The sequence below is a fragment of the Hydrogenophaga sp. GW101-3F08 genome (assembly GCF_059424585.1).
Genome location: NZ_JBWKZP010000005.1, coordinates 223929 through 278607, shown reverse-complemented (window position 1 = coordinate 278607; position 54679 = coordinate 223929). Strand labels below are relative to the sequence as shown.

55 protein-coding genes and 1 riboswitch (1 of these 56 running past the window's edge) are annotated in these 54679 nt (G+C 69.0%); of the genes, 29 read left to right on the top strand and 26 right to left on the bottom strand.

Annotation, left to right across the window (positions count from 1 at the left end; all coding sequences use genetic code 11):
- From AC07YZ_RS15310 to senB, 11 genes are all read right to left on the bottom strand, one after another.
- Positions 1 to 385 carry the 5' portion of a hypothetical protein gene (locus AC07YZ_RS15310; RefSeq protein WP_494795362.1) on the bottom strand. The gene continues 338 nt to the left of window position 1, outside the view, so the window shows 385 of its 723 coding nt (coding positions 1-385); its start codon is at positions 383 to 385; its stop codon lies off the left edge, out of view.
- A 316-nt stretch (positions 386 to 701) separates the two neighbouring features.
- Positions 702 to 1463, bottom strand: a complete 762-nt coding sequence (locus AC07YZ_RS15305) for an alpha/beta hydrolase (protein ID WP_494795361.1) — start codon at positions 1461 to 1463, stop codon at positions 702 to 704.
- Between the two features lie 44 nt (positions 1464 to 1507).
- Positions 1508 to 1918 (bottom strand): VOC family protein, encoded by a 411-nt coding sequence (locus AC07YZ_RS15300; protein WP_226494188.1) that lies wholly within the window; start codon positions 1916 to 1918, stop codon positions 1508 to 1510.
- A 19-nt stretch (positions 1919 to 1937) separates the two neighbouring features.
- Positions 1938 to 2390 (bottom strand): YiiD C-terminal domain-containing protein, encoded by a 453-nt coding sequence (locus tag AC07YZ_RS15295; RefSeq protein WP_226494189.1) that lies wholly within the window; start codon positions 2388 to 2390, stop codon positions 1938 to 1940.
- Positions 2387 to 2989 carry a GrpB family protein gene (locus AC07YZ_RS15290; protein ID WP_494795360.1) on the bottom strand — a complete coding sequence of 201 codons (603 nt, stop codon included), beginning with the start codon at positions 2987 to 2989 and terminating at the stop codon, positions 2387 to 2389. Before AC07YZ_RS15290 ends, AC07YZ_RS15295 begins: the two co-directional genes overlap by 4 nt.
- Positions 2990 to 2993: 4 nt before the next feature.
- Positions 2994 to 3551 (bottom strand): NADPH-dependent FMN reductase, encoded by a 558-nt coding sequence (locus AC07YZ_RS15285; protein WP_494795359.1) that lies wholly within the window; start codon positions 3549 to 3551, stop codon positions 2994 to 2996.
- Positions 3552 to 3601: 50 nt separating this feature from the next.
- Complete coding sequence (locus AC07YZ_RS15280; protein WP_494795409.1) at positions 3602 to 4144, bottom strand: MOSC domain-containing protein; 543 nt, start codon at positions 4142 to 4144, stop codon at positions 3602 to 3604.
- A gap of 31 nt (positions 4145 to 4175) precedes the next feature.
- Entirely contained in the window at positions 4176 to 4589 is a 414-nt protein-coding gene (locus AC07YZ_RS15275; RefSeq protein ID WP_494795358.1) for a DUF1801 domain-containing protein, read from the bottom strand.
- Between the two features lie 130 nt (positions 4590 to 4719).
- The gene (locus AC07YZ_RS15270) at positions 4720 to 5010 is read right to left on the bottom strand and encodes a DUF7684 family protein (protein ID WP_226494194.1); all 291 of its coding nucleotides are present in this window, start codon (positions 5008 to 5010) and stop codon (positions 4720 to 4722) included.
- Between the two features lie 27 nt (positions 5011 to 5037).
- Positions 5038 to 6117: a selenide, water dikinase SelD gene (gene selD, locus AC07YZ_RS15265; RefSeq protein ID WP_494795357.1), complete on the bottom strand. Its 1080-nt coding sequence runs from the start codon at positions 6115 to 6117 to the stop codon at positions 5038 to 5040.
- Positions 6118 to 6167: 50 nt separating this feature from the next.
- Complete coding sequence (senB, locus tag AC07YZ_RS15260) at positions 6168 to 7172, bottom strand: selenoneine biosynthesis selenosugar synthase SenB (RefSeq protein WP_494795356.1); 1005 nt, start codon at positions 7170 to 7172, stop codon at positions 6168 to 6170.
- A 24-nt stretch (positions 7173 to 7196) separates the two neighbouring features.
- On the opposite strand from senB, the gene senA reads away from it, so the two are divergent.
- Entirely contained in the window at positions 7197 to 8462 is a 1266-nt protein-coding gene (gene senA / locus AC07YZ_RS15255; RefSeq protein ID WP_494795355.1) for a selenoneine synthase SenA, read from the top strand.
- A 96-nt stretch (positions 8463 to 8558) separates the two neighbouring features.
- Here senA and egtD read toward each other — a convergent pair whose 3' ends face one another.
- The 7 genes from egtD to AC07YZ_RS15220 all read right to left on the bottom strand — a co-directional run bounded on the left by egtD (position 8559) and on the right by AC07YZ_RS15220 (position 15011).
- Positions 8559 to 9560: an L-histidine N(alpha)-methyltransferase gene (gene egtD, locus AC07YZ_RS15250; RefSeq protein WP_494795354.1), complete on the bottom strand. Its 1002-nt coding sequence runs from the start codon at positions 9558 to 9560 to the stop codon at positions 8559 to 8561.
- 82 nt (positions 9561 to 9642) lie between these two features.
- Complete coding sequence (gene egtB, locus AC07YZ_RS15245; protein WP_494795353.1) at positions 9643 to 10992, bottom strand: ergothioneine biosynthesis protein EgtB; 1350 nt, start codon at positions 10990 to 10992, stop codon at positions 9643 to 9645.
- A 10-nt stretch (positions 10993 to 11002) separates the two neighbouring features.
- Positions 11003 to 12145: a PQQ-dependent sugar dehydrogenase gene (locus tag AC07YZ_RS15240; protein ID WP_494795352.1), complete on the bottom strand. Its 1143-nt coding sequence runs from the start codon at positions 12143 to 12145 to the stop codon at positions 11003 to 11005.
- A 71-nt stretch (positions 12146 to 12216) separates the two neighbouring features.
- A complete protein-coding gene (locus AC07YZ_RS15235) occupies positions 12217 to 12813 on the bottom strand; it encodes an NnrU family protein (RefSeq protein ID WP_494795351.1) in 597 nt (198 codons plus the stop codon).
- A gap of 248 nt (positions 12814 to 13061) precedes the next feature.
- Positions 13062 to 13601, bottom strand: a complete 540-nt coding sequence (locus AC07YZ_RS15230; RefSeq protein WP_226494202.1) for a ferritin-like domain-containing protein — start codon at positions 13599 to 13601, stop codon at positions 13062 to 13064.
- Positions 13602 to 13644: 43 nt separating this feature from the next.
- On the bottom strand, positions 13645 to 14223 hold the full coding sequence (locus tag AC07YZ_RS15225) for a BON domain-containing protein (RefSeq protein ID WP_494795350.1): 579 nt from the start codon (positions 14221 to 14223) through the stop codon (positions 13645 to 13647).
- 38 nt (positions 14224 to 14261) lie between these two features.
- Positions 14262 to 15011: an SDR family NAD(P)-dependent oxidoreductase gene (locus AC07YZ_RS15220; RefSeq protein ID WP_494795349.1), complete on the bottom strand. Its 750-nt coding sequence runs from the start codon at positions 15009 to 15011 to the stop codon at positions 14262 to 14264.
- 355 nt (positions 15012 to 15366) lie between these two features.
- On the opposite strand from AC07YZ_RS15220, the gene AC07YZ_RS15215 reads away from it, so the two are divergent.
- Complete coding sequence (locus AC07YZ_RS15215; protein ID WP_226494205.1) at positions 15367 to 15579, top strand: hypothetical protein; 213 nt, start codon at positions 15367 to 15369, stop codon at positions 15577 to 15579.
- Positions 15580 to 15668: 89 nt separating this feature from the next.
- Here AC07YZ_RS15215 and AC07YZ_RS15210 read toward each other — a convergent pair whose 3' ends face one another.
- On the bottom strand, positions 15669 to 17144 hold the full coding sequence (locus tag AC07YZ_RS15210) for an aldehyde dehydrogenase (NADP(+)) (protein ID WP_494795348.1): 1476 nt from the start codon (positions 17142 to 17144) through the stop codon (positions 15669 to 15671).
- Between the two features lie 86 nt (positions 17145 to 17230).
- The gene (locus AC07YZ_RS15205) at positions 17231 to 18007 is read right to left on the bottom strand and encodes a FadR/GntR family transcriptional regulator (protein WP_413465790.1); all 777 of its coding nucleotides are present in this window, start codon (positions 18005 to 18007) and stop codon (positions 17231 to 17233) included.
- A gap of 155 nt (positions 18008 to 18162) precedes the next feature.
- On the opposite strand from AC07YZ_RS15205, the gene AC07YZ_RS15200 reads away from it, so the two are divergent.
- The 16 genes from AC07YZ_RS15200 (at position 18163) to AC07YZ_RS15125 (ending at position 35694) form a co-directional block, all read left to right on the top strand.
- The gene (locus AC07YZ_RS15200; protein ID WP_494795347.1) at positions 18163 to 18966 is read left to right on the top strand and encodes an NAD-dependent epimerase/dehydratase family protein; all 804 of its coding nucleotides are present in this window, start codon (positions 18163 to 18165) and stop codon (positions 18964 to 18966) included.
- Between the two features lie 10 nt (positions 18967 to 18976).
- On the top strand, positions 18977 to 19873 hold the full coding sequence (locus tag AC07YZ_RS15195; protein ID WP_494795408.1) for an SMP-30/gluconolactonase/LRE family protein: 897 nt from the start codon (positions 18977 to 18979) through the stop codon (positions 19871 to 19873).
- 50 nt (positions 19874 to 19923) lie between these two features.
- The gene (locus AC07YZ_RS15190; protein ID WP_226494208.1) at positions 19924 to 20898 is read left to right on the top strand and encodes a TRAP transporter substrate-binding protein; all 975 of its coding nucleotides are present in this window, start codon (positions 19924 to 19926) and stop codon (positions 20896 to 20898) included.
- A gap of 156 nt (positions 20899 to 21054) precedes the next feature.
- Positions 21055 to 21579 carry a TRAP transporter small permease gene (locus AC07YZ_RS15185; RefSeq protein ID WP_494795346.1) on the top strand — a complete coding sequence of 175 codons (525 nt, stop codon included), beginning with the start codon at positions 21055 to 21057 and terminating at the stop codon, positions 21577 to 21579.
- Positions 21579 to 22865, top strand: a complete 1287-nt coding sequence (locus AC07YZ_RS15180; protein WP_494795345.1) for a TRAP transporter large permease — start codon at positions 21579 to 21581, stop codon at positions 22863 to 22865. The genes AC07YZ_RS15185 and AC07YZ_RS15180 overlap by 1 nt, the downstream gene beginning before the upstream one ends.
- Positions 22862 to 24157 carry a glucarate dehydratase family protein gene (locus AC07YZ_RS15175; RefSeq protein ID WP_494795344.1) on the top strand — a complete coding sequence of 432 codons (1296 nt, stop codon included), beginning with the start codon at positions 22862 to 22864 and terminating at the stop codon, positions 24155 to 24157. Before AC07YZ_RS15180 ends, AC07YZ_RS15175 begins: the two co-directional genes overlap by 4 nt.
- Before the next feature lie 31 nt (positions 24158 to 24188).
- Complete coding sequence (kdgD, locus tag AC07YZ_RS15170) at positions 24189 to 25106, top strand: 5-dehydro-4-deoxyglucarate dehydratase (protein WP_494795343.1); 918 nt, start codon at positions 24189 to 24191, stop codon at positions 25104 to 25106.
- Between the two features lie 103 nt (positions 25107 to 25209).
- A complete protein-coding gene (locus AC07YZ_RS15165; protein ID WP_494795342.1) occupies positions 25210 to 26187 on the top strand; it encodes a Bug family tripartite tricarboxylate transporter substrate binding protein in 978 nt (325 codons plus the stop codon).
- 58 nt (positions 26188 to 26245) lie between these two features.
- The gene (locus AC07YZ_RS15160) at positions 26246 to 27202 is read left to right on the top strand and encodes a Bug family tripartite tricarboxylate transporter substrate binding protein (protein WP_494795341.1); all 957 of its coding nucleotides are present in this window, start codon (positions 26246 to 26248) and stop codon (positions 27200 to 27202) included.
- Positions 27203 to 27209: 7 nt separating this feature from the next.
- Positions 27210 to 28535: a glucarate dehydratase gene (gene gudD / locus AC07YZ_RS15155; RefSeq protein ID WP_494795340.1), complete on the top strand. Its 1326-nt coding sequence runs from the start codon at positions 27210 to 27212 to the stop codon at positions 28533 to 28535.
- A gap of 174 nt (positions 28536 to 28709) precedes the next feature.
- Positions 28710 to 29822, top strand: a complete 1113-nt coding sequence (locus AC07YZ_RS15150) for an SMP-30/gluconolactonase/LRE family protein (protein ID WP_494795339.1) — start codon at positions 28710 to 28712, stop codon at positions 29820 to 29822.
- A gap of 30 nt (positions 29823 to 29852) precedes the next feature.
- Positions 29853 to 30812 (top strand): 2-hydroxyacid dehydrogenase, encoded by a 960-nt coding sequence (locus AC07YZ_RS15145; protein ID WP_494795338.1) that lies wholly within the window; start codon positions 29853 to 29855, stop codon positions 30810 to 30812.
- A 31-nt stretch (positions 30813 to 30843) separates the two neighbouring features.
- Positions 30844 to 32391 carry a galactarate dehydratase gene (gene garD / locus AC07YZ_RS15140; RefSeq protein ID WP_494795337.1) on the top strand — a complete coding sequence of 516 codons (1548 nt, stop codon included), beginning with the start codon at positions 30844 to 30846 and terminating at the stop codon, positions 32389 to 32391.
- A 148-nt stretch (positions 32392 to 32539) separates the two neighbouring features.
- Positions 32540 to 33508, top strand: coding sequence for a Bug family tripartite tricarboxylate transporter substrate binding protein (locus AC07YZ_RS15135; protein WP_494795336.1), 969 nt, complete (start codon positions 32540 to 32542; stop codon positions 33506 to 33508).
- 19 nt (positions 33509 to 33527) lie between these two features.
- A complete protein-coding gene (locus AC07YZ_RS15130) occupies positions 33528 to 34661 on the top strand; it encodes an L-talarate/galactarate dehydratase (RefSeq protein ID WP_494795335.1) in 1134 nt (377 codons plus the stop codon).
- 4 nt (positions 34662 to 34665) lie between these two features.
- Positions 34666 to 35694, top strand: a complete 1029-nt coding sequence (locus tag AC07YZ_RS15125; RefSeq protein ID WP_494795334.1) for an aldose epimerase family protein — start codon at positions 34666 to 34668, stop codon at positions 35692 to 35694.
- 28 nt (positions 35695 to 35722) lie between these two features.
- Here the strand turns inward: AC07YZ_RS15125 and AC07YZ_RS15120 are convergent, their stop codons facing one another.
- Genes AC07YZ_RS15120 through AC07YZ_RS15110 form a run of 3 tightly spaced genes read right to left on the bottom strand, consistent with a single transcriptional unit; the run spans position 35723 to position 38093 of the window.
- Positions 35723 to 36619 carry an NUDIX hydrolase gene (locus AC07YZ_RS15120; RefSeq protein WP_494795333.1) on the bottom strand — a complete coding sequence of 299 codons (897 nt, stop codon included), beginning with the start codon at positions 36617 to 36619 and terminating at the stop codon, positions 35723 to 35725.
- A gap of 39 nt (positions 36620 to 36658) precedes the next feature.
- Positions 36659 to 37822 carry a mechanosensitive ion channel family protein gene (locus tag AC07YZ_RS15115; RefSeq protein ID WP_494795332.1) on the bottom strand — a complete coding sequence of 388 codons (1164 nt, stop codon included), beginning with the start codon at positions 37820 to 37822 and terminating at the stop codon, positions 36659 to 36661.
- Positions 37823 to 37850: 28 nt separating this feature from the next.
- A complete protein-coding gene (locus AC07YZ_RS15110) occupies positions 37851 to 38093 on the bottom strand; it encodes a hypothetical protein (RefSeq protein ID WP_226494224.1) in 243 nt (80 codons plus the stop codon).
- Between the two features lie 319 nt (positions 38094 to 38412).
- Here AC07YZ_RS15110 and AC07YZ_RS15105 point away from each other — a divergent pair, with 319 nt between their 5' ends.
- The 8 genes from AC07YZ_RS15105 (at position 38413) to AC07YZ_RS15070 (ending at position 46277) form a co-directional block, all read left to right on the top strand.
- A complete protein-coding gene (locus AC07YZ_RS15105; RefSeq protein WP_494795331.1) occupies positions 38413 to 39711 on the top strand; it encodes an NAD(P)/FAD-dependent oxidoreductase in 1299 nt (432 codons plus the stop codon).
- A 203-nt stretch (positions 39712 to 39914) separates the two neighbouring features.
- Positions 39915 to 40016: riboswitch (guanidine-I (ykkC/yxkD leader) on the top strand.
- Between the two features lie 52 nt (positions 40017 to 40068).
- Complete coding sequence (locus tag AC07YZ_RS15100; protein WP_494795330.1) at positions 40069 to 41097, top strand: ABC transporter substrate-binding protein; 1029 nt, start codon at positions 40069 to 40071, stop codon at positions 41095 to 41097.
- An 89-nt stretch (positions 41098 to 41186) separates the two neighbouring features.
- Complete coding sequence (locus AC07YZ_RS15095; protein ID WP_494795329.1) at positions 41187 to 42200, top strand: fatty acid desaturase; 1014 nt, start codon at positions 41187 to 41189, stop codon at positions 42198 to 42200.
- Positions 42200 to 42964: an SDR family NAD(P)-dependent oxidoreductase gene (locus tag AC07YZ_RS15090; RefSeq protein ID WP_494795328.1), complete on the top strand. Its 765-nt coding sequence runs from the start codon at positions 42200 to 42202 to the stop codon at positions 42962 to 42964. The genes AC07YZ_RS15095 and AC07YZ_RS15090 overlap by 1 nt, the downstream gene beginning before the upstream one ends.
- A gap of 115 nt (positions 42965 to 43079) precedes the next feature.
- Positions 43080 to 44018, top strand: a complete 939-nt coding sequence (locus AC07YZ_RS15085) for a DMT family transporter (protein ID WP_494795327.1) — start codon at positions 43080 to 43082, stop codon at positions 44016 to 44018.
- A gap of 14 nt (positions 44019 to 44032) precedes the next feature.
- Positions 44033 to 44824, top strand: coding sequence for a creatininase (locus tag AC07YZ_RS15080; protein WP_494795326.1), 792 nt, complete (start codon positions 44033 to 44035; stop codon positions 44822 to 44824).
- A complete protein-coding gene (locus AC07YZ_RS15075; protein ID WP_494795325.1) occupies positions 44821 to 45492 on the top strand; it encodes a cysteine hydrolase family protein in 672 nt (223 codons plus the stop codon). The genes AC07YZ_RS15080 and AC07YZ_RS15075 overlap by 4 nt, the downstream gene beginning before the upstream one ends.
- The gene (locus AC07YZ_RS15070) at positions 45489 to 46277 is read left to right on the top strand and encodes a hypothetical protein (protein WP_494795324.1); all 789 of its coding nucleotides are present in this window, start codon (positions 45489 to 45491) and stop codon (positions 46275 to 46277) included. The genes AC07YZ_RS15075 and AC07YZ_RS15070 overlap by 4 nt, the downstream gene beginning before the upstream one ends.
- 39 nt (positions 46278 to 46316) lie before the next feature.
- On the opposite strand, the gene AC07YZ_RS15065 is transcribed toward AC07YZ_RS15070, so the two are convergent.
- Positions 46317 to 48605: a hypothetical protein gene (locus AC07YZ_RS15065; RefSeq protein WP_494795323.1), complete on the bottom strand. Its 2289-nt coding sequence runs from the start codon at positions 48603 to 48605 to the stop codon at positions 46317 to 46319.
- 245 nt (positions 48606 to 48850) lie between these two features.
- Between AC07YZ_RS15065 and AC07YZ_RS15060 the strand changes: the two genes are divergently transcribed.
- On the top strand, positions 48851 to 49663 hold the full coding sequence (locus AC07YZ_RS15060; protein ID WP_494795322.1) for an MBL fold metallo-hydrolase: 813 nt from the start codon (positions 48851 to 48853) through the stop codon (positions 49661 to 49663).
- 101 nt (positions 49664 to 49764) lie between these two features.
- Here AC07YZ_RS15060 and AC07YZ_RS15055 read toward each other — a convergent pair whose 3' ends face one another.
- Both AC07YZ_RS15055 and tynA read right to left on the bottom strand, forming a co-directional pair.
- Positions 49765 to 50322 carry a glycine zipper 2TM domain-containing protein gene (locus AC07YZ_RS15055; protein ID WP_494795321.1) on the bottom strand — a complete coding sequence of 186 codons (558 nt, stop codon included), beginning with the start codon at positions 50320 to 50322 and terminating at the stop codon, positions 49765 to 49767.
- A gap of 111 nt (positions 50323 to 50433) precedes the next feature.
- The gene (gene tynA, locus AC07YZ_RS15050) at positions 50434 to 52710 is read right to left on the bottom strand and encodes a primary-amine oxidase (RefSeq protein ID WP_494795320.1); all 2277 of its coding nucleotides are present in this window, start codon (positions 52708 to 52710) and stop codon (positions 50434 to 50436) included.
- Positions 52711 to 52840: 130 nt separating this feature from the next.
- On the opposite strand from tynA, the gene AC07YZ_RS15045 reads away from it, so the two are divergent.
- Both AC07YZ_RS15045 and AC07YZ_RS15040 read left to right on the top strand, forming a co-directional pair.
- Complete coding sequence (locus tag AC07YZ_RS15045) at positions 52841 to 53788, top strand: helix-turn-helix domain-containing protein (RefSeq protein WP_494795319.1); 948 nt, start codon at positions 52841 to 52843, stop codon at positions 53786 to 53788.
- A gap of 202 nt (positions 53789 to 53990) precedes the next feature.
- The gene (locus AC07YZ_RS15040) at positions 53991 to 54629 is read left to right on the top strand and encodes a LysE family translocator (protein WP_494795318.1); all 639 of its coding nucleotides are present in this window, start codon (positions 53991 to 53993) and stop codon (positions 54627 to 54629) included.
- Positions 54630 to 54679: the final 50 nt, after the last annotated feature.

Here is a 54679-nt window from a genome sequence, read left to right as displayed (position 1 = left end):
TCAACAGGGGAACCACGAAGGTCCCGATAAACGGAAACCCTTTGGCCTGGCCCGTCACATCGCCCAGTTTGTACTGACCGGGCTTCAAGGCCATGCGCGTCAGATAAACGATACGGTCCCCTTCCTTCACGGTGTCTTCATCCTCATCGAGCTTGAAGTTCTGCCGCTCTTCCTTGCTTTGGGCGTTCGGCTGCTCAAGCTTCACTACAAAAGGCTTCGGAACATAACGGCTGTCGTCGGATCGAGAAACCTCAACGGCCATCAGCACCACAGACTTCTCGCTGGTGTCAATGGTCTTGGCATCTTTGTCAAAGGCCATGGGGTTGACGGTGGCACACCCGGCGAGTGCAAAACAGATGGCCATGGCACCCAGAAATCGATTCACTTTTTTTTCCTCCGATAGATAGATTGGGTTGTGACAGAAAACGCCGGAGTTGTTCGACAAACCCCGGGAACTACCGCTTCACAGCGGTCCCCGCAGTCGCGGGAGCCGACACGCTATCACGGGAAAAAGCGCCGCTTCGCCGAAGCACCTCGGGTTGTCCAAGCGCAGTGGATCAAAGGTCGTTGTTTCCACCGGAAGGGGGCCAACCTTTGGCGCGCATACAACACACCAAGGCGTCGCCCCATCGCGACCCAGGCCACCCCACCGGCGCGCCCCCCGGAAACCGCCACCAAGCGCCCCCTCTCGCGCTCCCTGCTCACAACGCAGCCCGCAGTGCCTCCAGGTACTGCGGGCTGTTCGAGATCGTGTTGTGGTCGGTGCCCGGTACCACCGAGAACGAGGCCACGCCCTTGGCGAAACGTGTGCGCAGGCGGTCGGTGCTCCAGCGCGGGATCACGTTGTCGAACTCGGCCGCCAGCAGCAGTGTGGGCACCCGGATCGAGGGCGCGTAGCGCCACGACTCGAACTTGTCGGTCAGCAGCCACCGCACCGGAAACGCCGGGAACTGCCGCGCCGCGAGCTCCACGATGCTGTCGTACGGCGTCACGAGCACGAGGCGCGACACCGGCCGCTGGCTCGCGAGGTGCACGGCCACACCGCTGCCCAGGCTGCGCCCCACCACGGCCACGTCCGGGTGGTCGGCATGCACCGAGTCGAACAGGGCCTGTGCATCGCTCTTCAACAAAGCTTCGGTGGGTGCCCCGGTGCTGGCGCCGTAGCCGCGGTACTGCAGCAGGTAGATGGCGTGGTCTGGAAACGCGCGGGCAAACCAGGGCAGTTGCTGCGACACGTCTTCGGCGTTGCCGCCGAAATAGATCAGGGCCTTCGGGCCGCTGTGCGGTCGGACCGACACCGCCAGCTCGGCCCCTGGCACCACCAGCTTGCGCGTGGTGTCCGGCCCCGCCAGGGCGCTGGGTTGGGGAAAGTACAGGAACGAGCGCTGAAACGCGTACAGGGCCACGCAGGCACCGCCGTACACGAGGGCAACGAACGCAAGAAGCCAGAGGGTGATGCGCATGGGTCTGCCTTCGTTGGGCGAGCGGTCCACCGTACGCCCGGGTGTTACGCCGCGGTGGCGATTTCGTCGTAGCCTCGGCCCACGAACTGGAGCAGGCAGAAACCGTGGCCAAACGGATCGGCCATAGGCGCGATCTTGCCCCAGTTGCTGGACCGGACCTCGGCTTCGAGCGTCGCGCCCGCACTCAGCGCCCGCTGCACCGAGGCATCGATGTCCGTCACCACCAGGTCCAGGTGCACCGGCGTCCAGTGCCGCCCGTAGTCGCGCACCTGGCTGGAGGCCTGGGTCGCCGGGCTGCCGGCGGGCTTCACCAGGAGATAGATCGCGGAGGAAGCGCCCAGCAGTTCAACCCCATCCGCGCCAAAGCGCCGCCCTACCTGCAGATCGAACGCGCTCGTGTAGAAACGCAGCGCCTTGTCCAGGTCATCCACATCGATGTTCACGAGCAGTTCCATGGCAGCACTCCTTGACCGACTACGCGCCCGTGGTGCCCAGCGCGACGAATTCGCCTTCGAAATGGCCCGCTTCAGCGCCGTCGTACCAGAGCGTGGACGAGACCGTGATTCTGGCCCGGCCCTTGCGCTCCAGCATGCGCGTGAACGCTTGCCATGCCTCGGGCGTCGGGCTTGGCGCGCGGGCCGTGAAGTGGCCCACGATCGCCTGCTCGTAGCTCATGGTGTTGCGCTGGATGACCAGCCGGGTCTTGTAGCCCGCCGCGGTCAGCTTGGTGTGCAACAGCGACCAGGCCGACAGGATGGCCAGCGCGGAAGCGCTGCCACCGAACACGGTGTCGCGGTGGTTGATGTTGGGACGCAGCGGGGCGCCCAGCACCACCTGCGCGGGCGACGCCTCTTCCACGGAAACCTGCATTGCCAGCGACAGGGGGATGTGCTCGTGCAGGTACTGCTCCAGTTCAGCGGGTGTCATGGTTTTTTCTCCTCGGGTGTCTGGTGTTTGAGCGGCCAGGGCGGGTCGTCATGATGCAACGGCCGCGCGGCGCCGGACACGGCGCGAACGAAACCGGCTTTGGCATCGGTGTACGCCTCCCGGTCGCTCGCGTGTTGCTCGGCGGCGCTGGCTTTGAGCGCGGCGTAGCGGGCGGCGAGCGCAGGGTCGGCGCGCAGTGCATCGCGAAAGCGCAGCCGCTCGTGCCAGGCCTGGCCCTGGTGAACCACCACGTGCAGGTGGTGGGTGCGGTGGCCATCGGCCCAGCGCATGAACCATTTGCGGTCGCTCAGCGTGGCGTTGAATTCGGCCGACGTGGTGTACCCGCACGCGCACAGTGCGACCGCCACCGACTCCGCCACCGCCATGGACGCGACGCCGGCCATGATGTCGACGATGGGCTTGGCCGCCAGGCCCGGGACCGCCGTGCTTCCGATGTGTTCCAGGCCGATGAACACGCCGGGAAGCGCCCGCAGCAGGCGTTCCCGCTCGGCGGCATACGCCGCGGGCCACGAAGCGTCGTAGGGCTGCAGCGTCACGGCTTCGTGGATGGCCGCCGCCAGCGACTGCTGCTCGTTCATGGCGCTACGCCACCGGAAACGACGGGCCTTGCTCGGTATGCCCCTGGCGCACGGCCGCGTGCAGAGCGGCCAGGGCGCGCCGCACGGTGGCGCCAACCAGCGGGTCTTCGACCATGCCGTCTTCCCCCAGGTGGGCACCGAGCAGCGGGATGCTGAGCGAAGCGGGTTCGACGATCACGGCCGACATGGTCTTGAGCGTTTCGCGCAGCGCCGCGTCGGCGTGGTGCGCACGCGGCGATGCGTTCAGAACCGCGACACGCTTGTCCACGAAAGGCTCAAAACCGACCAGCCAGTCCAGCGTGTTCTTGATCGCGCCGGTCACGCCATGGGCGTACTCGGGGCTCGCGATCAACAACGCGTCCGACGCGGCGACGGCGGCGTGCAGCGCGCGGACCGGCGAAGGCAGCTGCGCCTCCAGATCGGGGTTGAAGAGCGGCAGATCGCCCACGCCGGCAAACACCGTGAGCTGGACCTCCGGCGGCGCCAGCCGCACCGCCGCACGCAGGAGCGCGGCATTGATGGATGCGGCCCGCAGGCTGCCCGACAGGCACAGGATTTTCATGGTGTCCACGTGTGAGGAAAGAAGAGAGCAGCGCGGCGCGGCGGCCCTGGTCAAACGCGATCCAGCATGCGGTGGGGCCCTACCGGCAGCCGCACGGAAATGGCATCACCCGGTCGCACGATCCCGCCGGCCACCACGACCCCCATGACACCGGCTTTGCGAACCAGCGCCCCCTCGGGCGTGCGGCCGAGCACCGCGGCCATCAGACCCGACTGAAACCGGTTCAGTTGTTCGCAGGGGTTGCGCAGGCCGGTGAGTCTGACGATGACCGAAGAGCCGATGTGCAACTCGGCATCCGCCGGCAGCGCGAGAAGACTGAGATGGCGTGTGGTGATGTTCTCGCCGATCTGGCCGGGTCCCACCTCGAACCCCTGCGCGGCCAGTTCCTCGAACAGCTCGGCATGGATGAGGTGAACCTGGCGCAGGTTCGGCTGCATTGGGTCTTGCGCCACCCGCGAGCGGTGCTGCACGGTAACCCCGCAATGCGCATCCCCCTCCACACCAAGGCCCGCCAGCAAGCGGATCTGCGAGGCAACGCCCTTGGTGAAAGCGTGGGCCGGGCTGGAACTGACGGCAACAACCTGAGGGCTCATGTGCATGGCGAGCGTTCTGCGCTTCGGTGGCCTACTTCGCTCGCCTGGGCTTTGCTTTTGCGACGGTGTTGAGGGCGATGGCGGCGCGGATGAGCGCTTTGAATGCAGCCGCGTCAACCACCTCCCCCTCGCGAATGTCCATCGCGCGCCTGGTGTTGCCGTCGAGGCTCGAATTGAACAGCCTGGCCGGGTCATCCAGCGAAGCCCCCTTGGCGAAGGTCAGTTTCACGACCGACTTGTAGGACTCGCCGGTGCAGACGATCCCGTCGTGCGACCACACAGGCGTGCCCATCCACTTCCACTCCTCGACGACCTCCGGGTCGGCCTCCTGGATGAGCTGGCGCATCCGGCTCAAGGTCTGCCCGCGCCAGTCTGCGAGATCGGCGATGCGTTGGTCAATCAGCGCAGAGGCCGATGGGCCCTCGGTCGAATCCGGTTTTTTCATGGGTGCCTCCTGAAGCTTTCGGACTCTAAAGCACTATGAAAATCTGTTGTTGCATGGTGTTTTAGAAGGCCGAAGGCGCGCCCGGCACCATCATCCAGGAAGCGGCGGTTAACAGCACCCAGGACCCCCTTCAAACCCGAATGACCTCGACTTCGTGTGGCCTCTCGGTGGAAAAGCTTCGGGCGAACTCGATGACCTCGGCCTCTGATTCGCCAGGATGCGAGGTGGTGGTGATGAATGTGGCCTCCGAGCCGTCGGCTCCCATGCACATCCAGTCCAGCGCATCCTCCCATTTTTCGGCGTCGACACCCAGGGCGCAGAACAGCTCAATCTGGCTCTCGATCAGTTCCCGCAACAACGGATCATCCCGGCTGGCGACGTAGCCGGAGGTAGAAACCAGAACGATCTTCCCGCTGTGCATGGCAACCGCCTGAGCCCCAGCCCCGTCTCAAACCACCTGCAGCCGCACCCCGCCAGCCACAGGCGCCACGATCTCGCCCACTTCGGCGGCGGCGGCGAAGTCGTGACGCTCGAAGATGGCCAGCACCTCGGCCACCGCGTCGGGCGCGCAGGCCACGAGCAAGCCGCCGCTGGTCTGGGGGTCGCTCAGCAGGGCCTGGTCCACCGGTTGCAGGTGGTCGCCCAGGCGCACTTCGTGGCCATAGGCGGCCCAGTTGCGGCCGGAGGCGCCGGTCACCATGCCCTGGGCGGCCAGGGCGCGCACGCCTTCGATCAGCGGCACGCGGTCCATGCTGAGGCGCACGGTGGTGTGGGCGCCGCGCGCCATCTCCAGGGTGTGGCCGGCCAGGCCAAAGCCGGTGATGTCGGTGAGCGCGTGCACACCGTCAAGCGCCGCCAGGTCGGGGCCGGGGGTGTTGAGCTGGGTGGTGGTGGCGATCATGCGGGCGTAGCCCTCGGCGCTGAGCGCGTCCTTCTTGAGCGCGGCCGAGAGCACGCCCACGCCGATGGGTTTGCCCAGGATCAGGCGGTCGCCCACTTGTGCGTCGGCGTTGCGCTTGACGCGCTTTGGGTGCACCAGCCCCAGGGCCACCAGGCCGTAGATGGGTTCGACGGAGTCGATGGTGTGGCCGCCCGCGATGGGGATGCCGGCGGCGCGGCAGACGTCCTGCCCGCCCTGCAGGATCTTGCCAATCGTCTCGGTGCTGAGCACGCCGATGGGCATGCCCACCAGGGCCAGCGCCATGATGGGCGTGCCGCCCATGGCGTAGACGTCGCTGATGGCGTTGGTGGCGGCGATGCGGCCGAAGTCGAACGGGTCGTCGACGATGGGCATGAAGAAGTCGGTGGTGGCGATCAGGGCCTGTTCGTCGTTGAGCCGGTACACAGCGGCGTCGTCGGCGGTTTCGATGCCGACCAGCAGCTCGGGCGGCATGGGCATGGCGGCCGTTCCTTTGAGGATGTCGCTGAGCACGCCGGGGGCGATCTTGCAGCCGCAGCCACCACCGTGCGAGAGGCTGGTGAGGCGGGGTTCTTTGGTGGCGGCGGGTTGGGGCATGGGTGCGTTCATCGGCGGGTTCGGGTTCGGTGCGGCGTAAGGTTGGGATGCGGCGGCGCGGCTCAGGGAGGTTGCCGCCCAGTGGGGTGTCGCAGTTCGCCCAGCAGGCTCAGCAAGGCGGCCCGCTCGGCGGCCGGTTCAAACCGGGTGGCTCTGATCGCGCATTGTGCTTGCAGCGCGGCGAGCCAGGCGCCGCCGCTGGCGAGGTCCTGACGGCCCTGGCGCAGCAGCGCGGCCAGCGCGGCGGCGTCGCCCGCGGAGAAGTAGCCGCCGTAGTCGGCACCGAGCATGCCCACGTTGCCCGCGATGCGCGAGGCCAGCACGGGCGTGCCACTGAGCGCGGCTTCCATGATGACGTGGGCGCCCCCTTCCATGTGGCTGGGGTGCACCAGCAGGTGCGCGCGCTGGATGCGCTCTCGCGTGCGGGCGTGTGGCTGGCCGCCGAGCCAGCGGTAGTGCGGGCAGTCGCGCATGCACTGGCGCGCGGCCTCGCCCAGCGCGGTGTCGAGCGCATCGCCGATGTGGTCGATCTGGATGCCTTCGTCGGGCCGCAACAGGCGCGCCGCGGCCCACAGCGTCTGGGGCGACTTCTCCTCGCGCAGGTGCCCCACCATGAGCACGCGCAGCCACGCCGTGGTCTTGGCCAGGGTCCGGCGCGGGGTGCTGGACTGGAAGACCACCCGGGCCTTGCCGCGCAGGGCCTCGGGCAGGGCCAGCGGGCCCTGGTCCTGCAGCACGATCAGCCGCTGCGCCAGGGCCAGCGAGCGCTGCGCGCTGGCGTCGGTGGCGATGTCGCGGTACAGGTCGGTGCCGGTGAGCGCGAGCACCAGCGGCCGCCCGGGGTGCGCCTGCGCCCACGCGGCCACGGAGGCGGCCGAACGCCGCGCGTGCAGGGCGAGCAGGATGTCGGTGCCGTCGGCGGCGGCGTCGCCATCGGGCCACCGCTGGGCCAGGCGAACCCGATAATGGCCCGACAGCATCTGCGCCCAGCGGCGCGCGGTCTGCCAGTTGCCGTTGTTGGCATCGGCCAGCGCGGGAGTGACGATGCAGAGAGCGGGTTTTTTCATGGGGGTGAGTCGATGGCGGTGATTGTGTCCGAAGCCGAACAGGCCCGTTGCGCCGGCAAGGCCGCGCTGACGCAGGCGCTGGTGGGCGCGCGCGAGCGCACGCTGCGCCTGTTCGCCGCCTACCAGGCCGCGCTGGGGCCGGCCCTGCGCGTGCCCTGCACGCCCGAGCTGAACCCGCCGCCGTGGGAGCTGGGCCACATCGGCTGGTTTGCGGACTGGTGGATCGCGCGCAACCCGCAGCGCGGGCTGGGCACGCAGGCCGACCCGCTGGCGCCGCGCGCGCCAGCGCGGCAGGCCACACGCGGACTGAACGCGGATGCGCTGTACAACTCCAGCACCGTGCCGCACGACCGGCGCTGGCAGCTGGACCTGCCCGATGCCGACGCGGTGCGCGCCGACCTGGCCCACGGCCTGGCCGACACGCTGGCGCTGCTGGCGCAGGCGCCCGACAACGACGCCGGCCTGTATTTCTTTCGCCTCGCGCTGTTCCACGAAGACATGCACGCCGAGGCGGCGGTCTACATGGCGCAGACGCTGGGGTTGGACGCTCTGGACGCCACGGTGTCCGCCGCTGCGCCGCCCCCAGAGCAAACCCTGCCACAAACCCTGTCCATCGCCGCCACCCCCTGGACCCTGGGCCGCAGCGGCCCGGGCTTCGCTTTTGACAACGAGCTGGGCGCCCACGCCGTATCGGTGCCCACCTTCGAGATCGACGCACGCACCGTCAGCTGGGCGCGGTTTCTGCCGTTCGTGGCGGCGGGCGGTTATGCGCAGCGGCGTTTCTGGAGCGAGGCGGGCTGGGCCTGGCTGCAGGCCGGCGCAACGGTGGAGCCTGGGAGCAGCGCTTCGGGTGCAGAGCCTTGGCGCCACCCGCGCCATCTGCGCCCGTCAACCGATGGCGGCTGGGAGCGGCAACGGGGCGGGCATTGGCAGCCGCTGGACATGGCCGCGCCGGCCTGCCACCTCACGGCGTTCGAGGCCCAGGCCTGGTGTGCCTGGGCCGGGCGGCGCCTGCCCAGCGAAGCCGAATGGGAAGTGGCCGCGGGCCACCCGGGTTTCCAGTGGGGCGAGGTGTGGGAATGGACCGCCAGCGCCTTCGCGCCCTTCCCCGGTTTTCAGCCGCACCCCTATGTGGACTACTCCCGGCCCTGGTTCGACGGCCGCCCGGTGCTCAAAGGCGCGAGCCACGCCACCGCGCCGCGCATGCGCCACCCCCAGTACCGCAACTTCTTCACGCCCGAGCGCAACGACATCTTTGCCGGTTTCCGCAGCGTGGTCGGTCAGCGTTGACGGGTTCCCACCAGCACACACCGCGGAACCGGCTCCGCCGGGCCGCTGGTGTGGCCCCCTTGAGGGGGTCGCGGGCGCAGCCCGCGGCAGGGGTGGTCAAGCAGATCCCCAGAACACACTGAACCACTCCCGGTCATCGCTCCAATGGCGCACGGCGCCAAAGCCCGCGTCGTGCAGCAGGGCTTCGAAATCGGCGGGTTCCCACTTGTAGGAGTTTTCGGTGTGCAGGCGCTCGCCGGCCGCGAAATGGCGTTCACCACCGGGCCAGCGCACGGTCTGCGCGCGGGTGGGCTCCAGGTGCATCTCGATGCGCGAGGCCTCGGCGTTGAAGAACGCCACGTGCCGCCAGGCCTGGGGGGCGAAGTCGGCGCCCAGCAGGCGGTTCACGTTGAGCAGCAGGTTGCGGTTGAAGGCGGCGGTCACGCCCAGGGCGTCGTCGTAGGCGGGTTCGAGCACAGCGCGTGGCTTCACGCGGTCCACGCCGATGAGCAGGCCCCCGCCCGCGCCACCGGCGGCGCACACCGCGTGGGCCTGGCGCAGCAGGGCCAGGGCCTCGGTGGGCGAGAAGTTGCCGATGCTGGAGCCGGGGTAGAACACGGCGCGCGGCAGCCGCGCGGCGCCGCTCGTGGCCAGCCAGTCCGCCGCCTGCGGGCCGAGCGCGAGCCGGGCCGAGAAGTCCATGCCCAGGCCCAGCATGGGCAATGCCGGGTGGCGCTGCTGCAGGGCGTCGAGCGCGGCGCGCAGGTAGTCCACCGAGATGTCCACCGCCACGTAGGCGGCGGGCCGCAGCGCGGGAAACAGGCCCGCGGCCTTGGCGCAGCTGCCCGCGCCCAGGTCGATCAGCACCGCGCCGGCGGGCACGGCCTGGGCCATGTCGGGCGCGTGCTGCGCGAAGATGGCGGCCTCGGTGCGCGTGGGGTAGTACTCGGCCAGTTCGGTGATGGCGTCGAACAGGCGCGAGCCCAGCGCGTCGTACAAAAACTTGGGGGCGATGCGCGGCGGCGTGAGCGACAGCCCGGCCGCCAGTTCGGCGCGCACGGCGTCGTCGTCGGGGCGGTGCAGCTGGACAAAGCTGGGCAGACAGGGTGTGGACGGCATGGCTGGCCCTGGGGGTTGCAGGCCCGTGGGCCCGGTGTTGAACACATCCCGGGTCGCGCTGGGGCGGGCCGGGGCGACGGGGTCAAAGGCTGCGCGCCAGGCGCAGGCCGCTGAACTGCCAGCGGGCGCTGGCGGGAAAGAAGTTGCGGTAGCTCGCGCGCAGGTGCGACAGGGGCGTGGCGCAGGAGCCGCCGCGCAGCACCAGTTGGTTCACCATGAACTTGCCGTTGTACTCGCCCACCGCGCCTTCGGCCGGCTGGTAGCCCGGGTAGGCGCTGTAGCTGCTGCTGGTCCACTCCCACACGTCGCCGTGCATCTGCAGCAGCGCGCCGGGCGCGGCGGCCGCGCGCGCGGGCATGGGGTGCAGGGCGCCGCTGTCCTGGCCGTTGCCCTGCACCGGCAGGGCCGCGGCGCTGGCTTCCCACTCGGCCTCGCTGGGCAGGCGCGCGCCGGCCCATTCGGCGCGGCTGGCCGAGGCCCAGCGCGCGAAGGCGTCGGCCTCGTAGTAGCTGATGTGCGTCACCGGGGTGTGCGGGTCCAGCGGCATGTCGCCGTGCAGGGTGAACACCGTGGGCGGCGCGGCGCTGTCGGCCGGCAGTGTCCAGTAGAGCGGCGCGGCCAGGCCTTCGGCGCGCAGCCAGTCCCAGCCGGCGGCGAGCCACCAGCGCGGGTCGGTGTAGCCGCCGTCCCGCACGAAGGCCAGCCACTCGCCATGGGTCACCGGCCGGTTCATCAGCGCATGGGGTTGCAGCCACTGGGGGTGGCGCGGGCTTTCGTTGTCGAACGCAAAGCCCGGCCCGGCGTGGCCGATCTCGACCAGCCCCCCGGGGCGCTCCACCCACTGCGCCGGCACGCTGGCCACGCTGCTGAGCGGCCAGGCGCGCCGGTACACCGGGTGCAGCGGGTTGATGGAGAGCAGGTGCTTGATGTCGGTGAGCAGCAGTTCCTGGTGCTGCTGCTCGTGCTGCACACCCAGCTCGATCAGCGCCAGGGCCTCGGGGTGGCTGGTGTGGCGCAGCAGCCGGGCCACCCGCTGGTCCACCTCGGCGCGCCAGCGCAGCACTTCGGCGAAGTCGGGGCGGGTCAGCAGGCCGCGCTGGGGCCGCGAAAAGGGTTCGCCCACGCCGTTGTAGTAGCTGTTGTAGAGCGCGCGAAAGGCCGGGTGGAAGGGCTGGAAGCCGGGCTCGAAGCGCTCCAGCACGAAGGTTTCGAAAAACCAGGTCACGTGCGCCAGGTGCCATTTGGCGGGGCTGGCGTCGGGCATGGACTGGGCCTGGCAGTCTTCGGGCGAGAGTGGCGCCACCAGCGCCAGGCTGCGCTCGCGCACCGCCTGGTAACGCCGGGCCAGGGCGGCGCGCTCCAGGTCGAGGCCGGGCGCGGGGCGCGCTGCGTGTGCGGCGGGTGCCTTGGCAGCGGTCGGTGGGGTGGGCATGGCGGTCCTTTCAGCGCGCGGGCAGCAGGCGCAGCAACTGGCCGTTGCGTTCGTCGGTCAGCAGGTAGATGAAGCCGTCCGGGCCCTGGCGCACGTCGCGCACGCGCTGGCCCAGCGTGGGCAGCAGTTTTTCCTCGCGGCGCACGCGGGTGCCGTCGAGCTCCAGCCGGGCCAGGTAGCGGAACTTGAGCGAGCCCACCAGCAGGTTGCCGCGCCAGGCCTTGCCGTAACGATCGCTGTGCACGAAGGCCATGCCGGCCGGGGCGATGGACGGCACCCAGTAGTGCAGCGGCTGCTCCAGCCCGGGTTTGGCGGTGAGGCCTTCGCCGATGGGGCCGCCGCCGTAGTTTTCGCCGTAGGTGATGAGGGGCCAGCCGTAGTTCTTGCCGGCCTCGGGGCGGTTGATCTCGTCGCCGCCCTGCGGGCCGTGTTCACCGGTCCACAGGCGCCCGTCGGCCGCGAGCGCGGCGCCCTGCCCGTTGCGGTGGCCCAGGCTCCAGATCTCGGGCAGCGCGCCCGCGCGGCCCACGAAGGGGTTGTCGGGCGGCACGCTGCCGTCGGGTTTGATGCGCACCACCTTGCCGAGGTGGTTGTCCAGGGTCTGCGCGTCGGCCATGCGGCTGAAGCGGTCGCCCAGCGTGAGGAACAGGTTGCCGTCGCGGGCCTGCACGATGCGGCAGCCGAAATGCGCGCGGCTGCTGACCTTGGGTTTCTGGCTGAACAGGACCTTCACGTCTTCCAGCCGCGTGGCGTCCTTGGACAGGCGGGCCGAGGCCAGCGCGGTGGAGTTGCCGCCGCCGCTGGCGGCGGGCTCGGCGTAACAGAAATAGAGGGTGCGGTTGCGCGCGAAGTCGCGGTCGGTGGTCACGTCGAGCAGACCGCCCTGCCCGATCACGTCCACCTGGGGCACACCGGCCAAGGGCTCGCCGAGCGTGCCATCGGGCGCCACCACGCGCATGCGCCCGGGCCGCTCGGTCACCAGCATGCGGCCCTCGCCGATGAAGGCCAGGCCCCAGGGGTTCTGCAGACCGCGCGCCACCACCTCGGTGGTGACGCCACCCGCCTGGGCCTGGGCCTGGGCGGCTGGCGCGGCGGCGGCGAGCGCGGCAAGGGCTGTGGTGAGCGAAAGGCTGAACAGACGGAGGATTGTCATGGTCGGCTCCCTGGCCATGGATGGAGGGTCAGACGGGGTTGGTTCGGGGTCGGTCCACAGGGTTCCTGGGCTCAGCCGAACGGCCGCACCCCGAACAGCCAGGCGTGCAGCCAGAGCACGAACACCCCATAAACCACGAGCCCGCCCACCAGCGCGATCGCGTCGTTGCGCGCCCGCGCCGGCCCCAGGGGCAGGCTGCGCAGCAGACCGGCGGCGGCGCGGCGTTTGAGCGAGACGCGGTCGGCCGCGGCCCAGACCAGAAAGCCGCCGAACAGCAGCACGTCGGCCAGCGTGCCACCGGTGGCCGACTGCGCCAGCAGGTGGGCCAGGGCCCACAGCTTCACGGCCAGCAGCATGGGGTGTTTCGTCGCGCTCTTGATGCGCCCGGGCAGGTAGGCCGCGAACAGCAGCACGAACACCGGCAGCATCAGCAGCGCGGCCAGGTGCCGAAAACCGCTGGGCAGGGCGTAGAGCAGCACCGGCGCTTCGCGCGCCAGCCCGTAGCCCCAGACGATGAGCCCCAGGCCCACGAACGCGACCAGCGCGTACAGGCCCTTGAAGGTGTGCTCGCCCATGCGCTGCGCGAGCTGGTTGCGCCCGGTGGGCGAGACGATGGACACGGTGTGCACACCCAGAAACAGAACCAGCCCCAGAACCAGCCACGCCATGCGAAACGCCTCCTGTGCCCACGCGGGGCTGCGGGACACCATGCCCCGCTTGGGCGAACTGTAGCGGCTTGGGCTCAAGTCCGCAGCGTGCCGGGTCTTGCCGCACGATTCGCTCATGGCCTCATGTATGGCGCCGGAGCGTCGCGCTGGTGCAAGAGGTGGCTCAGCCCAGGGCCCGCCGGGCTGGCTTTGCCAGACGGCCAGTGCCGCCCCCCTGGGGGGGTAGCGCGAAGCGCTGCGGGGTTGCTTCAGCCGTTCATGCCTTCGAGCAGGTCGGCCAGCTCGTCGGCGTGTTCTTCTTCCACCGCCAGGATCTGCTTGAGCAGCACGCTGGTGGTGGGGTCCTGGTCGCCCAGGTACTGGACCATGTCGCGGTAGCTGTCGATGGCGATGCGCTCGGCCACCAGGTTCTCCTGGATCATCTGCGTCAGCGTATCGCCGGCCACGTATTCGGCGTGGCTGCGTTCGCTCAGGCTGTCGGGCGAGAAGTCGGGCTCGCCGCCGAGCTGCACGATGCGCGCGGCCAGCAGATCGGCATGGCCTTGCTCTTCCACCGAATGCGCGAGGAACTCAGCCCCCACGCTCTGGCCGTGGATGCCCCGCGCCATGAAGTGGTGGCGCCGGTAGCGCAGCACGCACACGATCTCGGTGGCCAGCGCTTCGTTGAGCAGCTTGAGCACCTGGTTGCGGTCGGCGCTGTAGCCGGCCGTCACGGCGCCGCGCTCCAGGTGTTTGCGCGCCTGGCTGCGCAGGGTGGCAACGGAGGTGAGTGGGTGGGGAGTGGTCATGGTGGGGTTCCTGGTGGGGTGGCGGGTCGTTGTGTTCACAGGTTCACTGCTTGATCAGCAACCCGTTCTTGACGCTGCTGGCGCCTTCGGTGGCAGCGGCGATCTGGACGGCCCGGTCGATCTGGGCCTGGCTGTTCACGAAGCCGGTTAGCTGCACCTCGCCCTTGTGGGTGAGCACGCTGATGTCAAAGCTCCTGATGTCGGGGTCGGCGAGCAAGGCGGTCTTGACGCGGCCGGTCACGGTGGCGTCTTCGATCTTGGTGCCCGCGGTGCTGGGCACGCCCTTCAGGCTCACGCTGTTCTCGATCTCGGTCACACCGGTCACGGTGCGCGCAAGGGCCACGGCCTGGTCGATCTGGGCCTGGCTGTCCACGAAGCCGCTGAGCTGTACCACGCCCTTGCGGGTTTCGACCTGCAGGTCAAAGCCCTTGACCCGCGGATCGGCCACCAGCGCCGACTTGACGCCCGAGGTGATGACGGCATCGTCCACCTGGGCGCCCAGCGTGATCTCCGGGGCCGGTGGTGCCACCGCTTCGGGCGGCTTGTCGCAGCCCGCCAGGGTCAAGGCGGCCAAAGTGGCCAGGGCAGTGGCGAGCTGGAAGGCGTGGGGGCGTGAGGCCATGGTGTGCGGGGTCCGCAACGGTGAAGGAAAAGAGGGGCTCAGCGCGCGAGGTAACCACCGTCCACCGGGTAGTACGCACCGGTGACGAAGGACGCGCGCTCGGACGCGAGCCAGAGCACCAGCTCGGCCACCTCGTCGGCCCGGCCCAGGCGCCCGATGGGGTGGGCCGCGACCAGCATGGCGTTGACGACGGGGTCTTCTTCGAGACCGCTGATCATGGGCGTGTGGATGAAGCCGGGGCCGACGGCGTTGATGCGCACGCCCTGGGCGCCGTATTCGAGCGCGGCCGCCTGGGTGAGCCCGACCACGCCGTGTTTGGCCGCGGTGTAGGCCGACGCGGTGGCAAAGCCGACCGCGCCCAGGATGGATGCCACGTTGACGATGGCGCCGCCCCCGTGCAACAGCATGGCGGCGATCTGCGCGCGCATGCCGTAGAACACGCCGTTGAGGTTGGTGTTGATCACCTGCGCCCAGGCGTCCAGCGGGTAGTCGGCCAGCGGCGCGGCCACGCCGCCGATGCCGGCGTTGTTGATGGCCACGTCAAGGCGACCGTAGTGCGCCATGGCCTGAGACACCAGGGCCTGGCACTCTTCGGCATGGCCCACATCGGTCGCCACGAATATGGCCTCACCGCCCTGGGCCTGCGCCAAGGCGGTGGTTTCCAGACCGGCCTCGGCGGCAATGTCCGACAGCACCAGGCACGCGCCTTCGCGCACCGCCAAGAGCGCAACCGCCCTGCCGATGCCCGAGGCCGCACCGGTGACGAGCACCACCTTCTTTTTCAGCATGGGTTCACTCCAGTTCGTGCAGCACCGTGCCGCCGCCCGGGTGACAAAAAACCACCGCCGGGTCATCCCCCCGGCCGCATGGGCCAAAGGAATGAGGTGAACTTACCGGCCCTTCTGGCGTGCGTCTGTGCGCTGACAAACAGACGCGCGCAGCGCGGTGAACCACCCTATGGCGCGGGGTACGCTGGAACGGAAGAAAAGCCCGAATTTGACGGCGCTTTCCAGCGTTTGGCCCCGTTGGCACAAGCCGAAAATTCAGCTGTGCCTTGGCTGAGCGACTGAAGGCAAACGGGGCCCGCGGCAGTGGGTACGGACCCCGGTGAACACGGGTAGCCGCTCAGTACAGGAGACCGATATGACCTCTCCCTCGAACCCATGCGAACACCGGTTGCTCTTCGCATCGCTGTTCCATCCCGGCCGCGGCGTTTCCGTGCCGTGCGACGCCCGCGGCGAAGTGCACCTGGATGAACTTTCCGAGCGCTTGAAGAACGCTTACCTGGGCGCCCGCGCCCTCGTCGGGCGGGAGTACGCGTTGCCGATCGTGGAACCGATGCATTCCTTGCATTGAACCCTGCGGGCGCGCACGGACCGGGTTCGTGCGCCGCCCCACCAGGCTGCGCAAAAACCCCATGCCGGCCCCCTTGAACGCCTCGCCGCTCAGCAGGGAACGCCCTGCCGCGCCAGCAGCCAGGCAGGTGCGTCCTGCAGGCTGATCGGGCGCAGGAAGCGGTCGAGCGCGGCGTCGCCCACCGAGGTGGTCATGGGGGCGCTGGACGCGGGCCAGGGGCCGCCGTGCTGCTGGGCAGCGGTCACGGCCACGCCGGTGGGCACGCCGGCAAACAGCACGCGCCCGGCGATGGTGGTGGCCGCGCGCACCAGGGCGCGGTTCTCGGGGGTGTCGTCGTCCACGCCCCACAGCGTCACCGTGAGGCTGCCGCCCACCGCGGCCAGCACCTCCAGCAGCTCGGCCTGGCTAGTCGCGCGCACGATCAGGCTGGCCGGGCCGAACACCTCTTCACGCAGGGCGGTGCGTTCGAGGAAGCGCGCCGCGCTCACCTGCAGCAGGTGCGGGCCGGGCGCTGGCGCGGCGCCCTGGGCCGCCAGCAGCGCCTGCGCGCCCTGGTCCATCATCTGGCGCACACCGGCGTCGAACGCGCGCTTCATGCCCGCGGTGAGCATGGGGTGGGGTTTCTGGGTCGAAAGGGCCTGGGTCAGTTGTTCGACGAAGGCGTCCGACTCGGGACCGTCCAGCAGCACGATCAGGCCCGGGTTGGTGCAGAACTGGCCGCAACCCAGCGCGATGGAACCGGCCAGCGCGTTGGCCAGTTCGGCGCCCCGGGCGGCGAGCGCCTTGGGCAGGGCCAGCACCGGGTTGATGGAGCCGAGCTCGCCGTAGAACGGGATCGGGCGCGGGCGGGCGTTGGCCTCGGCCTGCAGCGCCGCGCCGCCGCGCGTGGAGCCGGTGAAGGCACCGGCGGCGATCAGCGGGTGGCGGATCAGTTCCACGCCCACCTCAACGCCGGCCCCCTGCACCATGCCCACCAGCCCGGCCGGCAGGCCCTGGGCCTGGAGCACCTGCTGGATCAGGCCGAACACGCGCCGCGACAGCAGCGGATGGCCCGGGTGGGCCTTCACCACCACCGGGCAGCCCGCGGCCAGCGCCGAAGCGGTGTCGCCACCGAGCACGGAGAACGCGAACGGGAAGTTGCTGGCGGCGAACATGGCCACCGGCCCCAGCGGCACGCGCTGGCGCACCATGGCCGGGTGGCCCACGGGCGGCCCGCCGGCGACGGCGGGATCGTCCAGGGTTTCGAAGGGCACGCCGCGCTCGGCCAGGTCGGCGAAACGGCGCAGCTGGAAGGTGGTGCGGTCGAGCTCGCCGCTCAGGCGCACCGGCCCCAGCGCGGTTTCCAGGTCGGCCCAGGCCACCAGGGCCTCACGATCGGCTTCGAGCGCTTCGGCCAGCGCCCGCAGCAGGGCCGCGCGTTGCGCCCCGCTGCTGCTGCCCCAGACCTCAAACGCCTGGTGCGCGGCGCCCACGCTGTCGTCGATGTCCTGGCTGGACGAGGCGGACAGGGCTTCTTGATGGGGCGCGCCGGTGCGCGCGTTGAAGGATTGCAGCAGGGTGGTCATGGGTTTGAAAGAAAAGAGAAACGCAGGATGGTAACGAGGGTTGAGGGTACAGCCCAGGAGGTCGCGCGCAGCGCGGCGGGGGTGCTTCACGCCCCTTCAGGCTGTGCGCGGCGCAGGCGCTCGCGGCTGTTGGAAAGGTGGGTGCGCATGGCCGCGCGCGCGGCGTCGGCGTCGCGCGCGCGGATCGCGTGGTAGATGGCCTCGTGTTCGTGGTGCACCCGCTGCAGGTAGGCCAGGCGGCCTTCGGGTGCGCTGTTGGCGGTGTTGACGCGGGTGCGCGGAATGATCATGGTGCCCAGGTAGGTCATGAGGTCGGCGAAGTGGCGGTTGCCGGTGGCGCGCGCCACTTCCATGTGGAACTGGAAGTCGGAGGGCACGGCGTCGGAGTCGCCGTGGATCGACAGCTCGAACGCCGCCAGCGCGGCGGCCATGTTCTGCAGGTGGGTGTCGTCGCGGCGCTGGGCGGCCAGGCTGGCGGCCTCGCTCTCCAGGCTGATGCGCAGCTCCAGCAGCGAGATCACGTCGGCCACGGTGGCGAAGTCTTCGGGCGCGATGCGGAAGTTGGCCTGCGCCTCGCTCGGCGCCATCACGAAGGTGCCGATGCCGTGGCGCGTTTCCACCAGGCCCGAAGCCTGCAGCCGCGAAATCGCCTCTCGCACCACGGTGCGGCTCACGTCGAAACGGCCCATCAGCTCGGACTCCGTGGGCAGCTTGTCGCCCGGCCGCAGGCGGCTTTCGCGGATGTCGCCGCCCAGCGCCTCGACGATCTCGGGCACCAGCCCGCGCTGGCGGCGCGGGCGCTGGACCACCGGCTCCGGGGCGGCGGGCATCAGGGCATCACCTAGGGTTTTCACGGAGAGCATTCTTTTTTCCTTGACAGGACCCACCCGGGTTCACACAATTCGCTCAGTTGTCAGACAACGTATGACAGACAACAAAACATCAGTGAACTGTAGCAAACACCCGGTCGCGTGTCCAAGCCCTTCTCGAAAAAAGCCAGATATCCATGGAAACCCCTATGAAAACTCACCACAGACTGCTGCTCACCGGGGCTGCGGGCGGCCTGGGAACGGCCCTGCGCGAGCGGCTCAAGGCGAACTGCGATGTGCTGAGGTTGTCTGACAAGTCGGCCTTTGGCGAAGCCCAGCCGGACGAAGAGATCGTGCTGGCCGATCTGGCCAACGCCGCCGAAGTGGACGCCATGGTGGCCGGCTGCGACACCATCGTGCACTTGGGCGGCATCTCGGTGGAGGCCCCGTTTGGCGCCATTCTGCAGGCCAACATCCTGGGCGCCTACCACCTCTACGAGGCGGCGCGCCAGCACGGCGTCAAGCGCATCGTGTTCGCCAGCTCCAACCACGTGACCGGTTTCTACAAGCAGAGCGAGACCATCACCGCCGACCACCCGGCCCGGCCCGACAGCTTCTACGGCCTGAGCAAGGCCTTTGGCGAAGACCTCTCGCGCTTCTATTTCGACCGCCACGGCATCGAGACCGCCTGCGTGCGCATCGGCTCCTCGTTCCCCGAACCGCGCGACCGCCGCATGCTCGCCACCTGGCTGAGTTTTGACGACCTGCACCGACTCATCAGTGCCTGCCTGTCCACCCCGGTGCTGGGGCACAGCATCGTGTTCGGCATGTCGGACAACGCCGTGACCTGGTGGGACAACAGCCGCGCGCGCCACATCGGCTACGTGCCGCAGGACAGCTCGGACGTGTTCCGCGAGGCGGTGTACGCCCGCACCAGCGCGCCGGATCTGAACGACCCCGCCGCCATTTATCAGGGTGGTGGTTTCGTCGTTGCAGCCCCCAATAAGAAGTGACATGACAAGCATGCAGGCCGAACTGGTGCTCGACGCGCGCAACGGCGTGGGCGAAAGCCCCGTCTGGGACGGCGTGCGTGGCTGCCTGTGGTGGGTGGACATTCCGGGCCGGGCCCTGTGGTGCTGGAACGCCACCACCGGCGCGGCGCGCTCCTGGCCCACACCCGAGCAGACCGGCTGCATCGCCCTGGCCGAAGGCAGCGACGCCTTGCCCCACGGCCAATGGATCGCGGCCATGGAAAGCGGCGTGGCGCGCCTCACCCCGCAGGACGACGGTTCGGTGGACAGCGCATGGATCGCCCGCGTCACGCACCCGCAAGCCGGCATGCGCTTCAACGACGGCCGCTGCGACCGCCAGGGCCGCTTTCGCGCCGGCACCATGGTGGCCGACATGGCGCTCGCGGCTCCGGCCGGCAGCCTGTATGCGCTGGACGGCACGCCACCACGCCCGTTGGACACCGGCTTCATCACGCCCAACGGCCTGGCCTTCAGCCCCGACGGCCGCACGATGTACCTCTCGGACTCGCACCCGAACGTGCAGACCGTCTGGGCCTTCGACTACGACACGGACACCGGCACACCCCACAACCGGCGCGTCTTCATCGACTTCAAGCCCCTGCCCGGCCGGCCCGATGGCGCCGCGGTGGACGCCGAGGGCGGCTACTGGATCTGCGGCAACGACGCCGGCCTGGTGCACCGCTTCACGCCCGACGGCCGGCTCGACCGCTCGCTGGCCGTTCCGGTGAAAAAACCGGCCATGTGCGCCTTTGGCGGCACCGGCCAGGGCACCTTGTTCGTCACCTCCATCCGGCCCGGCGGCGATCTCGCCGACCAGCCGCTGGCCGGTGGCGTGTTTGCACTGCGTCCAGGCTTGAGGGGTCTGGACGAACCGCGCTGCGCCATCTGACGCAAGCACGGCAGCTTTCACCTCGTTCATTCAAACCCAACGGAGACATCATGAAAACACATCGCCGACTGATCCTGAGCATGGCCATGGCCGCCCTGCTGCCCCTGAGCGCCCAGGCACAGACCGTGCTGAAGTCGCACGACACCCACCCGGCCGGCTACCCCACCGTGGCCGCTGTCGAGAGCATGGGCAAGAAGCTCGACGCCGCCACCCAGGGCCGCATCAAGATCCAGACCTTCCCGGGCGCCGTGCTGGGCCAGGAGAAGGAAGCCGTGGAGCAGGTGCAGCTGGGCGCGATCCAGATGGCCCGCATTTCACTGGGCGTGATCGGCCCGGTGGTGCCCGAGGTGGACGTGTTCAACATGCCCTTCGTGTTCCGCGACGTGGCCCACATGCGTGCGGTGATCGACGGCGCCGTGGGTGACGAGTTGCTGGCCAAGGTGACGGCCAGCCCGGCCCGCCTGGTGGCCCTGGGCTGGATGGACGGCGGCGCCCGCAGCCTCTACACCAAGAAGCCGGTGCGCACGCCCGCCGACCTGAAGGGCCAGAAGGTCCGCATGATGGGCAACCCGTTGTTCGTGGACACCATGAACGCCATGGGCGGCAACGGCATCGCCATGGCCTACGGCGAGGTCTTCACCTCGCTGCAGACCGGTGTGATCGACGGCGCGGAGAACAACCCGCCGAGCTACTTCACCGCCAACCACTACAACACCCCGGCCAAGTACTACAGCCAGACCAACCACCTGATCATTCCCGAGATCCTGGTGATGTCCAAGGTGGCCTGGGACAAGCTCACGCCCGCCGACCAGACCCTGGTGAAGAAGCTGGCGCGTGAAGCCCAGCTGGAACAGCGCCAGCTGTGGGACAAGAGCGTGGCCGAGTACACCGCCAAGCTCAAGGCCGCCGGCGTCGAATTCATCAACATCGACAACAAGCCCTTCTATGACGCCACCGCGCCGGTGCGCGCCAAGTACGGCGCCAAGCACGTGGATCTGATGAACCGCATCGCTGCTGTGAAGTAAATCCCCCCTGCGCCGCTTCGCGGCTTCCCCCCAGGGGGACCACACCAGAGGCCCGGCGGAGCCGGTTCCTCGGTGTGTGCTGGATGTTTCTCTCCACCGTTTTTTCTTTCTTTCCTGGGTTTCTTTATGAGTCACCACCCGTCCGGCGGACATCCGGTGTCCCGCCTTCTCGACTCGGTCTACCTGGCCTGCATCTGGGTCGCGGGGGCCTGCATCTTTTGCATGTCGATCTTCATTCCCTGGGGCATTTTTTCGCGCTACGTGCTGGGCACGGGTTCGCAGTGGCCCGAGCCGATTTCCATTCTGCTGATGGTGGTGTTCACCTTCCTCGGCGCCTCGTGCAGCTACCGCGCCGGTGGCCACATCGCCGTCGAAATGATCACGCAGCGCCTGCCGTCGTCGGTTCAACCCCCGCTGCGTGCGGTGGTGCATGTGCTGATGCTGCTGGTCAGCCTGTTCATGCTCTGGTACGGCATCCAGCTGTGCATCGGCACCTGGGGGCAGTCCATTCCCGAACTGCCCTGGATGCCCGTGGGTTTCACCTACCTGCCCGTGCCCATCGGCGGCGCCGTGACCGCGCTGTTCGTGCTCGAGCACATCCTCCTGGGTGACCAGCGCCAGCGCGCGGTCGTCACCTTCGACCACGAAAGCGTCGCGGCCGACGCAGAAGGAGCTGCGTGATGGAAGCCTGGGTCCTGCTTGGAAGCTTTCTCGTGCTGATCCTGATCGGCACCCCCGTGGCCTACGCCATGGGCATGGCCGCACTGATCGGCGCCTGGTACATCGAGATCCCGCTGGACGCGGTGATGATCGCGGTCGCCAACGGCGTCAACAAGTTCTCGCTGCTCGCGATTCCCTTCTTCGTGCTGGCCGGCGCCATCATGGCCGAAGGCGGCATGGCGCGGCGCCTGGTGGCCTTCGCCAACGTGCTGGTTGGCTTCATCCAAGGGGGGCTGTCGCTGGTGAACATCCTGGCCTCCACCTTCTTCGGCGCCATCTCCGGTTCGTCCATGGCCGACACCGCCTCGGTCGGCACCGTGCTGATCCCCGAAATGGAGAAGAAGGGCTACCCGCGCGATTTCGCCACCGCCGTCACCGTCAGCGGTTCGGTGCAGGCCATCCTGATCCCGCCCAGCCACAACGCGGTCATCTACTCGCTGGCCGCAGGCGGCACGGTCTCCATCGCGGCGCTGTTCATCGCCGGTGTGCTGCCGGGCCTGCTGCTGGGGCTGACACTGGCCATCATGTGCCTCTACATGGCGCGCAAGCGCAACTACCCCAAGGGTGACGTGATCCCGCTGCGCCAGGCGCTGAAGATCTGCGCCGACGCGCTCTGGGGCCTGGCCACCATGATCATCATCCTGGGCGGCATCCTCAGCGGCGTGTTCACCGCCACCGAGTCGGCGTCGATCGCGGTGCTCTGGGCCTTCTTCGTGACCATGTTCATCTACCGCGACTACAAATGGAACGAGCTGCCCAAGCTGGTCCACCGCACGGTCAAGACCCTGTCCATCGTCATGATCCTGATCGCGTTCGCCGCGAGCTTCGGCTACATCATGACCCTGATGCAGATCCCGATGAAGATCACCGCGGCGCTGACATCGCTGTCGGACAACCGCTACGTGATCCTGGCGCTGATCAACGGTCTGCTGCTGGTGCTGGGCACGCTGATGGACATGGCGCCGCTGATCCTGATCCTCACGCCCATCCTGCTGCCGGTGATCACCAGCATCGGCGTCGACCCGGTGCACTTCGGCATGATCATGATGGTCAACCTGGGCATCGGCCTGCTGACCCCGCCGGTCGGTGGTGTGCTGTTTGTGGGGGCCGCCGTGGCCAAGCTGCCGATGGAGCAGGTGGTCAAGGCGCTCATGCCCTTCTTCGGCGCCCTGCTGCTGGTGCTGATCGCGGTGACCTACATCCCCGCGCTGTCGCTGTGGCTACCGGCCGTGCTGGACGTGAAGTGATGACCTCGCACGCCATCCGCCACGTCCGGATCACGCCCATCGCGTTCCGCGACCCGCCGCTGCTCAACGCGGCGGGCATCCACGAGCCCTGGGCCCTGCGCTCGATCATCGAGATCGAGACCGACTCGGGCCTGGTCGGCATCAACGAGAGCTACGGCGACCTGCCCATGTTGCAGGCGCTGGCCAAGGCCGCGCCCGCGCTGGTCGGGCTCTCGCCCTGGGCGCTGAACGAGATGGACACCCGAGTGACCGCGCTGGTGGCGCCCAAGCAGATGTCCGAGTCGGAGTTCCTGGGCCAGCAGGTCTCGCTGGCGCCGGGCACCCACGTGTCCAAGACCGTGGCCAAGGTGATCAGCGCCTTCGAGGTCGCGATGATGGACCTGCAGGGCCAGTTGGCCAACGCGCCGGTGGTGGACCTGCTGGGCGGCGCCGCGCGCCCGGCCGTGCCCTTTTCCGCCTACCTGTTCTTCAAGTACGCCGAGCACATCGAGAAGCCCTACGCGCCCGACCCGTTTGGCGAAGGCATCGCGCCCGAACAGATGGTGGCGCAGGCGCGCCGCATGATCGACCAGTACGGCTTCAAGAGCATCAAGCTCAAGGCCGGCGCGCTGCCGCCCGAACAGGAGGTGGCCGCGATGCTGGCGCTGGCCCAGGCCTTCCCCGGCGCGCCGCTGCGCATCGACCCCAACGCCAACTGGACCGTGGCCACCAGCCTGAAGGTGGTGGAGCAGCTGCGCGGCGTGCTGGAGTACTACGAAGACCCGGCCCCAGGCCTGGACGGCATGGCCGCCGTCGCCGCGGCGTGCGACGTGCCGCTGGCCACCAACATGGTGGTGACCGATCTGAAGGAATTCCGCCGCAACGCCGAGATGGGTTGCCCGGTGAAGATCGTATTGAGCGACCACCACTACTGGGGCGGGCTGCGCGCCACGCAGCGCCTGGCGCTGATGTGCGAGACCTTCGGCCTGGGCCTGTCCATGCACTCGAACTCGCACCTGGGCATCAGCCTGATGGCCATGACCCACTTGGCGGCCTCGGTGCCGCAGCTGTCCTACGCCTGCGACACGCACTACCCCTGGCAGGACGACGAGGTGGTACAGGGCGGGCGCCTGAAATTTGAAGACGGCAGCCTGCGCGTGACCACCACCCCCGGCCTGGGCGTGGCCATCGACCGCGAGGCCCTGGCCCGCCTGCACGACAACTACCTGCGCACCCCCATCCGCAACCGCGACGACCTGGCGCAGATGCGCAAGTACGACCCCTCATTCACCGGTCAGCAGCCGCGCTTCTGACCTCTTCTTTGTTCACACAAGAAAGCCCACCATGCAATACACACCCCAGGACCTCAAGCAGGTCATGTCCTCCGGTCTGCTGTCGTTCCCGCTGACCGACTTCGACGCCAACGGCGACTTCAACGCCCGGGCCTACGCCGAGCGCCTGGAGTGGCTGGCGCCCTACGGCGCCACCGCGCTGTTCGCCGCCGGCGGCACGGGCGAGTTCTTCTCGCTCACCGGCGAGGAGTACCCCGGCATCATCCAGACCGCGGTGGACACCTGCCGCGGCAAGGTGCCGATCATCGCCGGCGCCGGTGGCCCCACGCGCTTCGCCATCCAGTGCGCGCAGGCGGCCGAAAAGGCTGGCGCCCACGGCATCCTGCTGCTGCCGCACTACCTGACAGAAGCCTGCCAGGAAGGCCTGATCGCGCACGTGGAAGCGGTGTGCAAGAGCGTGAAGTTCGGCGTCATCGTCTACAACCGCAACGTCTGCAAGCTCACGCCCGAGTCGCTGGCCATCCTGGCCGATCGCTGCCCCAACCTGATCGGCTTCAAGGACGGTGTGGGCGACATCGAGCTCATGTCCAGCATCCACATGAAGATGGGCGAGCGCTTCGCCTACCTGGGCGGTCTGCCCACGGCCGAGGTCTACGCCGCGGCCTACAAGGCACTGGGCACACCGGTGTATTCGTCCGCCGTCTTCAACTTCATCCCCAGGACGGCGATGGACTTCTACGAGGCCGTGCGCACCGACGACATGGCCACGCAACACAAGCTGCTCAAGCAGTTCTTCATGCCCTACCTGCAGATCCGCAACCGGGCACAGGGCTACGCCGTGAGCATCGTCAAGGCCGGCGCCACCCTGGTGGGCCACACGGCCGGGCCGGTGCGCGCACCGCTGACCGAACTCAAGCCCGCCGAGATGGAACAGCTCAAAGCGCTGATCGACGCGCTGGGGCCGCAATAAAACCCGGCGGCCCGCGGGGCCGACGGTTTTTTCAACCATCTCTTTTCACCAGCCCCGGCAGGGGTTGACGGAAGCGGACTTCTTTTTTCGACAGGAGACCGACATGCACAAACGCAGATTCGCCCTCGCCATCGCCGCCTCGCTGCTGGCGCTCACCGGCAGCCAGACCCTGGCACAGGGGGCCGGCTACCCCAGCAAACCCATCCGGATCGTGGTGCCCTTCCCGGCCGGTGGCACGTCCGACGTGCTGGCCCGTCTGCTGGGCATCAAGCTCACGGAGTCCCTGGGTCAATCGGTGCTGGTGGAAAACCGGGCCGGTGCCAGCGGCAACCTGGGCGCCGACCTGGTGGCCAAGTCGGCACCCGACGGCCACACGCTGCTGCTGATGGACGTTGGCAACCTGGTGATCAGCCCCTCGCTGTACAAGCTGCCGTTCCATGTGATGAACGATTTCGCCCCGGTCGCGATGGTGGGTTATTCGCCGCACCTGCTCGTGGTCAGCAGCGCGCTGCCGGTGAACTCCACGCAGGAACTGGTGGCCCTGGCCAAGTCGCAGCCGGGCAAGCTGAACTTCGCCGCCGCCGCGGGCATGGGCAGCGCGACGCACCTGGCGGGCGTGCAGTTCGCGCAGCGCAACGGCATCCGCTGGAACTATGTGCCCTACAAGGGCGGCTCGCAGGCCATGAGCGACCTGATCGCCGGCCACATCGACGTCACCTTCAACGGCATGGTGGCCACCTACCCGCACGTGAAGGCGGGCAAGATCAAGCTGCTGGCGGTCTCCAGCGCCCAGCGCTTTGCCGAACTGCCGAACACGCCCGCCGTGGGTGAAACGGCGCCCGGCTTCCACACCGGCAGCTGGCAGGGCCTGCTGGCCCCCACCGGAACGCCCAAGGCGATCGTCGACAAACTCAACGCCGAGGTGCAGCGCATCACCGCCCTGCCCGAGGTGCGCGAAAAGCTGCAGACCCTGGGCGCCGAGCCCTCCAACATGAGCCCGGCCGAGTTCGGCGCCTGGATGAAGGCCGAAATCCCGGCCATGGCCAAGATCGTGAAAGACGAAAAGATCACCCTCGAGTGATCGACCCCGCGGCGGCCCGCCCGGGCCGCTCCTTTTCTGAATCTCCGGAGACATCGACATGAAAAAGCTCTTGTGCGCACTCACCGCGGCACTCTCCCTTTCCAGCGCCTTCGCCTGGCCCGACAAACCGGTCACGCTCGTCGTGCCCTTCCCGCCCGGCGGCTCCACCGACCTGATCGCGCGCACGCTCTCGGGCAAGCTGCCCGAGAAGCTGGGTGGCGGCGCGACGGTGGTGGTGGAAAACAAGGCCGGTGCCACCGGCACCATCGGCGCGGCGCACGTGGCGCGCGCGCCGGCCGACGGCCACACCCTGTTCGTCTCCTCGCTCGGCCCGTTCGTGATCGCGCCGCACCTGTTCAAGGTGAGCTACGACGCGCTCAAGGACTTCGACACCATCACCGTGGTGGTGCAGGCGCCCAACGTGTTGGTGGTGCCCGCGGTCTCGGCGCACAAGTCGATGGCCGACGTGATCGCCTACGTGAAGGCCAACCCAGGCAAGATGACGTTTGCGTCTTCGGGCAACGGCAGCAGCGACCATCTGACGGCCGAACTCTTCTGGCAGCAGACCGGCACCAGCGGCGTGCACGTGCCGTACAAGGGCGGCGGCCCGGTGATGAGCGACCTGCTGGGCAACCAGGTGGACTCGTCGTTCATGAACATCAACACCGCCATGCCGCAGATCAAGGCCGGCAAGCTGCGCGCCCTGGCCATCACCAGCGCCAAGCGCTCGCCGCTGCTGCCCGACGTGCCCACGCTGGAGGAAAGCGGCGTGAAGGATGCCAACGTGCAGTCCTGGCAAGCCGTGGCCGCACCCAAGGGTCTGCCGGCCGACGTGAAGAAGCGTGTGCACGAGGCCATCGTCAGCACCTTCAAGGACCCGCAGGTCAACGGCAAGCTGCTGGAACTGGGCTTTGAACTGGTGCTCAACACCCCCGAGCAGTTCGCGGCCTTCCAGGCCAGCGAGTTCTCGCGCTGGCAGAAGCTCATCACCTCGCGTGGCATCAAAGCTGATTGAGAGTCCCATGACCGCACCAATCGTCCAGTCGATGCGTGTGGTCCCGGTCGCCGGCCGGGACGGCATGCTGCTCAACCTCTCGGGCGCACACGCGCCCTTCTTCACGCGCAACATCGTCATCGTCACCGACAACGCAGGCCACACCGGCCTGGGCGAGGTGCCGGGCGGCGAGAAGATCCGCCAGACGCTGGAAGACGCGCGGCCGCTGGTCGAAGGCCAGACCGTCGGCAACCTCCAGGCCATCCTGAACGCCATGCGCGCGAAGTTCGCCGACCGCGACAGCGGCGGCCGCGGCCTGCAGACCTTCGACCTGCGCACCACCATCCACGCCGTCACCGCCGTGGAGTCGGCCCTGCTGGACCTGATGGGACAACACCTGGGCGTGCCCGTCGCGGCCCTGCTGGGCGAAGGCCAGCAGCGCGACGCGGTGCAGATGCTGGGCTACCTGTTCTTCGTCGGCGACCGTCTGAAAACGGACCTTCCCTACGCGAGCGAACCCGACAACGCCGATGACTGGTGCCGCCTGCGCCACGAGGCGGCCATGACGCCCGAGGCCGTGGTGCGCCTGGCCGAGGCCGCACAGAAACGCTACGGCTTCCAGGACTTCAAGCTCAAGGGCGGCGTGCTCGCGGGCGACGCCGAGGTGGAGGCCGTGACCGCGCTGCACGAGCGCTTCCCCGAGGCCCGCGTGACGCTGGACCCGAACGGCGGCTGGCTGCTGAAGGACGCGATCCGCCTGGGCCAGAAGATGCGCGGCGTGGTGGCCTACGCCGAAGACCCGTGCGGCGCCGAAGAAGGCTTCAGCGGTCGCGAGGTGATGGCCGAGTTCCGCCGCGCCACCGGCCTGCCCACCGCCACCAACATGGTCGCCACCGACTGGCGCCAGATGGCGCATTCGCTGGCGCTGCAGAGCGTGGACATCCCGCTGGCCGACCCGCATTTCTGGACCATGGCCGGCAGCGTGCGCGTGGCGCAGACCTGCCGCGACTGGGGCCTGACCTGGGGCAGCCATTCCAACAACCACTTCGACATCTCGCTCGCCATGTTCACCCACGTGGGCGCGGCGGCACCGGGCAAGGTCACGGCCATCGACACCCACTGGATCTGGCAGGACGGCCAGCGCCTGACCAAGGACCCGCTCAAGATCGAAGGCGGCTACGTGCAGGTGCCGAAGCAGCCGGGCCTGGGCATTCAGATCGACATGGCCGAGGTCGAGAAGGCCCACCAGCTCTACCTGCAGCACGGCCTGGGCGCGCGCGACGACGCGATGGCCATGCAGTACCTGATCCCGGGCTGGAAGTTCGACAACAAGAAGCCCTGCATGGTCCGATGACGCTCCCCCCGCGCCGCCTTCGGCGTCACCCCCAGGGGGCGATGCCTGCCGACTGGCGGAGCCAGATCGGCGGCATCCCCGGTTCGGTGACTTCTCGCGAGGCAGGTGCGGCGTCGTTGAAGCAGATGGCTGAAGTGATGAACAGAACCGCCCGATGAACACGAGGAGACAGACATGAACACCCCCGCTCCCGACACCCGCCGCCAGTTCCTGAAAGCCGCCAGCGCCGCCGGCCTGGCCGCCACCGGCGCGCCCGCCTTCGCGCAGGCCTTCGCCTTCGTCCCCAACCAGCGCTACCCCGACCCGTCGGTGCAGATCCTCGACCCGTCGTTCGCGAAGTACCGCATCTACAGCAGCACCGTCGAGCAGGTCGCCACCGGCATGCGCTGGGCCGAAGGCCCGGCCTACTTCCCGGGCGCGGACGGTGCGCCGGGCTATCTGCTGGTCAGCGACATCCCGAACAACCGCATCATGAAGTTCGACGAGAAGACGGGTGCCTTCAGCGTCTTCCGCGGCAAGGCCAACTGGGCCAACGGCAATACCCGCGACCGCCAGGGCCGCCTGATCACCTGCGAACACTCGGTCACGCGCCGCGTCACCCGCACCGAGACCAACGGCAAGCTCACCGTGCTGGCCGACAGCTTCGATGGCAGGCGTCTGAACGCGCCCAACGACGTGGTGGTGAAGTCCGACGACTCCATCTGGTTCACCGACCCGCTGTTCGGCATCAACGGCGAGTGGGAAGGCTTCAAAGCCAAACCCGAGCAGGCCACCACCAACGTCTACCGCATCGCCGCCGACGGCAAACTGACCGCCGTCATCACCGACCTCGTCAACCCCAACGGCCTGGCCTTCAGCCCCGACGAGAAGAAGCTCTACGTGGTGGAGTGGAAGGGCACGCCCAATCGCAGCATCTGGGCTTACGACGTCAACGCCGACGGCACGGTGACCAACAAGAGCAAGCTGATCGACGCGGCCGACTTCGGCGCCCTCGACGGCTTCAAGGTGGACCGCGACGGCAACCTCTGGTGCGGCTGGGGCAGCAACGGCGCCCTGCAGGCCGAGCCCAGCGACGTGGATGGCCGCAAGGTCTACCAGCTCAAGGGCAAGCCCGAAGACCTGGACGGCGTGATGGTGTTCAGCCCCGCCGGCAAGCCGCTGGCCCACATCCGCCTGCCCGAGCGCTGCGCCAACCTCTGCTTCGGCGGCCCCAAGGGCAACCGCCTCTACATGGCCAGCTGCCATTCGCTGTACGCGCTGTACGTCGAGGCACACGGCGCCGTCTGACCCTTACCCCCTGCCTCCGCCACCCCCCGCATGACCGCGTCCACCGCCCCCGGTTCCACCGTCCTGCAGATCGGCCCGCTGATGCCGGCGCTGGAGGCCGCCCTGCGCGAACAGCACGAGGTGCTGGGTGCGCAAGCGCTGACCGCCGCCACGCCGCTGGCCGACATGGGCGATGCGGCGCGCATCACGGCGGTGGTGACCTCGGCGCCGATGGGTGTGCCGGCGGCCTGGCTGGCGCAACTGCCCGCGCTGAAGGTGGTCTCTTCTTTCGGCGTCGGTCTCGACCAACTGCCGCTGGACGCCGCCCGTGCCCAGGGCCTGCCCGTGGGCTACACGCCCGATGTGCTCAACGCCTGCGTGGCCGACCTGGCCATGGGTCTGCTGCTCGACGGCGCGCGCCGCATCGCCGCGGCCGACCGCTTCGTGCGACGCGGCGACTGGCTGCAGGGCCGCTACCCGATGACCACCCGCGTGAGCGGCAAGCGGCTGGGCATCGTGGGCCTGGGCCGCATCGGCCAGGCGGTGGCCCGCCGCGCGGCCGGTTTCGACATGGACATCGCCTACAACAACCGCCGCCCGGTGGATGGCGTGGCCTGGCGCCATGAGCCCTCGCTGCCCGCGCTCGCACAGTGGGCCGACTTCCTCGTGCTCACCGTGGCCGGTGGCGCCGGCACGCGGCACCTGATCAACGCCGAGGTGCTGCGCGCGCTCGGCCCCAAAGGCCTGCTGGTCAACGTGGCTCGCGGCAGCGTGGTGGACCAGGCCGCGCTGATCGCCTGCCTGCACAGTGGCGAACTCGGCGGCGCAGCGCTGGACGTGTTCGACGACGAACCCCACGTGCCCGCCGCGCTGCTGGCCATGGAGAACGTGGTACTGGCGCCGCACATGGCCAGCGGCACCTACGACACGCGCCAAGCCATGGCCGACCTGGTGCTGGCCAACCTGCACGCCGGCCTGGCGGGTGAACCCTTGCCCGCCCGCGCGGTCTGAACCCCATCGCATTCGACAAGGCCCTTTCCCGATGAACGCCCCCGACACACCCCGCACCATCCGCATCCACCCCGACGACAACGTGGCCGTGGTGGTCAACGACGGCGGCCTGCCCGCCGGCACCACCCTGCCCGGTGGCCCCACGCTGGTGCAAACCGTGCCGCAAGGCCACAAGGTCGCGCTGAGCGACCTGCCCGCCGGCACCGCCGTGCGGCGCTACAACGTGGTGATCGGCCACACCGCGGTGGACATTCCCGCTGGCGGCTGGGTCAACGAACAACGGCTGGTGATGCCCGAGGCCCGCTCGTTGCAGGGCCTGCCGGCGCCGCAGCCGCCGGCCGATCTGCCACCGCTGGAGGGCCACACCTTCCAGGGTTACCGCAACGCCGACGGCAGCGTGGGCACGCGCAACCTGCTGGCCGTGACCACCACGGTGCAGTGCGTGGCCGGCGTGCTGGAGTTCGCTGTCGAGCGCATCAAGAAAGAGCTGCTGCCGCACTACCCCAACGTGGACGGCGTGGTGGGCCTGACGCACAGTTACGGCTGCGGCGTGGCCATCGACGCGCCGGACGCCATCATCCCGATCCGCACGGTGCGCAACCTGGCGAGCAACCCCAACTTCGGCGGCGAGGTGATGGTGCTCAGCCTGGGCTGCGAGAAGCTGCAGCCCGAGCGGTTGCTGCCGCCCGGCAGCATCCCGATTTCGGACGAGCGCCAGGGTCCGGACGTGGTCGTGCTGCAGGACGAGAAGCACGTCGGCTTCATGTCGATGATCGATTCGATCCTCACGCAGGCGAAGACCCATCTGGAGCGCCTCAACCGCCGCCAGCGCGAAACCTGCCCGGTGAGCGAACTGGTGGTGGGTGTGCAGTGCGGCGGCAGCGATGCGTTCTCTGGCGTGACCGCCAACCCGGCCGTGGGTTTTGCGACCGACCTGCTGGTGCGCGCGGGCGCCACGGTGATGTTCAGCGAGAACACCGAGGTGCGCGACGCGGTGGACCAGCTCACCCGCCGCGCCGCCACGCAGGCCGTGGCCGACGCCATCGTGCGCGAACTCGGCTGGTACGACGCCTACCTCGCGCGCGGCCAGGCCGACCGCAGCGCCAACACCACGCCCGGCAACAAGAAGGGCGGCCTGTCCAACATCGCCGAAAAAGCCATGGGCTCCATCGTCAAGAGCGGCAACGGCCCCATCCACGGCGTGATCGGGCCCGGCGAGAAGGTGAACCGCAAGGGCCTGATCTTCGCCGCCACGCCCGCCAGCGACTTCATCTGCGGCACGCTGCAGCTGGCCGCCGGCATGAACCTGCACGTGTTCACCACCGGCCGCGGCACGCCCTACGGCCTGGCCGAATGCCCGGTGATCAAGGTGGCCACGCGCAACGACCTGGCGCGCCGCTGGCACGACCTGATGGACGTCAACGCCGGCCGCATCGCCAGCGGCGAGGCCAGCATCGACGAGCTGGGCTGGGAGCTGTTCCACCGCATGCTGGCCGTGGCCAGCGGCGAGAAGACCTGGGCCGAAAAGTGGGGCCTGCACAACGACCTCGTCCTCTTCAACCCCGCGCCGATTACATGAAACACCCCCTGCGCCGCTTCGCGTCACCCCCCTCAAGGGGGGCGGCACTGGCCGTCCGGCAAAGCCGGCCCGGCGGTGCCCTGGAGTCCTTCACCTCATAGCCGGCTGTTCGACCGGTCTTTCTTCCATCCACCCCGGAGACACCACCATGATCCACCGCCGACACCTGATCGCCGCGTCCGCACTCGCTGCCCTGCCCCTGGGCGCCTTCGCGCAAAGCGACTACCCCAGCAAACCGATCAAGATCATCGTCGCCTTTCCGCCCGGCGGCACCAGCGACGTGATGGCCCGCATGGTGGCCGACCCGCTGTCCAAGATCCTCGGCCAGCCGGTGGTGATCGAGAACGTGGGTGGCGCCGGTGGCGTGATCGGCACCGAGCGCGGCGCCAAGGCCCCCGCCGACGGCTACACCATCGTCCAGACCGGCGTGGGCCAGAACGCCGTGGCCCACGGCCTGGACCCCAACCTCAAGTACGACTCGGTCAAGGACTTCATCCACATCAGCCATGTGCACAGCGGTCCCAACGTGCTGGTGGTCAACGCCAGCCAGCCCTACAAGACCCTGGCCGACCTGGTGAAGGCCGCCAAGGCCAGCCCCGGCAAGCTGGACTACGGCTATACCCACGCGGCCTCGGGCCACATGGCGATGGAGCTGTTCAAGCAGACGGCGGGCATCTTCATGACCGGCATCCCCTACCGCGGCGGCGGCCCCATGATGACCGCGCTGCTGGGCAACGAGATCCCGATGATGTTCATCAACCAGGACGTGGCCCTGCCCCACATCAAGGCCGGCAAGCTGCGCCCGCTGGCGGTCTCCAGCCTGCAGCGCAACAGCCTGTACCCGGACGTGCCCACGGTGGCCGAGTCCGGCTACCCGGGCTTCGAGGCGCTGAGCTGGTCGGGCATGTCGGTGCCCAAGGGCACGCCCGCGCCCATCGTGGCCAAGCTCGAAGCCGCGTTCAAGGAAGTCATGTCCATGCCCGCCATCAAACAGAAGATGGAAGGCAACGGCTTCGTGGTGCCGGTGCAGGGCTCCAAGCCCTACTCGGACTTCGTCGCCAGCGAACTGCAGCGCTGGGTCAAGGTGATCAAGACCGCGGGCATCAAGCCGCAATGACGACGGGAGCCGCCCGCCCATGAGCCAGCTTGCCGACCGCATCGCCTGGATGCGCATCTCCTCCTGTGTCCTGCCGCTGGCCACCCCGATCAGCGACGCCAAGGTGCTAACCGGGCGCCAGAAGCCCATGACCGAGATCGCGATGCTGTTCGTCGAACTGCAGACCGAGCAAGGCCACGAAGGCCTGGGCCTGAGCTACAGCAAACGGGCCGGCGGGCCGGGTCAGTTCGCGCACGCGCAGGAGATCGCGCCCGCCCTGATCGGCGAGGACCCGAACGACATCGCCCGCTTGTGGGACAAGCTGTGCTGGGCCGGTGCGTCGGCGGGGCGCAGTGGCCTGTCGACACAGGCCATCGGCGCGTTTGACGTGGCGCTGTGGGATGTGAAGGCGCGGCGTGCGAACCTGTCGCTGGCCAAGCTGCTGGGCGCGCACCGCGAGTCGGTGCGCTGCTACAACACCTCGGGCGGTTTCCTGCACACGCCCATCGACCAGCTCAAGGTGAACGCCGCGGCCTCGGTGGCGCGCGGCATCGGCGGCATCAAGCTCAAGGTCGGTCAGCCCGACGGCCGCATCGACATGCAGCGGGTGCAGGCGGTGCGCGAACACCTGGGCGACGGTGTGCCGCTGATGGTGGACGCCAACCAGCAATGGGACCGACCCACCGCGCAGCGCATGTGCCGCGCGCTCGAGGGCTTCAACCTGGTCTGGATCGAGGAGCCGCTGGACGCCTACGACCACGAGGGCCACGCCGCGCTGGCGCAGCAGTTCGACACGCCGATTGCCACCGGCGAGATGCTGACCAGCGCCGGTGAGCACTGGGACCTGATCCGCCACCGCGCGGCCGACTGGCTGATGCCCGACGGCCCGCGCGTGGGCGGCATCACACCCTTCCTGAAGATCGCTGGCCTGGCGCAGCACGCCGGCCTGATGCTGGCGCCGCACTTCGCGATGGAGCTGCACGTGCACCTGGCCGCGGCCTACCCGACCGAGCCCTGGGTCGAACACTTCGAGTGGCTGGAGCCGCTGTTCAACGAGCGCATCGAAATCGCCAACGGCCGCATGCAGGTGCCGACGCGCCCCGGCCTGGGCCTGTCGCTGAGCGAGCAGGCGCGGGCATGGACGCGCGAGCGCGCCGAGATCGGCCAGCGCTGACCCTATGCACACCACCCCCGCCCTGGACCCGCGCCGATTCGAAGCCAGTGTGGCCGGACGGCCGGTGCGCCTGTACCGGCTGAGCAACCGCCACGGCATGGAGGTGGCCATCACCAACCTCGGTGCCAAGATCCTGCAGCTGCTGGCGCCCGACCGCCACGGCGTGCTGGGCGACGTGGTGCTGGGCTACGACAGCCTCACCGCGCTGCAAGCCGGCGCGCCGTCCATGGGCGCTTTCATCGGCCGCTACGCGGGGCGCATTTCGCAAGCGCGTTTTGACTGGGACGGTGTGCCCCATGCGCTGCAAGCCAACGCCGGGCCGCACAGCATCCACGGCGGGCCGGCCGGCCTGCGCTTTCAGGTGCTGAACGCCGAGCAGCCCGGCGCACAGACGCTGGCGCTGACGCACCGTTTTGCGCAGGCGGTGGACGGCTTCCCGGGCAACATGGACCTGCGCCTGGTCTATCGCCTTACCGACGACAACGAACTGGTCGTCGAACACGAGGCCAGCATGACCGAAGGCAGCAGCCCGGCCAGCTTCACCTGCCACGCGTTTTTCAATCTGGACGGGCCGGGCAGCGACATCAACGGCCAGCACCTGCAGCTGAATTCACGCGAGCTGCTGGCCACCGATGGCGACAACGTGCCGACCGGCGCGCTGCACTCCTTGCACGGCCACGCGCTGGACCTGCGCAGCCCGCAGCAGCTGGGCGCCCTGCCCGACATCGACCACGCCTATGTGCTGGCCGCGGGCGACGGCCCCGCAGCGCGGCTGGTGGCCCCCCAGAGTGGCCGCACGCTCGAGGTCTGGACCGGCGAGCCGGTGCTGCAGGTCTACGGCGCGGGCCAGCTGGGCAACAGCGACGTGCCCGACACCGGCAAGGGCGGTGCGGTGCACCGCCCGCGCGCCGCGATCTGCCTGGAGGCCCAGCAGTACCCGAATGCGGTCAACTGCCCGGGCTTTCCACAGAACCGGGTGAGCCCGGAGCGGCCGTACCGGGCGGTCACGCGGTACCGGTTTGGTGTGGTTTGATGGGTGGGTGTTGGGGTCTCACCCCAACCTACGGCCTGGGACTCAGGCTCAACAAGGCGGCCAAGCCGCCATCGGCTTCGAATCTCTGGTTGCGGTAGGCCAGTCGGGTCGGCCCAGGCCAGGCGCGCTGCGCCACGCTGTGGCGCGGGTCGCCGGGGTAGCAAATCACACGCACGCCGTCTTCGTCATCGAACGGCTCGGGCTCGATCAGCGCGGGCGGGCGGCTGCGCGCGGTGGCCAGCACCTGGGCCACGTCCGCGTGGCGGCCGAGCTGGCACAGGCTCATGATCTGCGGCGGCGCCAGGTCGATCTCGCCGGCCCAGAAGCGTTCCAGCGCGCCGCGCGGCGTCAGCCACACGGCCTCGGTGGCTTCGAAGGCGCAGTGTTGCGCGGTCTGCTCCGGCGGAGCCACGGCGACGAAGAAGCGGGTGTCGAAACGCTTGTTGGTCACCGAGGGCACACGCGGCGTGACCCAGCGCGACCACGGCAGCAGGCTCGATACCGCCAGCGGCAGGCCCAGGCGCCGCAGCGCGGCGGCGAAGCCGAGGCCGCCCGCCGTGTGTTCGCGCAGGCTGCGCAGCGCCCCGGGCTGCACCGCCAGGCCCAGCAGCAGGCCACATTCTTCAAAGGTCTCGCGCAGCGCCGCCGCGTGCAGGCCCACCGAGGTGTCCGGGTCCAGCCCGGGCTCGCCCAGCCCGCGCAGGCAGTGCGCCGCCGGCCGGTCCAGCGCGGCCGGGTCCACCTGCCGGTCCGCGGCGTCGAGCTTGCCGCCGGGGAACACGTGCACGCCGCCCAGCACGCCCGAGTTGCCGTGGCGCCGCACCATCAGCACCTGCGGCCCGGTGGGCCCGTCGCGCAGCACCATCACGGTGGCGGCGGGCACGGGCGGGGTGTGGACGGTCTCGGCGTTGATGGGGATGGCCATGGCGCGATTGTCCCCGAGGCCCGCCGGGACACGGGTCGCTCACGTGTGGCTGCTGCGGCTCCGCGGCGTTTCCATCTGCTCGGCGCCGCCCTCCACCGGCTCGGCGGGCGCGGGCGCCTCGCCCACGGGTGGCGGCGCAACCCGTGGTTCCTCGAGCACCACGTCCGAGCGCTGCCGCGGCAGGCACTGCGGGTATTCGCGCTGGATAAAGTGGATCAGCTGTTCGCGCACATGGCAGCGCAGGTCCCACGCGGCCGGGGCCGAGGCCGCGGTCACCAGGCAACGCAGCTGCATGGCGCGCTCGCCCGCTTCGGTCACCTGCAGCAGCGCGAGCCGCCGGTCCCAGTGCGGGGACGACTCGCAGGCCTGCTGCAGCGCCTCGCGCAACGGCTCCAGCGGCATGCGGTAGTCGACCCACAGGAACACGGTGCCGATGAGTTCGGAAGTGCTGCGGGTCCAGTTCTGGAACGGTTTTTCGATCCAGTGCTGCAGCGGCACGATCAGGCGGCGCTGGTCCCAGATGCGCACCACCACGTAGGTGCCGGTGATTTCCTCGATCACGCCCCATTCGTTTTCGACGATCACCACGTCGTCGATGCGGATCGGCTGGCTCAGCCCGATCTGCAGGCCGGCGATGAGGTTGCCCAGCACCGGGCGCGCCGCGAAGCCCGCGATGATGCCGACCACGCCGGCCGAGGCCAGCAGGCTGGTGCCGACCTGGCGCACGGCCGGGAAGGTCATCAGCATCAGGGACACCCCGATCAGCACCACCAGGCCCTGCGACACGCGCGACAGCACCAGGGTCTGGGTCTGGATGCGGCGCGCCGCGAGGTTGTCCGCGCCGGCCAGCGGGTTGGCCTCGATCACACCCCGGGCCACGCCATGCACGGCGCGGGCCAGCAGCCAGGTCACGGCGCCGATCAGCAGCAGCGCCGTCCAGCGCTCCGCGCCCGGCAGCCAGGCCACACCGGCGGGCACCCGCTGCCACACCGGGTTGAGCGCCAGCAGGTAGAGCAGCACGTGGGCGGGCGCCTGCACGGCCCGGCCCATGCTGGCGGTCACCGGTGCGGCGCGCGTGGCCCGCAGGAAGATGCGTTTACCGGCCTGGTAGACGGTCTCGGCGATCAGCGCCACCAACAGGGCCACGCCCAGGGTGGGCAACCATTCGATCAGGGAGGGGGGCAACCAGCTGAAAAATTCCATGCCGGTTTATAGCCCGGACCGAGAAGGGTCAACCAACGCCACCGCCTTCGACGGGCTCGCGGTCGCGCTCGTCCGCCTTGCGGAACACGACCTCGCCCGTGGGCACGTGCACCACGCGGATTTCCCGGCCGCCCGGCACGGTGTGGCTCTTGGCGGCCACCACCACCGCCAGCTCGCCATCGTCCAGCCAGATTTCCGCCTGACCCGACTCGGGCAGCAACGGACTCACGATGGGAGATTCGCTCTCGATGCGGTAGGTCTGGCCTGACATGGTGAACTCCGTTGGGGGTAAGCGCCGAATCGTGAACCGACAAGTTTCCGATCAAACCCTGGCCGCTTCTGTGTGGCAACGCACACCAGCGCCATCCTCGCTCGCCACGGTTGCCTGGGATTCTTCGGGTCGGTCGCCACCGGGCGGGCTGTGGAGCGCGTAGTGTGGGTGTTGTGGAGGCGGTATGCAATGGCTGCCCGCGTACCCACACACGCGGTCCGGTCTGTCGCAGACGCCCAGGCCGGAAAATGGGAACCTCTGACTGCAAGGGCGCGGACAACGGAAAACACGCCGTTACACAAGAAACAAGAAGGACAGCATGAACATTCGCATCGTGATCGTGGGCGGTGGCGCAGGCGGCCTGGAACTGGCCTGCAAGCTGGGCCGAAAGCTCGGCGTGGAGCAGGTCACCCTGGTGGACCAGCAGCTGTTCCACATCTGGAAGCCCTCGCTGCACGAGGTGGCCGCGGGCACGCTGGACATCCACCAGGAAGGCCTGTCGTACGAAATGCTGGCGCACGACAACCGCTTCAACTTCTGCCTGGGCGCCCTGACCGGGCTGGACCTGGCGCGCAAGGAGATCCAGGTGGCACCGGTGCTGGACGAACACGGCGAAGAGCTGGTGCCCGCGCGCAGCCTGCCCTTTGACCAACTGGTGCTGGCGGTGGGCAGCACGGCCAACCATTTCAACGTGCCCGGGGCGGCCGAACACACGCTGTCGCTGAACCGGCCGGCCGACGCCGAACACTTTCGCCTGCGCATGCTCAAGCTGCTCACGGCCGCCGAGCTGCGCAAGAGCGCGGGCGCGCCGGGCCAGGTGCGCGTCGTCATCATCGGCGGCGGCGCCACCGGCGTGGAGCTGGCCGCCGAGTTGCGCGAGGCCAGCGTGGTGCACTCGCGCTACGGCTTTCGCCGGCTCGACCCGCAGCGCGACGTGCAGATCACCCTGATCGAAGGCGCCGATCGCATCCTCGCGCCCCTGCCCGAGAAGGTGTCGCTGGCGGCCACGAAGCTGCTGAAGGAACGCCATGTGGCGGTCGAGACCGGTTGCCGCGTGGCACGCATCACGCCGGCCCAGGTGGAAGACGCCGCGGGACGCGTGTTCCCCGCCGACCTCGTGGTGTGGGCCGCCGGCATCAAGGCGCCCGAGATGCTGGCCACGCTGGGCCTGCCCACGAACCGCAGCGGGCAGCTGGAGGTGGAGCCGACGCTGCGGGTGAAGGGACAGAGCGACATCTTCGCCCTGGGCGACTGCGCGGCCTGCCCCACCGCCAGTGGCGGCTGGGTGCCCCCGCGCGCGCAGGCCGCGCACCAGCAGGCCAGCCACCTCTACCAGACGCTGATGGCGCGCGCCATGGGCCGGCCCGAGCGGACCGGCGCCTACGTCTACCGCGACCACGGCTCGCTGGTGTCGGTGGGCACGCAGACCTCGGTGGGCAACCTCATGGGCAACCTGTTCCGCTCCACCTGGTTTGTGCAGGGCGCGCTGGCGCGCACCATGTACGTGAGCCTGCACCTGATGCACCACCAGGCGGTGCTGGGCAGCCTGCGCACCGCCGTGCTGGCGGTGGCGCGCTTCCTCGTCAAGCGCGCCACGCCGCTGGTCAAGCTGCACTGAGAGGCTGGGCACGGCACGGGCGGGCACCAACAACGGGCGGTCGGCAGCACCACGCACCGCTCCAGCCGCACCAGCTTGGGGTTTCCGAACCGGTCGCCACGGCGCGCCAGGGGCTGTGCCCCTGCGGTGCGGGCTGGCATGGTTTCTGCTGATAGCCAACCCGCAAGAAGAGCGGTTTGGGGTCTGACCTGCAAATCCTCAGCACACAGGTGCACTAGGGTTCCGATCACGCGTGGCGTGGTGTCTGGTCCGAGAGTGTGCCGGCCTCATCGCAGGCTCCACGGAGGGACAAAAGCCCGGGAGAACGATCACCGATCGGTTCTTCTGCACGTCCCACCAACCCTTGGAGTCCCTCTGATGAAAAACACCGCCTTCACCGCCAGCAGCCTGCGTTCTTCTTCGCGACGCCACCATTTCCTCAAGCCCGCCCTGGGCCTGGCACTCACGCTGGCCACCGCCTCGGCTTTCGCGCAGACCTCGATGAAACTGGCCACCGTGGTCTGGGTGGGTTACGGTCCGTTCTATGTGGCCGACGCGCTGGACCTCTACAAGAAGTACAAGCTCAAGGTCTCGCTGCAGGTCTTCAACGACCCGGCGCTGATTCCAGCGGCCATCGCCTCGGGCGCGGTCGACGGCGGCATGCTGACCTACGACCAGGTGGTGGGCCAGGTGGCGGCGGGCCGCGCCATGAAAGTGGTGATGCCCATCGACTACTCCAACGGCGGCGACGCCATCGTGGCCGACGGCAGCATCGGCAAAGTGGCCGACTTCAAAGGCAAGAAGATCGGCTACAACCCGCTTTCGCCGAGCGACTTCCTGCTCTCCTACGCGCTCAAGACGGTGAACCTGAGCGAGAAGGACATCAGCCCCGTGAGCATGACGCCCGAAGCGGTGCCGGCCGCGATGGCCTCGGGTGCACTGCCCATCGGCGTGACCTACGAACCCAGCCTGTCGCAGGTGCTCGGCCAAGGCGGTGGCAAGAAGTTCAAGGTGGTGTTTTCGTCGAAGGACGCGCCAGGCCTGATCGCCGACGTGCTGGTGTTCGACGACAAGGTCATCAAGGCCAAGCCCACCGAGATCACCGGCATCATGAAGGCCTACCTTGACGGCCTGGCCTACATGAAGGCCAAGCCCGATGAGGCCAACAAGATCATCGGCAAGTTCATGGGCGTGTCGGCCGCCGAGGTGAAGGAACAGCTCGGTGGGGTCTACAACATCCCCGTCGCCGAGATGCCCAAGGCCTTCATGAAGGCGAAGGAAACCACCTCGTACTACGCCAGCGGCGACATCATCGGCCAGCTGCTCCTGGCCAAGGGCCAGATCAAGACCGTCCCGGCCACCGAAGCCACCTTCGACGCCGCGCTCGTCAAGGCGCTGGCCAAGTAAACCCCGCTCAGAGATTTCCGCCGCCCGTGCCGCTGGCACGGGTGCGCGGAGCGCTGGCCACCCCGCGTTCCCCGCATGGAGTTCCCGCCATGACACAAGCCCTTTTCCGCAACGCCGACGGCGTGTGGCCCAACACCGTCGCGCTGGCGTTCACCGTGCTCGGCTGGCCGCTGGGCATCGCCTTGCTGGGCCAGAGCCACTGGACGCTCAACGCGCTGGGCGTGCTGCTGGTCGCGCTCACGCTCACCTGGTCGGCCTACTTCATCCACGAGTTCGCACACCACGCCATCTTCCGCACGCCGCAGGCCAACGAGCGCTGGGGCCGGTTCATGAGCTGGATCAACGGCAGCGCCTACGCCAGCTTCGCCGACCTGCGCCGCAAACACATGCGCCACCACATCGAACGCGCCGACGTCATCACCTTCGACCTGCAGGGCTTCCTGCGCGCCCACCCGCGGGTGCGGCGCGTGGTGCTCGCGCTGGAGTGGCTGCACATCCCCGCGGTCGAGTTCGTCATGCGCGGCTTCGTGGTCGCGCTGCCCTTCATGGGTGAGCGAAAAAAGGCCGCGCGCAGCCGTGTGATCGGTGTCGCCGTGGTGCGGATCACGGCCTGGGCGCTGCTGGCATGGTGGTCGCTCAAGGCGCTGGCGCTGTACGCGCTGGCCTACCTGCTGTTCGTGCACCTGCTGCGTTTCGCCGACTGCTTCCAGCACACCTACGACGCCTACCCCATCCTCGACGAAACGCCGATCCCGAAAGACAAGCTGCGCGACCGCGCCTACGAGCAGGCCAACACCTACAGCGACGTGGTGGGCCTGGACGCCAGGTGGCTCAACCTGGTCTGGCTCAACTTCGGTTTCCACAACGCGCACCACGAGCGCCCGGTCGCGCCCTGGTACCAGCTGCCGCGTTTGCACCGCGAGCTGTACCCCGAGGGCAATGCGCAGGTGGTCACGGTGGGCGAGTTGCTGCGCGCCTACCACCGCCACCGCGTGACCCGCGTGCTCGCGAGCGACTACGGCGCGGTGCTGCCGCCCGGCGCACCGCACCGGGCCGATGGCTTCATCGGTGCCGTGGGTGTTTCTTTTCTGACGGCGGTTTGATGACGTCGCCGAACTACGGACTGCAGGGCAAGACGGTGCTGATCACCGGGGCCGCCACCGGCATCGGCCGCGCCGCTGCGCTGCTGTTCGCGCAGGCCGGCGCACGTGTGGTGGTCAACCACCTTCGGCAAGATGCCGAAGCCGCTTCGCTGGTGCAGGCCATCGAAGCCGCAGGTGGCCAGGCCACCGCGATTAGCGCCGACGTGAGCCAGGCGGCCGAGGTGCAACGCCTGGTGGACGGTGCCCTCGCGGCCTTCGGTACGGTCGATGTGCTCGTGAACAACGCCGGCATCATCCAGGAAAAGGCCTTCCTCGACACCACCGAAGCCGAGTGGGACCAGATGCTCGGCACCGATCTCAAGTCCGTCTTCCTGGTGTGCCGCGCCGTGCTGCCCGGCATGGTGGCGCGCGGTGGCGGCGCCATCGTCAACATCGCGTCCGACCTCGGCATCCTCGGGCGCGAGCGCTACGCCCCTTACTGCGCGGCCAAGGCTGGTGTGATCGGGCTCACACGCTCACTGGCGCGCGAGTTCGCGCCGCAGCAGATCCGCGTCAACGCCATCGCGCCCGGCCCGGTGGCCACCGCCATGGTCTCGCTCGACCACATGAGCGCCGAGTGGGTGGAGAAGGAACTCGCGATCCCGCAGCACCGCCTCGGTGCACCGGAAGAGATCGCGGCCAGCGCGCTGTTCCTCGCGTCCGACCTCGCGCGCTTCTATTGCGGCCAGGTGCTCGGCCCCAACGGCGGCTCCGTCATGACATGAAGCACCCCCCGCGCCGCTTCGCGTCACCCCCCTCAAGGGGGGCGGCACCAGAGGCCCGGCGAAGCCGGTTCCTCGGTGCCCTTGGGTGTCGCTGCTCCGGCGCCATGGAGAACCGATGACATTCCTGCCCGCCCGCCCGTCCGACCGCCTCGCCACCGGCGTGCTGCTGTTCTCGGCCTCGCTCTGGGGCCTGTCGTGGATACCCCTCAAAGGGTTCATTGCGCAGGGCCTCTCGGGCCCGCTGGTGGCGCTGATCACCTACGGTTCGGTGGGCCTGCTGGCCGTGGCGCTGCTCTGGCGCGACCGCGCCGCCTGGCGCGCGCAGTGGGGGCTGGTGCTCGCGCTCACGCTGGTGGGTGGCTGGGCCAACACCTCGTTCGTCAACGCGCTGATGCTGGGCGACGTGGTGCGGGTGATGTTCCTGTTCTACCTCTCGCCCGTGTGGTCGGTGCTGGGCGGCTGGCTGTTCCTCAAAGAGCGCATTCCGCTCACGCGCTGGCTGGCCGTGGTCGCGGCCATCGTGGGGCTCTGGATGGTGCTCGGCGGGCCGGGGCTGGGGGATTCCGCGGCGCTGGCCTTGACCTGGGTGGACGCGCTCTCGCTCTCGGCCGGCTTCGCCTTCGCCGCCAACAACGTGATCGCGCGCGCCGCGCACCGCGTGCCACTGCGCACCAAGACCTTCTCGGTGTTCATCGGCTGCGGTCTGCTCTCGGCGCTGGCCACCGGGCTCGGCGGCCCGGGCCTGCCCGCGGTGCTGTCGGCGATGGGGCCGCTGGTGTGGCTGGCGCTGCTGGCCTACGGCTTTGGCTGGATGCTGCTGGCCACCGTGACCTGGCAATACGGCGTGAGCCACCTGGAGAGCAGCCGCGCGGGCGTGATCCTGCTGGCCGAGCTGCTGGTCTCGGTCGGCACCGCGCTCGCCTTCGGCGGCGAAAGCCTCACGCCCCTGGGCTGGGCCGGTGGCGCGCTCATCGCTGCGGCGGCCCTGGTGGAGGCGCTGGGCGGAACGCCCGCCGAAGCCCCCGTCGCACCCACCACCGAAACCACCGCCTGAACCCGGAGACCCCGATGAACAACAACACCGTGTGGATGAACCAGCTGTCCTGGCTGGACTACCAGCAGCGCATTCGCGCCGACCAACCGCCCGTGCTGCTGCCCGTGGGCGCGCTCGAACAACACGGCCCGCACCTGCCGCTGGGCACCGACGGCCTGCTCGCCAGCGCCGTGGCCGCCGACACGGCGGCGCGCGTGGGCGGCCTGGTCGCGCCCACGCTGAGCTACGGCTACAAGTCGCAGCCCAAGTGCGGCGGCGGCCAACACTTCTGCGGCACCACCAGCGTGGACGCCGCCACGCTGATCGGCCAGGTGCGCGACGCGGTGCGCGAGTTCGCACGCCACGGCCTGACGAAGCTGATCATCGTGAACGGCCACTACGAAAACCAGTGGTTCCTGATCGAGGGCATCGACCTCGGCCTGCGCGACGCGAAGGCCGCCAACCCCGCGTGTGCGCTGCAGGTGATGCGGCTGGAGTACTGGGATTTCATGACGCCACAGACCCTGGGCGACGTCTTCCCCGAGGGCTTCCCCGGCTTCGCGCTCGAACACGCGGCCGTGCTGGAAACGTCCATGATGCTGCACCACCACCCCAGCCTGGTGCGTTTGGACCTGTTGCCCGACGACGGCCCGGCCGACTTCCCGCCCTACGACATGTACCCCAGCCGCACCGACTGGGTGCCGCCCTCGGGCGTGCTCTCGTCAGCCAAAGGCTCCGACGCCGCCAAAGGCAAGCTGCTCGCCGACGAGGTGGCGCGCCGCATGGCCGAAGCCATCACCACCGGATTCACCCGCCCCGCGCCATGAACGCCCTGCCCGCCTTCGACCCCGTCAGCACCGCGCTGATCGTCATCGACATGCAGCGCGACTTCTGCAGCCCCGGCGGCTACGCCCACCAGGCCGGCATCGACATCTCGCGCACGCAGGCGGTGGTGCCGCAGGTGCAGCGCCTGCTGACCGCAGCGCGCGTCGCCGGCCTGCGGGTGGTGCACACGCGCGAAGGGCATCTGCCCGACCTCTCGGATTGCCCGCCCGCGAAGATGGCGCGCAGCGTGGCAGCCGGCGCGCCCATCGGCAGCCCCGGCCCGCTGGGGCGCCTGCTGGTGCGCGGTGAACAGGGGCACGACTTTGTGGACGCACTGCGCCCGCTGCCCGGCGAAGCGGTGATCGACAAGCCCGGCTACGGCGCCTTCTACCTCACCGGTCTCGACAGCCTGCTGACGCGGCAGGGTGTGCGCCAGCTCATCCTCTGCGGCGTCACCACCGAGGTCTGCGTGCACTCCACCCTGCGCGAAGCGGTGGACCGCGGCTACGTCTGCACCACCGTGGGCGATGCCACCGCCGCCAGCCAGCCCGAGCTGCAGGCGCCCGCGCTGGCCATGATCGGCGTCGAAGGTGGCATCTTCGGCTCGGTGCTGTGCACCGACGAATGTGTGCAGGCGCTGCAAGCGGCGCACGCGCAAGCCACCGCATGAACACGCCCACCCACCCCGGCCACCTCGGAGTGCCCGCCGCATACCACGGCGTGTGGGCACGCACCCTGCTGGAATCGCCCGAGGGCCGCGACACGACCACCTGGGTGCGCTGGCTGCAGACCGGCCTGTGGCACGGCGATTTGCGTGTGCCTGCGGAGGCTGCGCGCGACACGCCCGACGGCCTGGCGCTGCAGCAAGGCTTCGCCGGCACCACCGCCATCACCCGGCCCGACCCGGCCTTGCCCGAGATCTGCACCTGGCAGCGCACGATCGACTTCCAGCCCCCGCGCAGCACACCCGATGCCGGCCACATGGTGTTCGAAACGCCGGACCGCGTGATCGAGACCGGCGTCCACGGCCGCTACCTCGAAGTGTGGGAGCGCCTGCCCGCTTCGCTCGGCCGGCGCATCGCACTCGCGCGGCTCGATGCGGGTGGCCAGCCCACCGCCGAGCGCCTGCTGGTGGCCGGCGTGTACGGCTTGCACCTGCGCCCGCGCGCTGCCGCCTGGCCGGCCGATCTGGTGCCCGACGAAACCCTGGGCGATGTGCTGCAGCGCCGCCCGGCTCAGGCCGCTGCGTTGCTGGATTTCAGCATCGGCTTTGGCACGCTGGCGCACGGCGTGTGGACGGTGGAGCGCGCCACCCGGCCCGCACTGGAAGGCCAGGCCCTGCCTTGCGCGCTGCACCGGGTGGACACCGAGCACGCCCGCGTGGAACGGGGTCCGCTCGCGGGCGACTGGCAGGTGTTGGAGTGGGTGGACGACGAACGGCCAGCCCACGGGTAGGTTCACCAGATGTGCCTGGAGGTGGGCGGACCCACCCGGTCAACGGCCTCGCTTGGCGGGCTTGCTCGGGGGTGGCGTGTCCTGGTCGGGATCGAAGGTGGTGAACGCCGCGCTCGCTTCGCCCTTGCTGCGGCCGTCGGTGACGACCACCCTGGCTTCGTGCCGCCCGGGCTTCGGTGCGCGGATCCACAGCTCGCGCCCGCGCCCCACCGTTTTGCCGTCCAGCTGCCACTCGAAGGCCTCGCCCTCGATGCGCTCGCCCGAGCTGCTCATCGCGTTGGCCCACAGGCGCATCGGCGTGGCGGTTTCGATGAGCGCGCCGGCACTGGGGTACATCACGGCCACGTTGGGCGCGCGCACAGCGATCTCCACCGCGTCCGAGGTGCGCACCGCCGTGTCAAAGCCGTCGTGCGCGAGCACCCGGAACTGCAGCTTGCCGCTCGGCAGCGCGTCGGCCGGGATCAGCGCCTTGCCATCGGTGATGCCGACCGCACAGCCGTTCCACGAACGCCCGCCGTCTTTGCTGAACTGCACCGAGCAGCTCACCGCACCCTCGGCGCCCGCGCCGTCGAGCTTCCAGGCCAGGGCCACACCGCGTGCGCCGGGCTTCACAGCGATCTCACCGAGCTTGACCGCCCGCCCGGCCGCCTTGCGTTCCCAGGCCACGGTGAGCGGGCGCTTCAACCGGCCCTCGGCATCGTCCAGCGCGCCGACGTGCACGATGCGCAGCGCCGCGCCACGGCCCACGTTGGGGATCATGGCCTGGAAGCCGAACACCGGCGGCTCCCCGTCGCCGCAGCCGCCGCCGCACCTACAGCCACCGCTGCCATGGGCGTCGGCGGGGATGCGCATCACCGGCGCGCTCGCCAGCACATCGCCGTTGGCGCCGACCAGCTCGGCCACCATCTTCGTGGGCACGCCGGTGGCGACGGTGGACTGGGCGTCCACACGCATCACGTGCTGCATGGTGATCGAGGCGTCGCGCTCGAAGGTGCCGATCAGGGTGATGACGGGTCGCATGCGCAGGTCCTCGATGCGGTTTTTCCAGTGTTCCCAGGGCTCCGGGGCCGGGTCGGGGATGTACTCCCAGGGCCACAACCACGGATCGTAGAGCTCCGGAATGCGAAAGCGGGGGTTGGTCGTGGTCGGGGCGAAGATCGCATTGTCGATCAGCACCTGGTGCGTGAAGATCGACGTCCACCGTGGGCCGCAGTAGGACATGAAGTCTTTCTGGCTGGGCTGGTGGAGCGTGCCGTCGTTGATGTCCAGCCCGTATTCACCGATGGACGCCGTGGGGGTGCCGGCCGGGTCGTAGGGTTCGTAGGCCGGGTAGGCGGCGTTGCCCGGCGTGCCGCAGGGCGCGTGGGGCAGGCCCGCGAAATGCCCGAGTTCGTGCGCCATCGTCACGCCATTGCCGACCCCGCCCGAGGTCACACCGTTGCTCGCGCATCCGATCACCGGCCCCATGGGCACGCCATTGGGCAGCAGGCCGTAGTACACGACGTCGGTGCGGTTGCCGTCGTTGGCCTTGGCCGCCGCGAGCTGGCCGTTGAGCGTGATCCAGCCCGCCGAGCAACCGCCCGGATTCGGCGGGGCGCCGGTGAGCGGCACCGTCAGGGTCACGGTGCCGGCGCTGGAAAACACGCCCTCGGCCTGCACCGGGAACACGGTGTGCGACCAGGCCGCGGTGGTCTGCAGCTCGCCCACCGTGGGCGCGGCGATGTTGAGCGTGCCGTTGCCGGCCGCGTTGGGGCCGTTGTAGGCCACCATCAGGCCACGCACACGCAAGGTCTGCAGCAGGGTGACATCGGCCTCCACCGTTTCACTGTCCACGATGGCCGCCGTGGCGTCGTCGGCGCGCCAGATGTTGGCCTTGAAGGCCATCCGGCCCACCATGTCGTCCGCGGGCACGATGAAGTTGAGCGTGGCGGTCATGGTGCCGCGTTCGGTGGCGTAGTCGGGCAGCGTTTGCGCCGCCACCGTGCCGGGTGTCTGGGGCGTCAGCGTGCCCACGTCCACCCACAGGGGCAACCACCGGTTGCGCCGCGCGCTGATCTGCAGGTTGCCGGTCAGATTCACCGCCCCGCCCCAGCCCGCGCGCACATACACCCGCACCCAGGCGGTCTTGTAGGCCACCAGCCGCAGGGAATTGTTGGGGCCCCGGTCGGCGGGGTCGGTCAGATGGCGCGATGCACGGAAGTACTGGATACATTGCGTCACTTCAATGCCCAGAATGTGCGGGCCGATGAAGTAATGCTCGCGCAGCTTCAAGGCCCAGGCATCGGACAACGAAGCCTTGTCGATGGCGCTGGAGATGTCGATGCCCATGGTGAACTCCTGAAAGTGGCGACATGCCGTGGAGCAGCCATGCTAGGCAGGCGGGTGCGAGCGCACATCAACAAAGGGAGGGAACGTTTCCTCCATGCGATGGAGGTCTGACCCACCGTGATGCCGCGCGACACCACCCAGATGCGCCAGGCATGGCGCACAACTTGCCTAGGAGAACGCATGAATTTCGACCACGCCCACCCAGGTGCACGAGACGAGTGCCCGCGCTGCGGGCTACCGCTGTGATGCAAGCCACCACCCCATTGCCCACGGCCCCGGGCGACTGGTTCACCTTTCGCAGCCTCGGCGAGGGCATCACCCTCATCACCGAACCGCACGTCATCCCCTTGCTCCGCTGCAACATCTGGCACATCCGCGGACGCGGGCTCGACCTCATGGTCGACACCGGTCTGGGCGTCAGCAGCCTGCACGCAGCCTCGCGCCACCTGTTCGGCCAGCGCGTGGCCGCGCTCGCCACGCACGTGCACCTGGACCACGTGGGCGGCCACCACGAGTTCGAAGAATGCTGGTGCCACCGCCTCGAAGCCGACGCACTTGCCCACGCCGACCCCGACGGCACGCTGGCCGACCTTGACCTCAACGAAGTCAACATCGAAGTGCCCGGCTACACCACCGGCGGCCCCGCGCTCACCGCCCTGCCCACGCCCGACTACGACCTCTCGGCCTGGGAAATCAGGCAAGCCACCGTCACGCGCCGGCTCGACGAAGGCGACGTCATCGACCTCGGCAACCGCCACTTCGAAGTCATGCACCTGCCCGGCCACTCGCCCGGCAGCATCGGACTCTGGGAAGCGAAAACCGCCACGCTGTTTTCCGGCGACGCCATCTACGACGGCCCGCTCATCGACGACCTGCACCACTCTGACCGCGTGGCCTACGCGCGCACCATGGAGCGCCTGCTGGCACTGCCGGTGAGCGTGGTGCACGCGGGACACGACCCGAGCTTCGGGCGGGCGCGGCTGCGCGAGCTGGTGCGGGCGTATCTGGACCGGAACGACGCGGGCTTAGGCCTGCGAAAGGCTTCTGTCTGGCGCTGAAGTCGTTCAGCAATACGCCTTGCGCTGCAGGTCGGCATCCATCAAAAAGCCGGCATAGATGATTAGTCAATCGTCAAAGAATGACATCTATGCATGTTTTCCTAAACTGCCGAACGCATCTCGGGCGGCGGTGTGACCACCACCTGGCCGTCCTTCACCGGCAGCGTGGCGCCCGGCTGGAAGGACGTGCGCACCTGGGCGTCCTGGCCGTTGAGCCGGTAGGTCACGTCGTACCCGACCAGCCGCTGCGACTTGAGCTTCACCGTCCTGCAGCGGCGCTCCGTCGTCGTGACCACGTCGTTCTGCTGCATGTTCTTTTGCACTTGGTTACCCGCATAACCGCCGGCCACCGCCCCGGCCACGGTTGCCAGCTTCTTGCCGTTGCCGCCGCCGATGTTGCTGCCCAGCAGCCCACCCGCCACGCCACCGATCAACGTGCCCGCGACGCGGTGCTCGTCCTTCACCGGCGCCTGCCGCCGCGCCTGCACGTTCTCGCAGCGCTCCCGTGGCGTCACCACGGTCTCCGTCACTTCCTTCACCGCGACCACGTCGGCAAACTTCGGCTGGTTCAAGGTCTTGTACCCGGTCACAGCGCTGGCCCCCAGCACCACCATGGCCAACCCGCCCACGGCGATGCCCTTCATCATTGACTTGTCCATATCAACACTCCTTCTTGTGTGGAGGGGAATGTAGGTTGGCTGTGTCAACGCATGATGACCAATGGTTTCCAAATGCTGCAAGGGCCTGTCGGGTGGTTGCGTGGAAGGCGCTTACTTCGCGGGCTTCGCTGGCTGCACCAGCCCCAGCGTGGGCGTCTCGCTGAAGAAGTTCCAGGGCTTGAGCAGCACGTTCACCCACTCGGTCGGCATGATGGGCCACTCCTCGGCCCGCGCCACGTGGGTGGTGCCGGTGGTCAGCCAGACCACGTTGTCGGTGTTCACGATCGCCTGGTCGTCCGCGCTGAACTGGCCCAGGCCGGTGTCTTTGTTCGAACGGTTGGGGAACCTCCCTTCGGGGAAGCGCTCGTCCGTGTGGTAGCGCGTCACCCAGATCTGCTTGTCCATGAAGTTCAGGCGGTTGTAGATCCACTCGTCCTGGCCGAAGTTGGCGCCCTTGGCCACCGGGTGCGTGCCGCCGGCGTAGGGGATGAGCTGGTACGACACCGGGTTGCCCACCTTGTTGGTCTTGCCCGGGTTGCTCATCAGGCGGATGTGGGCCGGGTCGAACTTCTGCGCCGCCGGCTTTTCGCTGGCCACCGTGCGCTGCGTGGTCTGCATGGTGCTGGTGCGCGGGCCGCCGGCCGTGTTGGGGGTCACCACGTTGTCGATCTCGGTCAGCGCGTTGGCTTCGCCGTCCACGTCCAGGTCGAGGCGGAAGTTGTAGATGTGCTGGTGCGTGGTGCCCACGATGTGGTGGTCGATCAGCGTGCCGTACTTCGTGTCGTCCTTGGCGCTCGCGTCCTGCATGGTGCGCGCCTTCACGCCCTTGACCGCCTCGATGCCGGTGGCCCCCGCGTTGATGCCGATGGTGCCGTTCTCGGCGAACACCCAGTCGAACATGTAGTCGTAGTTGCCCACCGTGCTGATCCAGCGCACCACCAGCTCGCGGCGTTCCACGCTCACGTTGGGCTTGCCCATTTCCTGGTGCTTGTACTCGGGGCCGGCGTAGCGCTCGAACACCGCGATCGCGTTGGGGATCGTCATCGGCGTGCCGGTGAAGTCGGCGATGGTGGCGTCCAGGAACACCGCGTTCTGCGGCGCGTCTTTGCCCGGCTCGATGGGCGAGGTCAGCGTGCCCATGCCGTACTCGCCCGAGTCCAGGTAGGCCTTGAAGTACCAGCCCACGTCCGGGTCGCCGTAGGGCACGATCATGCCGCCCAGCGTGCCCTCGTACATCACCTTGCGCTTGCTGCCCTTGTCGTTGTAGGTCACGGTCGAGAGCGTGAGGCCGGTGCGCGAGTTCAGGCCGATGTGGAAATCCCAGTTGCGCCAGGTCAGCGTGTTGCCGGTGATGGTGTAGTTCTTGCCCTCGGGCTCGGTGATGTGCAGCGGCTTGCGCGGCGCGCTGGTCTGCCCGGCGCTGCCGTCGTAAGGCGTGGGCTTCATGGGCACCGGGACCACACCCGCGTCTTCGATCTGGATGACCTGCTTTTTCTCCAGGTCCACCACCGCCACCAGGTTCTCGATCGGGTGCGCCCAGTAGTTGTTGTCGCCCACGTCCAGGTAGCTCACCACCTTGAGCAAGCGCTGCTCCTGTTTGAGGCCGTCCTTGCCGTCGAAGTAGCCCACCGTCAGTGGCGTGGCCACCACCTTTTTCACGTCGTTGATGCCGCGCAGCGCCAGCACCTTCGCGTACTCCGGGCTGCCCTCGATGGCCGCCTGCACCGCGCCGAAATCGTCGATCAGCACCATGCCGTGCGCGCCGGGCACCGGCTGCCACTGCGTGAGCCGCTTCGTGGCCAGGTCCACCGTGCCCTCGATCAGCTTGCGGCCGTCGAGGATGACGAACGCCGCCTGGCGCGGCGCCTGCACCGGTGTGCCCTCCAGCGCGTGCGCCCACACCTGGTCTTTCGGCGGCGCCTTGAGCACGATCTCGGTGAAGCGGTGGCCGGGCTTGAACTGGCCCGAAGCTTTCAGCACCTCCAGCGTGGCCTGGATCTCGTCTGAGGTCAGCGGGTTCAGCGGGTTGGGCTTGCGCTCGACCACGAAGGTCTTGTCCAGGCCCGACTGGAACACCTGCTGGAAGAAGTCGGCCGCCACATACGCCCTGCCCTTGCGCAGCACCACCGGCACGGCCAGCCGCAGCGGCGCGCCGTTCACCTGCGCCGTCTTCGCGCCCGGCTTCACGCGCACCAGCGTGCTGTTGCGCGCGAGCGTGAACACCCGGGCATAGCTGTCCCAGTGCACCGTGGCGTTGAAGTCTTTGGCGGCCTTTTTCAGCGGCACCATCTTGGCGGCGGCGCCGTGCGCCAGCGCCAGGGGCGACCACAGCGCGGCGGCGGCCAGGGCGACGGCACTCAGTGCCAGGGGGAGGGAGCGGGTGGGCATGGTGGGGTTCCTCGTGAAGCGGGTTCGGACAAGGCCCGCACCTTAGGGTTCGCCGACACCGAGGGGTTATCCGTATTTGGCAAATCTGCGCCGGCCCCAACAATGGCGCACAACTTGCATCGCGGCCGGCATGAACTTCGATCATTCCCACAAACGTGCACGCGATGCCGCGGAACAGGCCGCCAGCCTGCCCGACTGGGACCAGCGCTACGAGCAGCTCTCGGCCGGACGCTTCGAGGGCGAGGTGGACGAACTGCGCGTGGGCCCGGTGCAGGTGTTTGCCGAGCGCGCCAACCAGACCGTCATGCAGGCGGGCCGCGTCTGCGCCGATCGCGTCTCCGTCGCCCTCGTGCGCGCCGGGCAATCGCCCGGCTGGTTCGGTGGCCACCGCCTGCAGGGCGAACAACTCATCGGCGTGTCGTCCCAAGGCGAGTTCGATCTCGTGGCCAGCGCCGACACGCAGATCCTCGCACTCTCGGTCGACCAGGCGGCCCTGCGCGAGCTGGTGGCCCAAGTGGACGGCCACGGGGCGGAGCTGCCCCCGGTGCCCCTGTTGCTCAAGCCCACGAGCGCGGCCTGCGTCGAATACGGCCGGCTGCTCAACGCCGCCCTGCGGCTCGCGCAAAACCCGAGCGACCTCAGCGCCCATCCCGCCGCGCGCCGCATGCTCGCACTCTCGCTCTGCGATGCCCTGCTCGCCAACCTGCGCTCGGGCGAGCCGACGGGCGCGCTGCCCGCTTCGGCCACCAGCCGCCGTCGCATCGTCGCCCGCGCCCGGCAGTACATGCAGGCCCACGCCCACGAAGTGATCGCCGTGCCCGACCTCTGCCAGGCCATCGGCACCTCGCGCCGCGCGCTGCAGTACGCGTTTGAAGAAGTGATGCAGATCAGCCCCGTGACCTACCTGCGCGCCATGCGCCTCAACCAGGTGCGCAGTGAACTGCGCCAGAACCGGGCAGCGCCCGTGGGCGACATCGCGGCGCGCTGGGGCTTCTGGCACCCCTCGCGCTTCGCGAGCGACTACAAGGCCCTGTTCGGCGAGCTGCCGTCGGCCACGCGGGGGGCGGTGGCGGCCTGAGGCTCAGAGACGGGGGCCCGATCACGCGCAAGGGTTCGCACCGGAGACTTGGAAATCGATGCCTGGTGCCGACCCAAGCGGACCTTGCAACCCGTGCCTGCAAGGCGCGGGGCACCGCCTCTCCATGCCGACATCCGGCAAGGGGTTCTTTGCAAGCGGCGATGGAGTCGCGATACTCGCCGCCTCAACATCTGGAGTCCGTATGCTTCCCGACCCGCCTTTGCTCCTGGCTTTTGTTGGTGCCAGCCTTGTGTTGGCCATCACCCCCGGACCCGCCGTCGTCTATATCGTGGCCCGCACTTTGGCGCAGGGCCGCGCATGGGGGCTTGCGTCCGTGCTGGGCGTCGCGCTGGGCAATTTCTCCAATGCCTTGGGTGCGGCGCTCGGGCTGGCCGCCTTGTTCGCTGTGTCATCGGCCGCTTTCACCGCGGTGAAATGGGCCGGCGCCGCCTACCTCGTGTACCTCGGCATCCGGATGTGGCGGGCATCGTCGCCTGTCACCGACGCCACGCCGCAGGCGCCGGCGCAGCCCTTGCGGCACGTCTTTCGCGATGGCTTTGTGGTGGCGCTGCTGAACCCCAAAACCACCATGTTCTTCGCCGCCTTTCTGCCGCAGTTCATGGATGCCCACGGCAACCCGCTGATGCAGACCCTGGCGCTCGGCGGCGTTTTCGTGGGTATCGCTTGCTGCACCGACATCATCTACGTGCTCACAGCTAGTCTCGTCGCACCGCGCCTGCGTCGGGCTGCGTCGCACGGCCTCTGGGGCAACCGGCTCGCGGGAACATCATTCATCGGCTTGGGTGTGCTCACGGCCATGGGCACGCGCCCCGAGCGCTGACGCTCACGCTCATCCGCGCCGGACAGCGGCTGCTGGCACCTGAACCGAAG

Bases quoted from the DNA above. Each gene is read 5' to 3' on its own strand.
- AC07YZ_RS15305 (WP_494795361.1), bottom strand. From the start codon at position 1,463: ATGCGCATCACCCTCTGGCTTCTTGCGTTCGTTGCCCTCGTGTACGGC.
- AC07YZ_RS15300 (WP_226494188.1), bottom strand. From the start codon at position 1,918: ATGGAACTGCTCGTGAACATCGATGTGGATGACCTGGACAAGGCGCTG.
- AC07YZ_RS15295 (WP_226494189.1), bottom strand. From the start codon at position 2,390: ATGACACCCGCTGAACTGGAGCAGTACCTGCACGAGCACATCCCCCTG.
- AC07YZ_RS15290 (WP_494795360.1), bottom strand. From the start codon at position 2,989: ATGAACGAGCAGCAGTCGCTGGCGGCGGCCATCCACGAAGCCGTGACG.
- AC07YZ_RS15285 (WP_494795359.1), bottom strand. From the start codon at position 3,551: ATGAAAATCCTGTGCCTGTCGGGCAGCCTGCGGGCCGCATCCATCAAT.
- AC07YZ_RS15280 (WP_494795409.1), bottom strand. From the start codon at position 4,144: ATGAGCCCTCAGGTTGTTGCCGTCAGTTCCAGCCCGGCCCACGCTTTC.
- AC07YZ_RS15275 (WP_494795358.1), bottom strand. From the start codon at position 4,589: ATGAAAAAACCGGATTCGACCGAGGGCCCATCGGCCTCTGCGCTGATT.
- AC07YZ_RS15270 (WP_226494194.1), bottom strand. From the start codon at position 5,010: ATGCACAGCGGGAAGATCGTTCTGGTTTCTACCTCCGGCTACGTCGCC.
- selD (WP_494795357.1), bottom strand. From the start codon at position 6,117: ATGAACGCACCCATGCCCCAACCCGCCGCCACCAAAGAACCCCGCCTC.
- senB (WP_494795356.1), bottom strand. From the start codon at position 7,172: ATGAAAAAACCCGCTCTCTGCATCGTCACTCCCGCGCTGGCCGATGCC.
- egtD (WP_494795354.1), bottom strand. From the start codon at position 9,560: ATGCCGTCCACACCCTGTCTGCCCAGCTTTGTCCAGCTGCACCGCCCC.
- egtB (WP_494795353.1), bottom strand. From the start codon at position 10,992: ATGCCCACCCCACCGACCGCTGCCAAGGCACCCGCCGCACACGCAGCG.
- AC07YZ_RS15240 (WP_494795352.1), bottom strand. From the start codon at position 12,145: ATGACAATCCTCCGTCTGTTCAGCCTTTCGCTCACCACAGCCCTTGCC.
- AC07YZ_RS15235 (WP_494795351.1), bottom strand. From the start codon at position 12,813: ATGGCGTGGCTGGTTCTGGGGCTGGTTCTGTTTCTGGGTGTGCACACC.
- AC07YZ_RS15230 (WP_226494202.1), bottom strand. From the start codon at position 13,601: ATGACCACTCCCCACCCACTCACCTCCGTTGCCACCCTGCGCAGCCAG.
- AC07YZ_RS15225 (WP_494795350.1), bottom strand. From the start codon at position 14,223: ATGGCCTCACGCCCCCACGCCTTCCAGCTCGCCACTGCCCTGGCCACT.
- AC07YZ_RS15220 (WP_494795349.1), bottom strand. From the start codon at position 15,011: ATGCTGAAAAAGAAGGTGGTGCTCGTCACCGGTGCGGCCTCGGGCATC.
- AC07YZ_RS15215 (WP_226494205.1), top strand. From the start codon at position 15,367: ATGACCTCTCCCTCGAACCCATGCGAACACCGGTTGCTCTTCGCATCG.
- AC07YZ_RS15210 (WP_494795348.1), bottom strand. From the start codon at position 17,144: ATGACCACCCTGCTGCAATCCTTCAACGCGCGCACCGGCGCGCCCCAT.
- AC07YZ_RS15205 (WP_413465790.1), bottom strand. From the start codon at position 18,007: ATGCTCTCCGTGAAAACCCTAGGTGATGCCCTGATGCCCGCCGCCCCG.
- AC07YZ_RS15200 (WP_494795347.1), top strand. From the start codon at position 18,163: ATGAAAACTCACCACAGACTGCTGCTCACCGGGGCTGCGGGCGGCCTG.
- AC07YZ_RS15195 (WP_494795408.1), top strand. From the start codon at position 18,977: ATGCAGGCCGAACTGGTGCTCGACGCGCGCAACGGCGTGGGCGAAAGC.
- AC07YZ_RS15190 (WP_226494208.1), top strand. From the start codon at position 19,924: ATGAAAACACATCGCCGACTGATCCTGAGCATGGCCATGGCCGCCCTG.
- AC07YZ_RS15180 (WP_494795345.1), top strand. From the start codon at position 21,579: ATGGAAGCCTGGGTCCTGCTTGGAAGCTTTCTCGTGCTGATCCTGATC.
- kdgD (WP_494795343.1), top strand. From the start codon at position 24,189: ATGCAATACACACCCCAGGACCTCAAGCAGGTCATGTCCTCCGGTCTG.
- AC07YZ_RS15165 (WP_494795342.1), top strand. From the start codon at position 25,210: ATGCACAAACGCAGATTCGCCCTCGCCATCGCCGCCTCGCTGCTGGCG.
- AC07YZ_RS15160 (WP_494795341.1), top strand. From the start codon at position 26,246: ATGAAAAAGCTCTTGTGCGCACTCACCGCGGCACTCTCCCTTTCCAGC.
- gudD (WP_494795340.1), top strand. From the start codon at position 27,210: ATGACCGCACCAATCGTCCAGTCGATGCGTGTGGTCCCGGTCGCCGGC.
- AC07YZ_RS15150 (WP_494795339.1), top strand. From the start codon at position 28,710: ATGAACACCCCCGCTCCCGACACCCGCCGCCAGTTCCTGAAAGCCGCC.
- AC07YZ_RS15145 (WP_494795338.1), top strand. From the start codon at position 29,853: ATGACCGCGTCCACCGCCCCCGGTTCCACCGTCCTGCAGATCGGCCCG.
- garD (WP_494795337.1), top strand. From the start codon at position 30,844: ATGAACGCCCCCGACACACCCCGCACCATCCGCATCCACCCCGACGAC.
- AC07YZ_RS15135 (WP_494795336.1), top strand. From the start codon at position 32,540: ATGATCCACCGCCGACACCTGATCGCCGCGTCCGCACTCGCTGCCCTG.
- AC07YZ_RS15130 (WP_494795335.1), top strand. From the start codon at position 33,528: ATGAGCCAGCTTGCCGACCGCATCGCCTGGATGCGCATCTCCTCCTGT.
- AC07YZ_RS15125 (WP_494795334.1), top strand. From the start codon at position 34,666: ATGCACACCACCCCCGCCCTGGACCCGCGCCGATTCGAAGCCAGTGTG.
- AC07YZ_RS15120 (WP_494795333.1), bottom strand. From the start codon at position 36,619: ATGGCCATCCCCATCAACGCCGAGACCGTCCACACCCCGCCCGTGCCC.
- AC07YZ_RS15115 (WP_494795332.1), bottom strand. From the start codon at position 37,822: ATGGAATTTTTCAGCTGGTTGCCCCCCTCCCTGATCGAATGGTTGCCC.
- AC07YZ_RS15110 (WP_226494224.1), bottom strand. From the start codon at position 38,093: ATGTCAGGCCAGACCTACCGCATCGAGAGCGAATCTCCCATCGTGAGT.
- AC07YZ_RS15105 (WP_494795331.1), top strand. From the start codon at position 38,413: ATGAACATTCGCATCGTGATCGTGGGCGGTGGCGCAGGCGGCCTGGAA.
- AC07YZ_RS15100 (WP_494795330.1), top strand. From the start codon at position 40,069: ATGAAAAACACCGCCTTCACCGCCAGCAGCCTGCGTTCTTCTTCGCGA.
- AC07YZ_RS15095 (WP_494795329.1), top strand. From the start codon at position 41,187: ATGACACAAGCCCTTTTCCGCAACGCCGACGGCGTGTGGCCCAACACC.
- AC07YZ_RS15090 (WP_494795328.1), top strand. From the start codon at position 42,200: ATGACGTCGCCGAACTACGGACTGCAGGGCAAGACGGTGCTGATCACC.
- AC07YZ_RS15085 (WP_494795327.1), top strand. From the start codon at position 43,080: ATGACATTCCTGCCCGCCCGCCCGTCCGACCGCCTCGCCACCGGCGTG.
- AC07YZ_RS15080 (WP_494795326.1), top strand. From the start codon at position 44,033: ATGAACAACAACACCGTGTGGATGAACCAGCTGTCCTGGCTGGACTAC.
- AC07YZ_RS15075 (WP_494795325.1), top strand. From the start codon at position 44,821: ATGAACGCCCTGCCCGCCTTCGACCCCGTCAGCACCGCGCTGATCGTC.
- AC07YZ_RS15070 (WP_494795324.1), top strand. From the start codon at position 45,489: ATGAACACGCCCACCCACCCCGGCCACCTCGGAGTGCCCGCCGCATAC.
- AC07YZ_RS15065 (WP_494795323.1), bottom strand. From the start codon at position 48,605: ATGGGCATCGACATCTCCAGCGCCATCGACAAGGCTTCGTTGTCCGAT.
- AC07YZ_RS15060 (WP_494795322.1), top strand. From the start codon at position 48,851: ATGCAAGCCACCACCCCATTGCCCACGGCCCCGGGCGACTGGTTCACC.
- AC07YZ_RS15055 (WP_494795321.1), bottom strand. From the start codon at position 50,322: ATGGACAAGTCAATGATGAAGGGCATCGCCGTGGGCGGGTTGGCCATG.
- tynA (WP_494795320.1), bottom strand. From the start codon at position 52,710: ATGCCCACCCGCTCCCTCCCCCTGGCACTGAGTGCCGTCGCCCTGGCC.
- AC07YZ_RS15045 (WP_494795319.1), top strand. From the start codon at position 52,841: ATGAACTTCGATCATTCCCACAAACGTGCACGCGATGCCGCGGAACAG.
- AC07YZ_RS15040 (WP_494795318.1), top strand. From the start codon at position 53,991: ATGCTTCCCGACCCGCCTTTGCTCCTGGCTTTTGTTGGTGCCAGCCTT.